This window comes from Kitasatospora sp. NPDC088783 (assembly GCF_044750705.1).
Lineage (GTDB): Bacteria > Actinomycetota > Actinomycetes > Streptomycetales > Streptomycetaceae > Kitasatospora > Kitasatospora fiedleri.
In genome coordinates this window covers 57,672-112,258 of record NZ_JBIVKJ010000013.1, presented here as the reverse complement: position 1 = coordinate 112,258, position 54,587 = coordinate 57,672, and the positions used below count along the sequence as shown (strand labels likewise).

Here is a 54,587-nt window from a genome sequence, read left to right as displayed (position 1 = left end):
TGACCCTCGGCTACCGGGAGGCGGTGGCGCTCGCCGACTCGCCGCTGGCGGCGGCCGGCACCCGGGTGCGCGGCCACGAGTTCCACCGCACCGCCACCGACCCGGCGGCCGGCCCGTCCCCCGCCTGGGGCTGGCGCACCCCCGCCGGCCCGCACACCGAGGGCCACCTGCACGGCTCGGTGCACGCCTCCTACCTGCACCTGCACTGGACCGGCGCGCCCGCGCTGCCCGCCCGGCTGGTCCGGCACGCCGCCGCGTGGGCGGCCGGGCGGGGCTGAACCCGGACGCGGGCGGGTGACCTGGGCCGGACGCGGCCGGGGCCGGGTGACGGGGTGTCACCCGGCCCCGGTGGGTCGGCGCGGGACGCGGCGGGGTCAGACCGCCTGGTTCGAGGGGTGCTTGGCGGGCTCCTGGTCGTGGGTGGCCAGGCCCAGCCCGCGCCGCAGGTCGAGGATCAGGTCGTCGCCCAGGTGCTGGTAGCCGGCCGTCAGCTCGCGCTCGACGTCCTCGGCGCCGGTCAGCTTCCCGGCGGCCCGGAAGTGCCGGGCGGCCTCCCTGGACTCGCCCACCAGCCGGTCGACGGTCTTCCGGTCGGCGGTGGTCCACTGCGCCCCGGCGAGCAGCGCGGCCTGCTTGTCGGCGGCGGCGGCCAGCCCGTCGGCCCAGGTGCGGAACGCCGCCGGGTCGTCCGCGACGTCGAGGTCCTCGTTCGGGGCCTCGGCCCAGGCCCGGTCGAACTGGTTGGTGGCCAGCAGCAGGTGCAGCTGGTCGGAGGTCAGGGTGGTCTGGTCCTTGCGCAGCGGGGCGGTGAGCGGCTCGCTGTCGGTGAAGAAGCAGACCAGCCGCCGGCCGCCGACCGCGTCCCAGCTGTTCCGGTCGGGGTAGACGTAGCGGTAGTCCAGCGAGTCGCCGAGCGTCCAGGTGTCCATCACGTACTGGTCGACGTGGTCGGAGCAGCCCTTCTCCGCCTCGTCCTCCAGCACGCTCGTGGACGGGTAGTCACCCGTCTCGACCGGGATGCCGGTCCAGAAGACCTCGCCCTTGTGCGGCTGCGCGCAGTCGATCCGCTTGGTCACCAGCGTCCCGACCAGGTCGAAGCACTCGCCGACCTCCAGCCGCAGCGCGGAGGCGGCCGGCACCACCGCGGAGCCGTTGCGGGTGGAGGTGGGGCGGCCGTCGCCGTCGTCCTGCCCGGAGGCCGGGTCGAGGGCGTTGGCGACCAGCACCACCGCGAAGAGCACCGCCCAGATCGAGCCGATCACGATGGCCGAGACCGCCAGGCCCCGGCCGCGCTCGCCGGTCCGCTTGATCTGGCGCAGCGCGATCGGGCCCATGATGACGGCGGCGGTGCCGAAGAAGCACAGGAAGCTCACCACCAACGAGGCGATGGCCAGCCCGTTGGTGTACAGCGACCGCTGCTGCGGGAACGCCGGGTAGCCGGCGTTCCCGAACTGACCCGGCACCTGGCCGGGCACCTGACCGAGCACCTGGCCGGGGTACGGGCCCGGGCCGGGGTACGGGCCCTGCGGGGGCGGGAAGGCACCGCTCCCCCACGGCTGCCGGCCGTCCGGGGCGGGGGCCCACGGGTTGGCGGCGGGCCCGGCCGCCCCGGTCTCCGCCGCACCGGCCGCGGGGGCCGTGGCGCCGGGTGCGGGGGCCGCCCACGGGTTGGCGGCGGGCACGGGAGCGGGCGAGGGCACGGGAGCGGGAGCCGCGGCGGCCGCCTCGGGGGCAGCGCCGGGGGCGGGCAGCGCCCACGGGTTGACCGGCTGCGGGGCGACGGGCGCGGCGGCGGCATCCGCGGCGGGCTCGGCGACGGGTACGGCGTCGGCGACGGGCTCGGCGGTGTCGCGCTTCGCGAAGGAGACGGCGGGGACGCTCCGCTGGGCCTCAGCGGTCGGCCCGGCGCCCGCCTCCGCCTCCGCCTTCACCTGTGCTCCCGCCCCCGGCCCCGGCCCCGCCTCAGCGGCCTCGGCGGCCACGGCGGCGGGCTTCTCCAGCGAGAGGGCAGGCGGGGCGGCCGGAGCGCCGTCCCGGGCGTCGGCCCGGGCGTCGGCCGGGCCGTCCTTCCCGGTGCCCTCCTGGTCGAGCGGCATGAATGGTCCCCCCTGCGAGTGAAACGGGTCGAGGCTGCGCGAATATAGCGGACCGGGCCGTCGGCGCCCCACCGAGTTCCCCACCTGCGGCTGTGCCGCAGGCACATGGTCATTGCATGCAATGCATGCAGCGCTCTACGCTGGCCCGGTGCAGACCGAGAGCACCCGCGTGCGACTGCGGGAACTGATCCTGGACGGCCACTACCCGCCGGGCTCCCGGCTGGGCGAGGTGGAGGTCGCCGGGACGCTGGGGGTGAGCCGCACACCGGTGCGGGAGGCGTTCCGGGCGCTGGCCTCGGACGGGCTGCTGGCCCCGGCCGGGCGGGGCGTGCGGGTGGTGCGGCTGGACGGTGCGGAGCTGGTGCACGTCTACCGGGTGCGGGCCGCGCTGGAGGCGCTGACGGCCGAGCTGGCGGCCGAGCGGCAGCGGGCGGGGCGGCTGGCCCCGGCCGAGCTGACCGACCTGGCCGCGCTCGCCGACCGCACCCACCGGGCCACCGTGGACGGGGAGTTGACCGCGGCGGTGCGGCTGAACCGGGCCTTCCACCGGCGGGTCGCCGAGCTGGCGGCCAACCCGGTGGCGCTGCACAGCCTGGACCGGCTGTGGGACCAGATCCAGGTCTCCACCCGGCGCACCCTCGGCCCGCCCGGCCGCACCGCCCTGGTCGACGCCCAGCACCGCGACCTGCTCACCGCGATCACCGCCGGGGACGGGGCCGCCGCCGCCGCGGCGGCCCGCCGGCACGTCCTGGACACCTGCGCGGCCGACCGACCGGCCGCGCCCGACGACACGGAGTGACCCGCATGGCCTTCTCCCACGACCACCACTACGCGGTCCGGGTCGAGTGGACCGGCGACCTCGGCACCGGCACCGACCACTACCGCTCCTACGCCCGGGACCACACGGTCTCGGCCGAGGGCCTGCCGGACGTCCTGGGCAGCGCCGACCCGACCTTCCGCGGCGACCGCTCCCGGTGGAACCCGGAGCAGCTGCTGCTGGCCGCGCTGGCCCAGTGCCACCTGCTCTCCTACCTGCACCACTGCGCGGTCAACGGCGTCGTGGTCCGCTCCTACGCGGACGACTCCACCGGCACCATGCGCACCGAGGGCAACGGCGGCCGGTTCACCGAGGTGGTGCTCCGCCCGCGGATCGAGGTCGCCGAGGAGTCGATGCGCGCCCAGGCGCTGGCCCTGCACGGCCCGGCGTCCCGGGACTGCTTCATCGCCTCCTCGGTGAACTTCCCGGTCCGCCACGAGCCGGTGGTGACCGTCCGGCCGGCCGGCTGACCGGCTGACCGGCTGAACGACCGTCCGCGCCGCCGGCTGACCGGACCGGCTGGGCAACCGGCTGACCGGCCGCACCGGCGCCCGCGCCGCCGGGCAACCGTTCCGCCGGTCGGTACGTCCGGGTATTTTGGCACTCACGCACACGTGCAGGTCAGGAAAACGGGGGCACCATGGCGATCGAACTGCCCGGCGAGGTGGTGGACTTCCTCTCGATCATCGGCATCAACTGGCCGACGGTGAACGAGGACAAGGTCCGCGAGTTCGCGGGCCACGTGCGGGAGTTCGCGGAGAACGTGGACGCCTCGCACCAGCAGTCCACGGCGACGATCCAGCAGCTGGGCCAGGCCTACGAGGGCGCCTCCTACGAGGCGCTGCTCGCCAAGTGGGCGGCCGTCTCCGACCAGCACCTGAACGAACTCGTCCAGGCCTGCCACGTGGTGGCGCAGGCGCTGGACGCGGCGGCGGACGTGATCGTGGCGATGAAGGTGGAGACCATCGCCGAACTGGTCGCGCTGGCCGCCGCGTTCGTCGCCGACCAGGCCGCCGCGATCGCCACCCTCGGCGCGGCCGAAGCCGCGGTGCTCCTGATCGAGGAGGCCGCCAAACGCCTGATCAACTACCTGGAACAGCAGTTGGAGCAGTACGTCATCGGCCAGGTGGTGGAAGCCGCCATCAACCCGCTGGTGGACACCGTCGCCAACGCCGTCCAGGGCATGGTCTTCCAGGCCGCCGAAGGCGCGCTCGGCGTCTCCGCCGGCGGCGCGGGCGGCACCGGCTTCCGCATCGACCCGGACGCCCTGGACGAACACGCCCGCACCATGCACGACCACGCCGAGACCGTCGCCGGCCACGCCCAGGTCTTCCAGTCGAAGATCGCGGGAGTGAGCTTCGAGTGAGCAACCAGATCGTCAGAGCACTCGAACACGGCGCGCAGAAGCTCGGCAGGACACTCGCCGAGGACGCCGGCAAGGCGTTGAAGTCCTTCTACCGCAAGGCCGGCGACAACCTGAGGACCGTCGCCAAGAACACCCGCGAGATCGAGCAGAAGCACGTCAAGGACCTGGAGAAGATCCTCAAGGGCGAGGGCGGGGACGGCGTCCCGCACCCCCGTTCGGGCGGCGGCGGGCGCGGGTCCGCCCCGCACAACGAGGGCCGGGGCCGCGAGCGGGTGGCGGACCCGCACCGGCCGGGCCGGCCGCCCGAGTCGCGCTGCCAGGGCGGCGAGCCGGTCGACGTGGCGACCGGCGTGATGTTCATCGAGCAGCAGGACGTCGCCCTGCCCGGCGCGCTGCCGCTGCTGTTCAAGCGCTCCTACGAGTCCGACCACCGGGCCGGCTGGTGGATGGGCCCGGCGTGGGCCTGCACCTTCGACGAGCGGCTGGAGATCGACGCCGAGGGCGTCGTCCACCTCACCCCCGACCGCACCGCCCAGGCGTATCCGCACCCCGCGCCCGGCGAGCCCAGCCAGGCCGGCGCCGGCGCCCGGCTGGACCTCGCGCTCGCCCCGGACGGCGGCGGCTACACGCTGACCGACCGCGCCGGGGGCCTGGTCAAGGAGTTCACCCGCCGCCCGGCCGGGGACGTCGCCCTGCTGACCGCCGTCCGGGACCGCTCCGGCCACCGGGTGGACCTCGTCCACGACGCCGACGGCGTCCCGCTCTCGCTCACCCACTCCGGCGGCTACCAGGTGCTGGTGACCGTCGACGGCGGCCGGATCACCGCGCTGCGCCTGGCCGGCGCGGGCGAGGAGGGCCGCGACCTGCTGCTGGCCCGGTACGGCTACACCGACGGGCACCTGAGCTCGGTCTACGACTCCTCCGGCAAGCCGCTGCGGTTCGGCAACGACGCCGCCGGCCGGATCACCGCCTGGACCGACCGCAACGGCACCGAGTACCGCTACAGCTACGACGCCCGGGACCGGGTCACCGACGAGGGCGCCGCCGACGGCACCCTGCGCTTCCGCTTCGGGTACGGCGAACCGGACCCGGACACCGGCCTGCGGACCACCACGGAGACCAACGCCCTCGGGCACACCACCACCTACACCGTCAACGAGCGCCACCAGATCACCGCGATCACCGACCCGCTCGGGAACACCACCCGCTTCGAACGCGACGCGCACGACCGGCTGCTGTCGCGCACCGACCCGCTCGGCCGCACCACGCACTTCGCCCACGACGGCGTCGGCGACCTGACCGCCGTCACCCGCCCGGACGGCGAGCGGTCCACCGCGGCGTACTTCGGCGACACCAGCCTGCCCACCGAGATCACCCGGCCGGGCGGCCTGACCTGGCGCCAGACCTACGACGCGGCCGGTCGGCGCACCTCGGTCACCGAGCCGACCGGCGCCACCACCCGCTACCGGTACGACGAGGACGGCCACCTGGCCGCCGTCACCGACCCGCTGGGCCACTCCACCCTGGTGCGCTGCAACCCGGCCGGCCTCCCGGTCGAGATCACCGACCGGGACGGCGCCACCACCCGCTACCGGCGGGACGCCTTCGGCCGGATCACCGCCGTCACCGACCCGCTGGGCGCCGTCACCCGGCTGGAGTGGACCCCCGAGGGCCGGCTGCGCGCCTGCACCGCGCCCGACGGCACCACCGAGACCTGGACGTACGACGACGAGGGCAACCTGCTGGTCCGCACCGACGGGCTGGGCCGGGCCACCAGGTACGAGTACACCCCGTTCGAGACGGTCGCCGCCCGGACCGACCCCGACGGCACCCGGCTGGTCTTCGACTACGACGCCGACATGAACCTGGTGGCCGTCACCGACCCGCTGGGCCGCCGGTGGAGCTACGCGTACGACGCCGCCGGGCGGCTGGTCGGCGAGCGCGACTTCGACGGCCGGACGGTCGGCTACCAGCTGGACGCGGCCGGGCAGGTGGTCGCCCGCACCACCCCGACCGGCAGCCTGGTCCGCTACGCCTACGACCTGCTGGGGCAGGTGGTCGCCAAGGACGTCGACGGGGCCGCCACCACCTACGCCTACGACCCGGCCGGGCACCTGCTGCGGGCCACCGGACCGGACGCCGAGGTGCTGCGCACCGTCGACGCGCTGGGCCGCGTCCTCACCGAGACGGTCGACGGCCGCACCCTCACCCACACCCGCGACCCGCTGGGCCGCAGCGTGCGCCGCACCACCCCGGCCGGCCACGCCAGCGACTGGGCCTACGACCCGGAGGGCCGCCGGACCGCGCTGGCCACCGCCGCCGGCACCCTGGAGTTCCGCTACGACGAGGTCGGCCGGGAACTCGAACGCTCCCTCGGCGAACGGCTGACCCTGGCCAGCAGCTGGGACACCGAGCACCGGCTGACCGGCCAGATCCTGCGCTCCGAGCGGGACGTCCTGCAGCGCCGCGACTACGCCTACCGCGCCGACGGCCTGCTGACCGGCGTCGACGACCGGCTGAACGGCCTGCGCACCTTCGAGCACGACGCCGCCGACCGGGTCACCGCCGTCCGGGCCGAGGGCTGGACCGAGAGCTACGCCTACGACCCGGTCGGCAACCTCACCGAGGCCGACTGGCCCGCCACCGGCGCCACCGAGGCCGCCCGCGGCACCCGCGTCCACACCGGCACCCGGCTCACCGCCGCCGGCCGGGTCCGCTACGAGCACGACGCCGCCGGGCGCACCGTCCTGCGGCAGGTCACCCGGCTGTCGCGGAAGCCCGACACCTGGCACTACAGCTGGGACGGCGAGGACCGCCTCACCGGCGTCACCACCCCCGACGGCACCCGCTGGCGCTACCTGTACGACCCGTTCGGGCGGCGGACCGCCAAGCACCGGCTGGCCGCCGACGGGGTCACCGTCGAGGAGCGCACCGAGTTCACCTGGGACGGCTCCGTCCTGGTCGAGCAGACCACCTCGGCGCCCTACCTGCCCGGCCCGCACACCCTCAGCTGGGACCACAAGGGCCTCCAGCCGCTCGCCCAGACCGAGACCATCACCGACCGGGAGCAGGTCGACCGGCGCTTCTTCGCCATCGTCACCGACCTGGTCGGCACCCCCACCGAACTCGTCGACCCGGCCACCGACACCATCGCCTGGCGGGCCACTCCCACCGTGTGGGGCCACACCACCTGGCCCGGCGACAGCACCACGTACACCCCGCTGCGCTTCCCCGGCCAGTACTTCGACCCGGAGACCCGGCTCCACTACAACCTCAACCGCTACTACGACCCCGAGACGGCCCGCTACACCAGCCCCGACCCGCTCGGCCTCAGCCCCGCGCCCAACCCGCACGCGTACGTCCACAACCCGCACACCTGGGCCGACCCGCTCGGCCTGATGCCGGAGGCGTCCGGCGACCTCAAGAAGGAACTGATGGAGCTGGGCAAGAAACGCGCCCAGCAGGTCGCCGCCGGGCTCGGCGAGGACGAGACGCCGCCGGGCGCCTACACGGTGGGCCGCGACCGCACCACCGGCAGGACCTACTACGGTGAGAGCGGCCCGGAGACCGGGCACCACCAGAAGGTCAACGAGGCGATGCCCGCCGAGTCGCAGCGCACCGACGGCCGGCCGCCGGGGGTGTGCGGCGAGCCGCGGATGTTCACCAACGCGGCCAAGGACGGCGCGGACCCGAAGAACATCGACCTGGTCACCGTCAACACCAAGGGCAAGAAGTTCAAGATGTGCGAGAACTGCGGAAGTTGGGTCCCCCACTTCGGAGGCGAGGTACTGACCGGATGAGCGGCACCGACGGGCGCACGGGCGTCCCGGCCCTGCGGGAGGCGCTGGGCGGCGCGGCGGAGGTCGAGGTCCACCCGTTCGACCCGGAGCGGGCGTGCGCGGACTACGCCGAGGAGGGCTACCAGGTCACCGACCGGCTGCGGGAGTTCCTGGCCGCCTGGGGCGGGCTGACGGTGACCTGGCGGTTCCGCGGCGCCGAGACGGCCCTGACCACCGCGACCGGGCCGACCCTGGAGTCCACCCACGCCTTCCCGCGCAGCGTGGGGATCTGGTCCCGGCGCCTGGGGCAGCAGGTGGCCCTGGTCGGCACCGCCTTCGGCACCGAGGAGGCACTGCTGCTCGCCGAGGACGGCGACGTGCTGCTGGTCGGCGACGCCGGCTTCCAGCGGGTCGGCCACGGCTTCGCGGAGGCGGTCCGGCGCCTGGTCGCCGCCGACTACGACCGGACGTTCTTCTGGCCCGACCCGCCGGCGCCCGCCGCCGGTTAGCTCCGGTCCGGGCACCCGGCCGGTCGGCCCAGGTCACGGCGGTGCAGGCCGGCCGGCCCGGCGGCGGCGGTCAGCGCGGTCAGCGCGGTGATCCACCGCAGCGGGGCCGCCGCGACCGGCCCGCCCGGCCGGTGCGGGAGGCGCAGGACCGGGCCGCGCCAGGAGACCGGCACGAAGACGCCGAACCCGGTCCGGCCGTCAAGCCGTCAATTTGCAAGTCTCTCGGGATGGTTGCGCCGTCAGCCCAGGTAGGCCGGGGCGACCGCGGAGCGGACCAGCAGCGCGGGCGCGCCGGTGCCGTCGGCCGGGACGGTCCACAGGTCGGAGCCGTAGTCGCCGGGCATCGAGTAGAGCAGGGTGTGGTCGTCGGACCAGAGCGCCTGGTCGTCGATGTTGCGCTGCTCGGCGGTCGCGGTCTCGGTCATGGTGGCCAGGTCCAGCACGTACAGCCGCCACGGGGCGGCCGGGTCCGCGTCGGCGACCCGCTTCTTGTAGGCGACCCGGGTGCCGTCCGGCGACAGCGAGGGGCACTCGACGTTCTGGTGCAGGGTGGTGAGCGTGCGGGCCGCCAGGTCGCCCCTGACCAGGTAGGTCCGGCCGCCGGTGGCGACCGTCGCGTAGAAGCCGCTGTCGTCGGCGAAGGTCACGCCCCAGACGTTGACGTCGGCGGCCTGCACCTGGTGCCCGTCCCGGATCACCCGGAAGTTCTCCAGGTTGTCGTAGAACGTCCAGTCGCGGGTGTCGACGATCGCGGTGCGGGTGGAGAAGTCGGTGCCCGCGTACGAGTCGCCGCTGACGAACACCGTCCAGCCGACCAGGTGCCCGGACGGGGAGACCCGGGCCCGGGTCGGGATGCCCGGGGCGGGGAAGCGCCGGACCTCGTGCAGCGCGGAGTCCAGCACCGAGGCGTGGTAGGTGTCGTCCAGCGCGCCGCGCTCGGCCTGCAGGCAGATGCCGGTGCCGCCGGCGGCGTGGAAGCGCAGGCACTTGACCCCGGACGCGGTGCGCGGCCCGTCCGGGTCGTCGGCGGGCACCGCGGCGACCTCGTCGCGGTGCGGGCCCCAGGCCAGGTTGCGGATCAGCAGCCGCCGCCCGCCGGACGCGTCCAGCGCGACGCTCCCCTCGTGCACCGGCGGCCCGCCCGCCTGCTCCTGGTCGCGGCGGTCGGAGCGCTGAGCGGCGTACCGCACCGCGACGGTGCCGACGGTGGCCAGCAGCAGCACGGCGAGCAGCAGCACCAGCAGCTTGCGCCGGACGGACGCGGGGCCGTCGGGGGCGGTCGCGGACGCGTCGGGGCCGGGGGCGGAACCGGGGTCGGGGTCGACGGCGGCGGGAGCGGTCATGCCAGTGCCCTCCGGGCGGGGGTGCGGGGCGTACGGGGCGGGTCGGTGCGGGGGTCGGTACGGGGTCGGGTCGGTACGGGTGACGGCCGGTCAGGCGGTCTCGGCCGGGCCGGTGGTGGGGCGCAGCAGCCGGGTGGCGGCGAGGGCGGTCGCGGCGAGGGCCGCCGCGGTGACGGCGAGGGCGGGGCGGGGGCCCCAGACCGACCAGGCGGCGCCGAAGGCCAGTGAGCAGGTGAAGCGGGCCAGCGCCTGGCCGGTGCCGACCAGGGCCTGGCCGGCGCCCTGCCGGTCGTCGGGGACGGTGGCGGCGGTGGCGGCGGCCAGCACGCCGTCGGTGGCGGCGTAGAAGGTGCCGTGCAGCAGCAGGACCAGTGCCGCGGCGGGCAGCCCGCGCAGCGGGGAGAGGACCACCGCGTAGCCGCCGAGCAGGACGGCGTGGCCGAGCAGGAACAGGGTGCGGCGGCCGATCCGGTCGGCGGCCAGGCCGAGCGGGACGGCGAGCAGCAGGAAGACCGCGGCGGTGCCGAGCGGTAGCAGCGGGAACAGGTGGGCGGGCAGGTCGAGTTGGCGCTGGAGCAGCAGGTAGAGGAAGGAGTCGCTGACGGTGGTGAGGCCGAGCAGCACGGCGGCCAGGGTGAGCCGGCGCAGCGCGGGCCGGGACAGCAGGGCGAGCGCGTCGCGCAGGGTGGGCCGGGGCCCGGTCGGGGCGGCGGCGGCCTGGCCGTCCCGGGTGGGCCGGGCCGGGACGAACAGCACCAGCAGCAGCACGCCGAGCACCGCGACGCAGCCGGAGACCGTGAACACCGCGCCGTAGGAGGACCGTTCGGCCCGGTCGTCGGCGATCCGCAGGACCGCGAAGGCCAGCAGCGGGCCGATCAGCGCGCCGGTGGTGTCCATCGCGCGGTGCACGCCGAACGCCCGGCCGCGGTGCTCGGGCGCGGTGGCCAGCGAGATCATCGCGTCGCGCGGGGCGGTGCGCAGGCCCTTGCCGGTGCGGTCGACCGCCAGCACGGCGCCGATCAGCGGCAGGGTGTGGACCAGCAGCAGCAGCGGTTTGCAGAGCGCGGACAGGCCGTAGCCGAGCCCGGCGACCAGCTTGTGGCCGCGTCCGCCGCGGTCGGCGAAGTGGCCGCCGAGCAGCCGGACCAGCGCGCCGACGCCGTTGTTGATGCCGTCGAGCAGGCCGAAGCCGAGCGGGGACAGGCCCAGCGCGGTGACCACGTACAGCGGCAGGACCGCGCTGACCATCTCCGAGGAGACGTCGGTGACCAGGCTGACCGCGCCGAGCGCGAGCACGGTGCCGGGGACGGCGGCGCGCCGCCCCGGGCGGGTGCCCGGGACGACGGCCGCGGCGCGGTCACTCTTGGTGGAGCGGGCGTCCGCGAGGTACATCGGGCGTCAGTTCCAGATGCCGGTGATGTCGGTGGCGGAGGCGGCGTTGCCGGCGTGGGTGCTCAGGCCCGCCAGGTCCTCCAGGGTGCGCAGCACGTTGTAGTGGTTGTAGGTGGTGGAGGTGCTGGAGCCCGCGATGACGTGCTGGCCGTAGACCAGGGTCGGGATGCGGTTGCCGGAGAGGCTGTTGTCCTCGTCGAAGGTGACGATCAGCAGGCTGTTGTGGGTCTTGGCCCAGCTGGCGTACCCGCCGAGGTTGTTCTTGATCCAGGTGTCGCCGGTGGAGACCGAGCAGTCGTGCATGTCGCTGCACAGGTTCGGCACCACGAAGGAGACCTTCGGCAGCGTCGAGTAGTCGGTGGGGAACTGGGCGAAGGTGTACGCGGTGCTGGTCGGCACGTTGGAGAAGCCGAACCACGGGTTGTGCTTCTGCGCGTACTTGCCGCTGGAGCAGACCGTGGAGCCCTGGCTGGGCAGGGTCTCGTTGTACGAGCCCCAGGTCTTGCCCGCGGCGATCAGCTCGGAGGCCAGGTTGGCCGCGCTCTTCGAGCCGACGCCGACGCAGCTGTCGTCCGTGCGGCCCTGGTTGGAGCCGGAGAACAGCATGTAGTAGTTGGGCTCCGACGGGTGGGTCAGGCCGTAGGACTGGGTCAGGCTGGCGCCGCCGGCCTTGATCGTGTCGTTCAGGTACGGGGCGCTGGAGCTGCCGACGACCTGGCTGTAGGCGTGGTTCTCCATCACCACGACGATCACGTGGTCGGGGCTGGGCAGCGCGGCGGCCTGCGCGGCGGTGCCGGTGGCGGCCCACAGGCCGAACGAGGCGGCGGTGAGGGCGGCGGCACTGCCGATCGCGGTCAGGCGGCGCTTGGCGCGGCGGCTGAGCTGAGCGGACATCTCGGAGGTCCTCCGGGGGCGGGGAAGGTGCCGGACAGGGGTGGTGGAGCGCCCGAAAGGCTAGGGCGGAGTCCGTGGCCACCGGGACTTTTGACACATGAAGAACAAGCGAACGGTTGGCGGGCCGCCGGCACCCCGCCGACGCTTTTCGGCCGACCGGGCGACGCTTCTCACACCTGTCCCGATTGACCCTGCTCGGACCGACATGGTGGGATTCCAGGCGGCCCGGCGGACGACCGGCACGGAGCGGAACGGACGGGAGGCCGGGCGTGGCGGACGGCGCACCCGACCCCCCGGCGCGCGCCCCGCGGCTGGTGCTCGGCCTCGGACTGCGGCGCGGCACCCCCGCCGCCGAGCTGCTGCGCACCGTCGACGCGGCGCTGTCCTCCCTCGGTCTGGACCGCACCGCCCTCGCCTTGGCCGCCACCTTGGACGGCAAGCTCGACGAACCCGGACTACGGGCCGCAGTACGGGAGTTGGGCGTCCCGCTGACCGGTCACCCGGCCGCCGTGCTGGCCGCCGTCCCGGTGCCCGGCGGCTCCGCCCGGGTCGCGGCCGCGGTCGGCACCCCCAGCGTCGCCGAAGCCGCCGCGCTCGCCTCGGCCGGGCCCGGCGCACGCCTGCTCGCCCCGCGCACCGCCACCGCCTCGGCCACCGCCGCGCTCGCCGCACCGCCCCAGGAGGACAACAGGTGAACCAGCAGCCCGATCTGCGCCATCACGGCGACGCCGAAGTGCGCGCCGCCGGGCTGGTCGACCTCGCCGTCAACGTCCGCACCGGCACCCCGCCGGCCTGGCTGCGCGCCCGCCTCGCCGCGACCCTCGGCGACCTGGCCGCCTACCCCGACGGCACCGCCGCCCGCGCCGCCGTCGCCGCCCGGCACGGCCGGCCCGCCGCGGAGGTGCTGCTCACCGCGGGCGCCGCCGAGGGCTTCGTGCTGCTCGCCCGGGTGCTGCGACCGCGCCGCGCGGTGGTCGTGCACCCCCAGTTCACCGAGCCGGAGGCGGCGCTGCGGGACGCCGGGCACCCCGTCCACCGGGTCCTGCTGACGCCCGAGCAGGGCTTCCGCCTGCCGCCCGGCGCGGTGCCCGAGGACGCCGACCTGGTGGTGGTCGGCAACCCCACCAACCCCACCTCCGTCCTGCACCCGGCCGCCGCCCTCGCCGCGCTGGCCCGGCCCGGCCGCACCCTGGTGGTCGACGAGGCCTTCATGGACACCGACCCCGGCGAGCCGCAGAGCCTCGCCGCCGTCCGCGACCTGCCCGGCGACGTGGTCGTGCTGCGCAGCCTCACCAAGACCTGGGGCCTGGCCGGCCTGCGGATCGGCTACCTGCTCGCCCCCGCCCCGCTGGTGGCCGCGCTGGCCGCCGCGCAGCCGCTCTGGCCGGTCTCCACGCCCGCGCTGGCCGCCGCCGAACTCTGCTCCGGCCCGGCCGCCCTGGCCGAGGCGGACCGCGCCGCGCGCACCACCGCCGCCCACCGCGAGCACCTGCTGGCCGGGCTGGCCGCGCTCCCCGGCGTCCGCGTCCACGGCACCCCGGCCGCGTCCTTCGTGCTGGTCCGGCTGGCGGGCGCCGACGCCGTCCGCGCCCGCCTGCGCGAAGCGGGCTACGCCGTGCGGCGCGGCGACACCTTCCCGGGCCTCGGCCCGGACTGGCTGCGCCTGGCCGTCCGCGACCCGGCCACCACCGACGCCTTCCTCACCGCGCTGCGAGCCGCGCTCGCCGCGCGCTAGCCACCCGCCTGCGCACCCCGTAGTAGCGGGCCACCAGGATGCCGATCAGCGGCCCGAGCAGCAGCACCGGGGCCGAGAACGCGGCGGCCAGCGAGTGCCCGGTGGCCAGCGAGACGGCGAACCAGACGGCGTACACCACCAGGAAGACGAAGACGGGCCACAGCAGCGCCCGGCGCGGGGAGATCACCTGGTTGCTCATCCGATCTGTCCTTTCGAAGCGGAACGTCCCGGCCGCCGCACCCGGCGCGCCCGCCCTCCGTTCCGATCGCCCCGTCGGCGGGGGTGCCGGGCGGCTGGTACCGGTTCGGGTGCCCGGGGGCGGACGGTTCATGCCGTCCGCCCGATCGGCCGTCAACTCCCGGGCGCCCACCGCCCCGTCAGTACAGCGTGACCGCGTCCCCCGGTTCCGCCGTCCCCGGGACGACGACCTGGGCGTAGGCGCCCAGGCAGGGCAGCGGCGGCAGTTCGGGCAGCGGCCGGACCCGGTTCTCCCGGGCGGGGCGGCGCAGCGCCTCCGGGTCGGCGGGGAGGGCGCCGTGGGCCAGGGTGGGGATCGCGCAGCGCGGGGTGGCGGCGATGACCCGCAGGCGCAGGCGGGGGCCGACGGCGAGTTCGCGGCCGATCCAGGCGTTCTCGGCGTACGGTTCGCCGTCGTGGTCGATCACCAGGTTGGGGCGGTAGCGGGCGGCGGGGGCACCGGCCAGGCTCGCGGTGGTGACCAGGTGCAGCGGGGCGAAGTCGAAGAAGCTGCCGGGCGCCGCCGCCCCGCCGAACTCCTGCACGGTGTACTCGACTTCGGCGTCGATCCCGGCGGCGAGCACCTGCTCGGGGACGGAGCGGCGCAGTGTCGCCCCGGGCGGGCGCTCCTCGATCAGGCGGACGGGGCGGCCGAGCAGGGCGGAGATCGCCGCGTCGTCGAGTGCGGCGCCGTCGGGGCCGGTGATCCGCACCCCGCCGTCCTCCGTCTCGGCCCGCAGCGTGAGCAGGCGGCGCCAGGTGCGGGGCTCCTTGGCGCTGGCGATCCGGCCGTCGGTGAGGTCGAGCAGGGCGTAGCGGCGGTCGCCGTCCAGGCCGCCCGCGTCGATCCGGGCCCGGGCGACCTCCTCGCCGAGCAGCGACTTGACCGGGTGGCGGTGCAGTGCGGCGAGTCTCAACTCCCGTTCTCCTCAGCCCAGTCGGTGAGCGCGGCGAAGTCGGCGGGGCGCAGCCCGCAGCGGTGGTCGACGATCAGGGTGAGCGCGGGGGCCGGGTGGTGGGCGGCGATCCAGGCGGTGTCCTGCGGTTCGATCTCGTCGTCCACCCAGGCGAAGGGGCGGCCGGCCGCCCAGGCGACCAGGTGACGGGTCTTCCAGTGCAGGCCGTCGGGGTCGCCGTGGTGCATGGACGGCCAGTCGACGTAGGGGAGTTCGGGCAGGCCGAGGAGCGGGGCGAGGTGCTCGTTGGCCTCGTCCTTCCAGGTGGTCGCCCAGACGAGCTCGTAGGGCAGGGCGCGCAGCGCCGGGCCGTGCCCGGGGTGCAGCCAGACCCGCAGCGGCCTGGGGGTGCGGATGCCCGCGGCACGCTGCCGCTCCCGCCAACTGCGCACCGGCAGGCGGTGGGTGAGGTAACCCTCGGGACGGCGGTAGGGGCGACCGACGTACGGGGCGAGCGGGCCGTCGACGTCGAGCAGCAGCAGCGGACGGGTCACCGGGCCTCCTCGCGGGCGAGCCAGGCCCGGGCGGCGGCGATCCGGCGGCCGGTGGCGGGGTGGGTGGCGAGCAGCAGCTCGACCGCCCGGGGCGGGTACGGGTCGGCGATGTTGGCGACCGCGAGGCGGCGCTGCATGGCGATGAACTGCTCCGCGTCGCGGGTGAGTTCGAGGGCGTGCCGGTCGGCGCGGGCCTCGATCCGGCGGCTGGCGGCGCACTGCACGGGGATGCTGAGCGCACCGAGCAGGGCCGCCAGGGCGGCCAGCAGCGGGAGGGAGCGCGGGTCCTGGGCACGGTCGGCCCCGGCCGCGTCCAGCAGCGGACGCCAGGCCAGCAGGGCGGCCAGCACCGGCACCACGACGGCCGCGCCGAGCGCGCCCAGGGCGGTGCCGGTGGCGACGTCCCGGTGCTTGACGTGGCCGAGTTCGTGGGCGGCGACCAGTTCGATCTCGCGCGGTTCGGCGGTGGACAGCAGGGTGTCGTACACCACGATCCGCCGGGTCGGGCCGAACCCGGAGACGTACGCGTTCAGCGCGGTGGTGCGGCGGGAGGCGTCGGCGACCAGCACCTCGCGCACCGCGACGCCGTCGCGGCGGGCCAACTCCAGCAGCGCGGCGCGCAGTTCGCCCTCGGGCAGCGGGGTGAACCGGTTGAACAGCGGCTCCAGCACCAGCGGGTGCAGGAAGGACAGCACGACGGCCAGCAGCGCGGCCCCGACCGCCCCCGGCACCCACCAGCGGCCCGGCCAGCGGCCGATCAGCGCGTACAGCCCCAGGGCCAGCGGCAGGAACAGCGCGAGCGTGACGGCCGTGCCGCGCACCACGTCCACCGCCCAGCCGCCCCACCCCTGCGTGACCAGCCCGTACCGGGCGGACACCGCCCGCACCCGGGCCGAGAACGGCAACGCCACCACCCGGCCGAGCAGCACCAGCGCCGCACTCCCCGCCACCACCTCGGCCGCCCAGCCACCCCCGAACCAGCCACCGACCACACCCACCAGGCCCGCCCCGGCCGCGGTGAAACCGAGCACCACGCTCAGCACCAACCCGGCCACCTGCCCACCCAGCGCCCACGGCAACCGGGCCCGACGCAGCGCCCGGCCCCGGGCCAGCTCCCCCGGGGTGAAGTCGGCATCAGCGGGCGCGGTGTCGGTCATGGGCCCAGCCTAGGGCCCGCGACGCCCCTCGGGAGGGGGTGCGCGGCCCGACCGTGCACCGGCCGAAGACCGGAGCCGGTCCGAACCGGTCCGGACCGGGCAGCCCGGCGGCGCTCGCCCCGACGGGACGGCCGCCTCGGCGGGTCCCTCCCCCCACTCCGGCGCCCACCGCGCCCCGCCCGGCCGGAGTTCCGACGCACGCAGCACACGGACGAGTTCGCACCGGTCCGGGGCCCGGGCGCAGCCCGACGGACATCCGCGCCGCCGCCCGGCGGAAGGCCCGGACCGGTGGAAAACCGCTCGGGGCGAGGCCCGGCCAGGCGGCCGTCCCGGCGTGCCGTCCCTGTCTTCCGCGCCGTCCGCGCCATCCGCTGCCCCCGGCGGGCGACCCCGACCGACGGGACCTGACGGCCTCCACCACCGACCCGGCGCACCAACCGTCACCGACCCGGCGCTATCCGCCCCGTCCGCCGTACCGCCGCCCCCGGCGGGAGGCCCGGGCCGGTGGGAAACCCACTCGGGGCGAGGCCCAAGTAGGGCCTGACGGCCCGCACAGCCGTCCCGGCGTGCCGTCCCTGCCTTCCACGCCGTCCGCGCCATCCGCCGCCCCCGGCGGGCGACCCCGACCGACGGGACCCGACCGCCTCCACCACCGACCCGGCGCGCCAACCGTCACCGACCCGTCGCCATCCGCCCCGTCCACGCCGTCCGCCGTACCGCCGCCCCCGACGGGGGGACCCGGGCCGGTGGGAGACCGCTCAGGGTGGGGGGAGGGGGCGGCCTACGATGGCCGGATGGTCGAGGAGAGCTTGCGGGTCGCGCTGGAGTTCCGTCGCGGGTTCGCCCGGCGGCAGGCTGCTGAGGTGGTGGAACTGCCGGGCGGGTTCGGGGTGTTGAGCGAGGAGTTCGGGTACTCGCACGAGCACAACCAGCTGGTGCTGGACGCTCCGCCGAGCGGGGTGGACGTGGCGGGGCTGGCCGAGGAGGTGCTGGGGCACCTGGGGCACCGGCGGATCTCGGTGTTCGACGACGCGTCCGGGGTGGCGCTCGTGCCCGGGCTGGCGGCGGCCGGGTACCGGCACGAGACCGAGGTGGTGATGGTCCACCGGGGGCCGGTGCCGTCCGGCGGGGGTGCCGGGCCGGTCGGGTTGGAGGAGCTGGCCCCGGCCCTGGAGCGGCAGTGGCGCTGCTGGCTGCCGTGGGCCGCGGACGAGTCGATCGCCCAGTTGGTGAACCGTCGCACCGCCCGCGCCGGGGGCGCCGAGCGGGTGCTGACGCTGGCCGCCCGGGACACCGACGGCGAGTTCGGCTCCTGGGCCGACCTGTACCAGGACGCCGCGGGCACCGCCCAGATCGAGGACCTGGCCACTGCCGAGGACCGCCAGCGCCGCGGCCTGGCCGACGCCGTGCTGGCCACCGCGCTGCGGCTGGCCGCCGACCGCTCCCCCGGCGGCCTGCGCTTCCTGGTCGCCGACGCCGAGGACTGGCCCCAGCGGTGGTACGCCCGGCGCGGGTTCGTCACGGTCGGCCGCACCCACGGTTTCGTCCGGATGTGACGCCCGGCGGGCACGCGGACGCGGCGGCCCCGGACGCGGCGGCGCCCGCCGTCCCCTCGCGGGGGCCGGCGGGCGCTGTCGTGCGGTACGGGGCGGGTCAGACCTGGCCGGCCTTCTCCAGGGCCTCGCAGCAGGTGTTGACCAGCAGGCGGGTGACCACGTACGGGTCGACGTTCGCGTTCGGGCGGCGGTCCTCGATGTAGCCCTTCTGCTCCACCTCGACCTGCCACGGGATGCGGACCGAGGCGCCGCGGTTGGACACGCCGTAGGAGTAGACGTTCCACGGGGCGGTCTCGTGCTTGCCGGTCAGGCGGGACTGGATGTCGTCACCGTACTGGTTGACGTGCTCCAGGACCTTCTCCTGGGAGGCGCCGAGCGACTCGCAGGCGGTGATGATGGCGTCGTAGCCCTCGCGCATCGCCTTGGTGGAGAAGTTGGTGTGCGCGCCCGCGCCGTTCCAGTCGCCCCTGGCCGGCTTGGCGTCGAGGGTGGCGTCGATGCCGAACTCCTCGGAGGTGCGGTAGAGCAGGTAGCGGGCGATCCACAGGTCGTCCGAGACGGTCAGCGCGTCGACCGGGCCGATCTGGAACTCCCACTGGCCGGGCATGACCTCGGCGTTGATGCCGCAGATCGCCAGGCCGGCGTCGATGCAGCGGTCGAGGTGCAGCTCGACGATCTCGCGGCCGAAGACCTCCTCGGCGCCCACGCCGCAGTAGTAGCCGCCCTGCGGGGCCGGGTAGCCGCCCTCGGGGAAGCCGAGCGGGCGGGAGCCCTTGAAGAAGGTGTACTCCTGCTCGATGCCGAAGATCGCCTCCTGCGCGGCGTAGCGCTCGGCGACCTCGCGCAGCGCGGCGCGGGTGTTGGTCTCGTGCGGGGTGCCGTCGATCTCCAGCACCTCGCACAGCACGAGGATGTTGTCACCGCCGCGGATCGGGTCCTTGACGACCTTGACCGGCTCCAGCACGCGGTCGGAGGCGTGGCCCTCGGCCTGGTTGGTCGACGAGCCGTCGAAGCCCCAGGTGGGGATCTTGTCCGCGTTCGGCAGCACCCGGGTCTTGGAGCGGAGCTTGGCGGTCGGCTTGGTGCCGTCGATCCAGATGTACTCGGCCTTGATCGCCACTGCGGTGATCCTCACTGCTTGGGTGGTGGGGTGCCCGCGTAGCGTCGCAAGCCGCCGTTTCCCGGTTGTTCCTCCGATGTAACGCCCATGTGAACCAACGGTCCGCAGCGGCACGCTCACCCACCGGGAGTGCCTGTCTCACGATGTGGTCACATCGGTGAGACAGAAGGGGCGGAACGGACGCCCGCGCGGACGCCCGTCCCGCCTCCGACCAGCGGTGACGCGTCCGGGTCAGCGGTGCCGCGCGTGCGCCGCCCGGCGCCGCCGCGTCATCCACACCGCGGCGGCGCCGGCCACCAGCAGCGTCCCGCCGCCCGCGGCCAGCACCGTGCTGCCCGAGGAGCCGGTGTACGCCAGTTCCTCCTTCGCCGCCTCGGGCACCGCGCGGTTCTGCGCGGACGCCGGGGCCGCGGGCGCCTTCGACGGCGAGGCCGCGGGCGAGGAGACCGCCGCGGGCGAGGAGACCGCCGCGGCCGGGACGACCGCCGCCACCGGCTTCCGGCAGGACACCGAGGCGACCGTCACCGTGCCGTTCACCTTGGCCACGTTCAGGTTCAGCGGGTTCAGCGCGACCTTCACCTCCAGCGCGGCGGCGGCCGCCGTGCTGCCGGTCACGGTCTTCTTGGCGAACTCGACGTCCACCGAGCCGATCGCCGGAACGTCCACGTGCGTCGGCGAGTTGAGACCCACCGTCACCGACTTGCCCAGCACCGTGAGCCTGGCCGGCGCGACGACGTCCGCGGTCGGCTGCCCGTCCACCGGGCAGTTCGCCTCGGCGCTCATCGCCTCCAGCCCGAGCAGCGTGGTCAGCGGCAGGCCCGGCACGTGCAGGTCGGCGTTCACCAGCTTCACGGACGCCGCGGCCAGCCGGTCGTCCGCCCTGGTGACCGACTTGCCCACTTCCGCCTTCACCAGCGTCACCGGCCGCCCGCCGTCCACCCCGTCCACCTTCGCGGTCAGCACCGCGCCGTCCCGCTGGGCCGGCGACTCCACCCGGTTCAGCGCCACGTCCACCGGTACGTTCACCGTGTTCAACAGGGTGACGTCCAGGTCGAGTCGGGCCGTGACCGCGCTGGCCTTCCCGGGCTCGGCGGGGGTGCCCCCGGCATCGGCGGCGAAGGCCGCCGGGGACGGCAGCGCGACCGCGAGCGCGGTCGCCGCGAGGGCCGAGGCGGCGACCGAACGCAGAACAGACATGGCAGGAACCCCCACACGTGGTGAACGGAAGAGCGCGTCCGCGACCTCACCCGGCGCACCGCACGGGGAGGGGACTCGCGCTCTCGACTGCCGTCAGTCTCTTCGAACAGTGCGTCACTCCAGCAACACAGAGCGTCATTTCACTCCTTCGGGTGAGGTTGACGCTCCGAGCTGACCGTTGTCGACGCATCCGGTGCGAGTTCGTTCGCGGAAGTGGCAGCCGGAATCCGGGAATTCCACATCGGCGGACCGGAACGCGCATCAGTGCGCCGGGGCGGAGCAGAAGAGGAGCGAGTCGGGCCGCCACCGAGGAGGCCCGAACCGGCCAACTGGAGGATGACCCATGGCGACCGCCCACAGCAGTGCCCGACCCTGGGCCTCCACCGCTCCCCGGCGGCGGAGCGGCACGACCGGCCGGACGACCGCGCGCCACCAGTCACGGCCCGCGGAGCAGCCGGTGTCGGAGCGGCCTGCGGAGCAGGGGCAGCAGCCCACCGCCGAGGACTGGCGCCACCGCGCCGCGTGCGCGCAGGAGGACCCGGAGCTGTTCTTCCCGGTCGGGACCGGCGGCTCTGCCCTGCGGCAGACCGAGCGGGCCAAGACCGTGTGCCATGGCTGCCCCGTGCTGAAGCAGTGCCTGAGCTGGGCGCTGGAGTCCGGCCAGGAGTACGGCGTCTGGGGCGGCACCGGCGAGGAGGAGCGCCGCGCCATGAAGCGCCGCGCCGCCCGGGAGCGGACCCGCGGCGCGCACTGACCTCCGCGACCCCGGACTCCCCGTACCGCCGGGGGAGTCCGGGGTTCGGCGTTCGGGGTCCGGCGTTCAGGTCAGGGCAGCCGCCAGTCGACGGGCTGCCCGCCCTGGCGGACCAGCAGGTCGTTGGCCCGGCTGAACGGCCGGGAGCCGAAGAAGCCGCTGTTCGCCGAGTAGGGGCTGGGGTGCGGCGATTCGATGCTGGGGACCTGGCCGAGCCAGGGGCGCAGCTCGCGGGCGTCCCGGCCCCACAGGATCGCGACCAGCGGTCCGCCGCGGGCGGCGAGCGCCCTGATGGCCTGTTCGGTGACGGCCTCCCAGCCCTTGCCCCGGTGGCCGTTGGTCTTGCGGGCCTGGGTGGTGAGGGCCCGGTTGAGCAGCAGGACGCCCTGGTCCGCCCACGGGGTGAGGTCGCCGTTGGAGGGCGCCGGGAGGCCGAGGTCCTGGCTGTACTCCTGGTAGATGTTGACCAGGCTGGCCGGTATCGGCCGGACCTCGGGCGCGACGGAGAAGCTGAGGCCGACGGCGTGCCCTGGGGTGGGGTACGGGTCCTGTCCGACGATCAGCACCCGGACGTCCGCGAACGGCTGCTGGAAGGCCCGCAGGACCTGCGGGCCGGGCGGCAGGTAGGAGCGGCCGGCCGCGATCTCGGCGCGCAGGAAGTCCCCCATCGCGGCGACCTGTCCGGCGACCGGCGCGAGGGCCTGGGCCCAGCCGGGTTCAACGACTTCGTGCAAGGGTCGAGCAGCCATGACGGCAGCCTATCGGCCGGACCGACAACCGGAGTTCACGAGGGCCCGCACGCCGACCACCGGGGCCGGGGCCGGGACCACCGGGCCGGAACGGGACGCCGGAGGCGGCGGGCGGCGGTGCGCCGGGCGGTCCGGGGGGCGGTCCGGCGGCGCGGTGCGGCGCGGTCCGGCGGCGCGGTGCGGTGCGGAGCGGAAGGCTTCGCGTGCGGCACCGGGCACGGGCGCGGGGCTCACACCGGCTTCCCGTTGAGCACCACGTGCGCGGGCGCGGCCAGGACCCGCAGGTCGGCGCGCGGGTCGGTCGGGTAGAGGACGAGGTCGGCGGGGGCGCCCTCGGTGAGGCCGGGGCGGCCGAGCCAGGCGCGGGCGGACCAGGTGGTGGCGGCGAGCGCCTCGACGGGGGTGAGGCCGGCGCGGGTGAGTTCCCTCGCCTCCTCGGCGACCAGGCCGTGGGCGAGCGAGCCGCCCGCGTCGGTGCCGACGTAGATCGGGACGCCGGCGTCGTGCGCGGCGCCGACGGTGTCGTAGCGGCGGGCGTGCAGGCGGCGCATGTGGGCGGACCAGGCCGGGAACTTGGCCTCGCCGCCGTCGGCGAGCTTCGGGAAGGTCGCGATGTTGACCAGGGTGGGGACGATGGCGACGCCGCGTTCGGCGAAGGCCGGGATCAGGTCCTCGGTGAGGCCGGTGGCGTGTTCGACGCAGTCGATGCCGGCGGTGAGCAGGTCGGGCAGCGCGTCGGTGGCGAAGCAGTGCGCGGTGACCCGGGCGCCCTCGGCGTGGGCGGCGGCGATCGCCTCGGTGAGGGCGTCGCCGGGCCAGCAGGCGGCGAGGTCGCCGACGCCGCGGTCGATCCAGTCGCCGACGAGTTTGACCCAGCCGTCGCCGCGCCGGGCCTCGGCGGCCGCGTACGCGGCGAGGTCGCCGGGTTCGATCTCGTGGGCGTAGTTGCGGATGTAGCGGCGGGTGCGGGCGATGTGCCGGCCGGCCCGGATGATCTTCGGGAGGTCGTCGCGGTCGTCGATCCAGCGGGTGTCGGCGGCGGAACCCGCGTCGCGGATCAGCAGGGTGCCGGCGTCCCGGTCGGTGCGGGCCTGCTGCTCGCTGGTGTCGCGGTCGACGGCGCCGTGCGCGTCCAGGCCGACGTGGCAGTGCGCGTCGACCAGGCCGGGCAGCGCCCAGCCGGTGAGGGTGGCGGTGGGCTCGGCGGCGGGGCGCTCGAAGGTCACCCGTCCGTCCACGGACCAGAGTTCGGCCCGGACGTCCTCCGGACCGACCAGTACCCGGCCCTTGATGTGCAGCACCGCGCGGTCCGTCATGCCTGGCACTGTACTCGGCGTGCTCGGCGGCACCCGGCGCACCCGGCGTCGGTCGCGGGCCGGCGGCCGATCTGCGGCAGACTGGTCGGCGGCGACCTCACGTCCCCGGCCCGCCCCGGCGGCCCTCCGCTGCACCGAAAGGCTCCCCCGCATGCTGCTCGACCTTCCCCCGCTGACCGCCGCCCGGTTCGCCGCGATCGAGGACGGGGTGGCGGCGCTGCTGCGCACCGGCAACGACGTGATCGTCACCCAGGGCGAGGCGCTGCTGCCGCTGGAGGCGGCGATCAAGGGCGCGGCGCACCCGGGTTCGACCGCGCTGAACGTCGTCACCGGCCCGTACGGGCAGACCTTCGGCGGCTGGCTGCGCGCCGCCGGGGCGAAGGTGGTCGACCTGGTGGTGCCGTTCGACGAGGCGGTGAGCGCCGAGCAGGTCGCGGAGGCGCTGGCCGAGCACCCGGAGATCGACTTCGTGTCGCTGGTGCACGCCGAGGCGGCGACCGGCAACACCAACCCGGTCGCGGAGGTCGCCGAGGTGGTGCGGCGGCACGGCGCGCTGCTGATGCTGGACGCGGTGGCCTCGGTGGCCGCCGAGCCGCTGCTCACCGACGAGTGGGGCGTCGACCTGTGCGTGATCGGCGGGCAGAAGGCGATGGGCGGCCCGGCGGGCGTCTCGGCGGTGTCGGTGAGCGAGCGGGCCTGGCAGCGGATCACCGCGAACCCGGCCGCGCCGCGCCGCTCCTACCTCTCGCTGCTGGACTGGAAGGAGCGCTGGACGGACGCCGGGCGCACCCAACTGCCGCACGCTCCGGCCCAGTTGGAGATGCTGGCGCTGGAGGAGTGCCTGGCCGCGATCGAGGCCGAGACGCTGGACGCGGTGATCGCCCGGCACCGCGCCGCGGCCGCCGCCACCCGCGCGGGCGCCCTCGCCCTGGGCACCGTCGCCCCGTACGTGCGGCGCGCCGAGCACGCCGCCCCGGTCGCCACCACGCTGCGCACCGCCCTGGGCGCGAGCGCGGCCGACCTGGCGGCCGAAGTCCGCCGCCGCGCCCCGCAGTTGCCCGTGCAGGCGGGCGGCGCGCTGGCCGCCACCATGCTGCGCCTCAACCACTACGGCCCGGCGGCCAACCCGGAGACCGTGCTCGCCACCCTGGAGCTGCTCGCCGAGGCCACCGGCGCCCCGGCCGCGGCGGCGGTCGTGGCGGCCACCGAGGCGTGGGAGCAGGCGATCTGACGCACCGTCAGTGGTCGAGCCAGGAGACCGGCAGCTCATCGCACAGCGCGTCGAGCGCCTCCTCGCTGACCGCCCGCATCGCCAGCCAGGAGCCGTCCCGCACCACCAGCAGGCCCTCCGGGCGGGCGAAGAACCGGGTGTCGACGCCGGGTTCGTGCAGGCGCGGCAGTTCGGTCCAGTCGGCGAGGTCGGCGAGGTCGGCCGGGTCGACCTCGCCCGCGTCCACGTACGCGTCCTCGTCGAGCAGCGGCTCGGTGAGGACGACGGACAGGCACTCGGTGGAGAACCGGGCCGTCCAGGGGGTGATCTCCAGCGGCACGGACGGGGCGACGTCCGGCCAGCCGACGGTGGGCGGGTCGTCCTGGCCGAGGGCGGCGAGCGGGATGCCCCAGTAGGCGCAGGACTGGTTCTCCACCCGGTGGACCAGGCAGCCCCGGTCGACGTACAGCTCCGCGGGCGGCAGCAGGGTGTCGTGGTTGCCGGTGAGGTCGGGCCGGTTGCCGATCAGCCGGTGCGCCTCGCGCAGCGCGGCGGGCAGGCGCAGGCCCAACCGGGCCTCGGCGGCGTCGAGTTCGGCGTCGAGTTCGGCGTCGATTCCGATCCCGGCTTCGGCCCCGGTTCCGGCCCCGGTTCCGACTTCGGTTCCGGCCCCGGGGCGCAGCGGGGTGCCCCAGAAGGCGGCGATCTCGGCGATCAGCCGCCAGGCGGCGGCGCGGTCGGCGAAGACGGCGGGCAGGTCGCGGGCGAGGTCGAGCGTCATGCCCGGCAGGGTAGCCCCGGGCGGTGACAGGGTTCGGCCGCCGGTGGTCCGCCGTTCACCGGGCGGGCGGGTGGCGTACGCCCGCGGGGTCTTGGCTGGGCAGCCCGCGAAGTTGGCTGTACAACTTCCGGTACACCTGGAGGCTGCCCGATGTCCGTGCCCCACCCGTACTGGCTGCGCGACAACTGCCCGTGCGCCGACTGCCGAGACCCGCGCGGCGGGCAGAAGCTGTTCCAGATCGGCGACCTGCCGGACGACCTGGCCGCCGCCGAGGCGGTCGAGGACGCCGCCGGTCTGACGGTGCTGTGGTCCGACGGCCACCGCTCGCACTACCCGGCCGGGTGGGACGCGCCCGCCGGCCCCGACGAGCGCACCGAGCACGCCAAGCGGCTGTGGGAGGCCGCCGACTTCGCCCGCGGCCTGCCCGAGGCCGACTGGGCCGGGTACCTGGCCGACCCGGAGGAGCGGATCGCCGTGCTGGCCGCCGTCCGCCGCTGCGGCTTCGCGCTGCTGCGCGGCGTCCCGGTCGAGGAGGGCCGGGTACTGGCCGTGGCACGGAGTTTCGGCTACGTCCGGGAGACCAACTACGGCGAGCTGTTCGACGTCCGGGTCGAGCCCGACCCGGCGAACCTGGCCTTCACCGGCGCCGCCATCGCCCCGCACACCGACAACCCCTACCGGGACCCGGTGCCCACCCTGCAACTGCTGCACTGCCTGCGCAACGACGCCGAGGGCGGCGACTCCGGCCTGGTCGACGGCTTCCGCGCCGCCGCGCTGCTGCGGGACGAGGACCCGGCGGCGTTCGCGCTGCTCACCCGCACGCCGGTGCCGTTCCGCTACCGCGACCGAGGCGCCGAACTCTCCGCCGAACGGCCGCTGATCGGACTCGACCCGCGCGGCGCGATCCGCGAGGTCCGCTTCAACAACCGCTCCACCGGGACGCTGCGCGGCCTGGCCCCCGCCGAACTGGACGCCTTCTACGCCGCCTACCGCCGCTTCGCCGCGATCACCCTGCGCCCGGAGCTGCGCCTGGACTTCCGGCTCGCCCCCGGCGACTGCCTGCTCTTCGACAACACCCGCCTGCTGCACGCCCGCACCGCCTTCGCCGGTGGCGAAGGCGGCGGCACCGGCCACCGCCACCTCCAGGGCTGCTACGCCGACCTCGACGCGCTCTCCTCCACCCTCGCCGTGCTGCGCCGGAACACCACCGCCCTGGACGAGTTGGAGGCCCTGTTCGAGGGCGAGGGCGCCGGCGAGTACCTCGGCGAGGCCGTCACCATGGCCGCGCACATGCTCCAGGCCGCCGCCCTGGCCCGCGCCGCCGGCGCCCCGCCCGCGCTGGTGGCCGCCGCCCTGCTGCACGACATCGGCCACTTCCGGGGCAGCGGGCTGGAGTTGATGGCCGGCACCGACAACCGCCACGGCGCGACCGCCGCCGCCCGGCTCGCCCCGTACTTCCCGCCCGCCGTCACCGAGCCGGTCCGTCTGCACGTCGAGGCCAAGCGCTACCTGTGCGCCACCGAGCCCGGCTACGCCGCCCGCCTCTCCCCCGCCTCCGTCCACACCCTGGCCCTCCAGGGCGGCCCGATGCCCCCGGCCGAGGCCGCCGCCTTCGCCGCCCACCCCCACCACGCCGACGCCGTCGCCGTCCGCCGCTGGGACGAGGCCGCCAAGGACCCGGCCGCCGAGACTCCCTCCTTCGCCGAATTCCGGCCGCTGCTGCTGGAGTTGATGCGCTAACCGCGAACGAGGGCCAGTTCGAACCAGACCTTCCGGCCGGAGAAGCTGTGCTCGGCACCCCACCGGTCGGCGAGCCTGCTCAGCAGCAGCAGGCCCCGGCCGGTCCCCTCTTCGCCGTACGGTTCGACGGCCTCCAGGTCGGGCAGTTCGCGGTGGTCGTCGGTGATCTCGACCAGCAGGCGGTCGGTCGCCAGCAGGTACAGCCCGATCGGGCTCATCGCCACCCCCACCGCGTCGGTGACCAGTTCGCCGATCAGCAGTTCCGCGGTGTCGGCGATGAACCCCAGCTCCCACTCGACGAGTTGGCTCCGCACCAGCCGCCGGATCAGCGGCACGTCGCGCGGCCGGGGCCACACCTCGTAGCGGACCGCCCTCACCCGCCGGACGCCGTCGAACGCGGCGACCAGCACGGCGAGGTCGTCCCGGCGCTCCGCCGCGCCCGGCGCCTCGAAGGCGAAGTCGCACAGCTGCTCAGGCGACCACCCCGACCCGATCAACTTCGCGCAGTGGTCCGCCAGTTCGACCTGACGGCCGGTGCACAGCACCAGCGCGGAGCCGTCCGGCACCTCGATGGTGCGGGCGGTGAACGGGACGCCGCCGACCCCGATCGGGGCGCCGGCGGGCAGGTCGACCTCCGTCGATCCGCCGCCGGGGTGCAGCAGGACGGGCGGCAGGTGGCCGGCCGTGGCGAGTTCGCAGGTGCGGGCGACCGGGTCGTAGACCGCGTACAGGCAGGTGGCGAGGTGGTCGTCGCCCAGGCGCTGGGCCAGGTCGTCCAGGTGCCGCAGCAGCCGGGCGGGGGGCACGTCCAGCAGGGTGAAGGCCTGCACCCCGGCCCGGAGCCGGCTCATCGCCTGGACGGCGGGCAGGCCGTGGCCCAGCACGGCGCCGACCACCAGGGCGATCCGGTTGCCGTGCAGCGGGACGGCGTCGACCCAGTCGCCGCCGGCCCCGTCCCGGTGCCCGCCCGGCCGGAAGCGGTGCGCCAGCCGCACCCAGGGCGCGCCCGGCAGGGTGCTCGGGATCATCGACCGCTGGAGCGCCCGCGCCAGCCGGGCCTCCGCCCGGTGCAGCCGGGCGCTGTCCAGCAGCAGCGCCCCGCGCTCCGCCAGCCCGGCCAGCAGCCCGGTCTCGGCCCGCCCGTACGCCGCCCGGCCCGCGCCGCCGACCAGCCGGAGCACCCCGAACACCTCGCCCCGGACGGCCAACGGCAGTGCCAGCAAAGGCTGTTCGGACAGTTCGGCGTGCGCGGGAGCGCCCTCCCGCAGGAGCCGTTCGACCTGTCCGCGCGGCACGGCGACCTGGCCGCGGGCCGGGCCGTCGGGCGGTTCCCCGGCGGCGGCGAGCCGGTGCAGGAGGACGGCGTCCGGGGTCCAGCCGTCCGGCGACTCCTCGCCGTCGACGAACGCGGTCCGCACCTCGACGGTGGCCGCGGCGGCCCAGCCCGGCACGAAGACCGCGCACAGTTCGGCAGCCGTGGTCTCCGGGTCGGCCCCGGTGCCGACCGTCCGGGCGAACTCCCGGGTGAGCACCGCCGCGGGCGACTCCAGCTCCGCCCGGTAGCCGAACTCCCTTTCCTGGCGGGCCCGCTGGGTGACCAGCGCGGCCTCGGCGGCGAGCAGGCGGGCCTCCAGCCGGACGCACTGCTCCTCGGCGTCGTGGCGGAGCGACTGGGCCCGGGCGAGTTCGGCCCGCAGCAGGTCCAACTCGCGTTTCAACGCCCGCAGTTCCTCCCGGGCGTACTCGGCGCCGGAGCCGTCCGAGCGGCGTTCCAGCCCGCCGGGGCCGGGGTCGTAGCGAGCGGCGGCCCGGTCGGCCTCCAGTTGCCGGTAGCGCTGTTCGGCCTGCGCGGCCTGCGCCTCGGTGGCCTCCAGCGAGCGCAGCAGGTGCCGTTCCCGGACGCCCGCCAGCTGGAGTTCGCGCTCCGCCGCGCCGAGCCGGTCGCGCAGCTCCTCCACCTCGTGCCGGGCCGCGTTGCGCACCCGCAACGCCGCCATCCGCAGCCGGTGGGCGTGCTCCCGGACGTCCGGGGAGACCGACTGCCCGGTGGTCGCGGCGACCTGGCCCAGCAGCTCGTCGACGAAGTCCTTGGGGGCGATCCGCGCCCCGCTCAGGTAGCGCGAGACACTGCCCTTGTCGCGGCTGCACCGGGCGGCGTACCGGGTGAGCGAGACGCCCAGGGCCCGGAACAGCTGGTCGAGGAAGGCGGTGAAGGCCGCCACTTCCGGTTCCCCGCCCGGCAGTTCGAGTGTCATCGCCCGCCCTCCCCCGTTGCCGGACATCGGCAATCCGTTGCGTCTGGCGCAACGCCCGGCCTCCCCCGAAGAGTAGGGGGAACCCGCAACGGCCCGCAGCGAAAGGCACCTTGATGTTCACCGAAGTCGTCCGCGCCCTGGCGGCCTGCCAGCGCCCGGTCATCGTGGCGCTGGCCCTGCTGCCGGTCGTCCTGGTGACGGCGGCCTGCCTGCCCGCCGTCCTGCTGCTGCCCGCCTTCCCGGGCGGCGTCCGCCAACTGGCTTTCCTACTGGCCCAGCTGCGGCGCTGGACGGAGGCCGTGCTGGCCCACAGTTAGCCCGGGAGCGCCGCCGTCAGGTCGATCTCGACCAGTTGGCCGGTGTAGCCGAGCGCGGTGACGCCGAGCAGGGTGGAGGCGGTGGTGAGGGCCGGAGCGAGCGGGGAGGCGGTCAGCCGGTCCCAGGCTCCGGCGAGGACCTCGCTGCGGTCGCTGACCACGTAGACCACCGAACGCACCACCCGCTCGGGCCCGACGCCGATCGCGGCCAGCGCGGTCATCGAGTTGGCCACCACCTGGTCGATCTGGGCGTCCAGGCTCCCCGCGCCGACCAGCTTCTCCTCGCCGTCCAGCGGGCACTGCCCGGCCAGGTGCGCGGTGCGCCCGGCCTCCACCACGGTGATGTGCGCGTAGCCGGAGGTGGGGTGGAGTTCCGCCGGGTCGATGCGCGTGATGTCGGTCATCGGGCGATTGTCACTCCGGGCGGTCCGGCCGGCACCTGGTTTTCGGCCGTCGTGGTCAGTCGTCGTCGCGGGCGTGCCGGGAGAGGGCGGAGGAGGCCAGCGAGTTGTGGATGGAGAAGGCGACGGTGCCGGGCAGGTAGCGGTCCTGGGACCACTCGACGGGGGTGCCGGTGGGGTCGGTGGTGCGGCGCTTCTCGCGCAGCAGCGGGCTGCCGCGGCGGCAGCTGAGCAGGCGGGCGTCGTCGGCGTTGGCGGCGACCACGTCGATGGTGTGGTCGGCGTCGGTGAACAGGATGCCGTGCTCGCGCAGGGGTTCGGTGTGCGAGACCACGTCGGGCGGGAGCTGGGCGACCAGTTCGCCGACCAGGGGCGGGTAGACGGTGCGCTCGACCATGACGGGGACGCCGGAGAGGGTGCGCAGCCGGAGCGTCACGTAGACCTCGGCGCCGGGGTCGAGGCGGAGCTGTTCGCGTTCGGCGGCGTCGGCGGGGCGGCGGATCAGCGATTCGAGCCGGCCGCCGGGCTCCTCGCCCATCGAGCGGGCCCAGTGGGTGAAGGAGAGCAGTTCGGAGAAGGACTGGACCCGGGCGCTGCCGAGGACGACCCGGCGGGTGCCGCGGCGGGAGGTGACGAGTCCGTCGGCGCGCAGCATGGCGAGGGCCTGGCGGACGGTGCCGCGGGAGACGCCGTACTGCTCGGCGAGGGCGCCCTCCGCCGGCAGGCGTCCGGCTTCGCCGAACGAGCCGGAGGTGATCGCTTCGCGCAGGTCGGCGGCCACCTTGCGGTAGAGCGAGCCGGCGGCGCGGTCCTGGTCGAGTGCCACGTGCGTCGAGTTCCCTTGGCTGGTACGGAGGTTGGGCCGTGTCCTGCGCGTGACCGCGCGTACACCACTGACTGTAGCCCGTGCGGCCGGGGCGGCCCGACCCGGGCGCGACCGTTCCCGCAGCCGACCCCCGTCCTGGGCCGTCCGTTCACCTTCCCGTCACCGGCTTCGGGCGTACTTGCTTCCGGCGACGGAAGTTGGCTGGCCAACTTGGCCGGACAACCGGACGCGCCGCGCACCGCACACCCCTCGTGATCTCTGCAGCTCCACTTCCTCCAGGAGACCCTCCCGTGACCGTGCACCGCCACCGCGCCGCCGCCCTCGCGGCCGTGCTGACCGCTGCCGCGCTCTCCCTCTCCGCCTGCGGCTCCGCCGGCTCGTCCGCAAAGTCCGGCGACACCGCCAAGGACGGCGGCGCGGTGAACGCGAAGACCGCGACCTCGCTGGCCGACTTCGGCGGCATGGACGGCCTGGTGGCCGCCGCGAAGAAGGAGGGCAAGCTGCACGTCATCACCCTCCCGCGCGACTGGGCCAACTACGGCAAGCTGATGGACGACTTCAAGGCGAAGTACGGCATCGAGATCGAGGACGAGAACCCGGACGGCTCCAGCCAGGACGAGATCAACGCGATCAAGTCCCGCAAGGGCCAGGACCGCGCCCCGGACACCGTCGACCTCGGCTCGGCCTTCGCGCTGTCCGCCGCCAAGGAGGGCATCCTCGCCCCCTACAAGGTGGCCGGCTTCGACAAGATCCCCGCCACCATGAAGGACCCGAACGGCCTCCAGGTCAACGACTACGGCGGCTACGTCTCGATCGGCTGCGACGCCAAGAAGGTCGCCGTCTGCCCGAAGACCTTCGCCGACCTGCTCAAGCCGGAGTACAAGGGCCAGGTCGCGCTGAACGGCAACCCGACCAAGTCCGGTTCGGCGTTCGGCGGCGTGTACGCGGCCGCGCTGGCCAACGGCGGCTCGCTGGACAACGTCCAGCCCGGCATCGACTTCTTCGCCAAGCTGAAGCAGTCCGGCAACTTCAACCCGGTCGAGTCCACCCCGGCCACCATCGAGAAGGGCGAGACCCCGATCTCGATCGACTGGTCGTACCTGAACGCCGGCTACACCGACGAGTTCAAGAACAAGGGCATCGACTGGCAGGTGGCCGTGCCCAGCGACGGCTCTTACGCCCAGTACTACAGCCAGGCCATCAACAAGGACGCCCCGCACCCGGCGGCGGCCCGCCTGTGGATCGAGTACCTGTACTCGGCCGAGGGCCAGAACGGCTTCCTCGGCGGCTACGCCACCCCGGCGCTGTTCGACGCGATGAAGGCGGACGGCACCCTGGACGCCGCCGCCGCGGCCAAGCTGCCGGTCGTCGAGAAGCCCTTCACCACCTTCCCCACCCCGGAGCAGGTCGACGCGGCCAAGAAGGTCGTGACCGACACCTGGGCCAAGGCCATCGCGGGCTGATCACCGACATGACCACGGCTCCCACCCCGGTGCCGACCCCGGCCGCCGCTGTCCCCAGCGGCGGCCCGGGGGCTCCCGGCGCCGCCCCCTCGTCCCCCACCCCGCCGCCCGTCCGGCGCCGCCCGCTGCGCGGCGGCTCCTGGCTGGCCACCGTGCCGCTGCTGGCCTTCTTCCTGGTCGGCTTCGGCCTGCCCGCCGTCGCCATCGTCACCGGGGCGTTCACCGTCTCCAGCGACGCGGAGAGCGGCGCCGGCTCGTTCACCACCGCCAACCTGACCGACTCGGTGCAGGGCGCGTACTGGACGGCGCTGGTCTCCAGCGTGAAGCTGTCCGCGCTGACCGCGCTGATCGGCACCGTGCTCGGCGTCCCGATCGCCCAGGCCGTGCTGACCTCGCGGTTCCGGCTGCTGCGCGAGGCGGTGCTGACCGCCTCCGGCGTGCTCGCCAACTTCGGCGGCCTGCCGCTGGCGTTCGCCTTCGTCGCCACCCTGGGCAACGCGGGCGAGCTGACCAAGCTGTTCCACCTGACCGACCACGGCTGGTCGCTGTACAGCTTCACCGGCCTGACCGTCACCTACCTGTACTTCCTGGTGCCGCTGATGGTGCTCACCATCACCCCCGCGCTGGAGGGCCTGCGGGTGCAGTGGCGCGAGGCCGCCCAGAACAACCGGGCCACCGCCCTCCAGTACTGGCGGCACGTCGCGCTGCCGATCCTGTTCCCCTCGCTGCTCGGCGGCTTCGTGCTGCTGTTCGGCTCGGCGTTCGCCGCGTACGCCACCGCCGCCGCGATGGTCGGCGCGACCGTCCCGCTGATCAGCCGCCAGATCGCCGACGCGCTCTCCGGCAACGTGCTGGTCGGCCAGGGCAACCTGGCGCTGGCGCTCAGCCTGGACATGATCGTCGTGGCCGTCCTGGTGATGGCCGTCTACCTGCCCCTCCAGCGCCGGAGTGCCCGATGGCTCAGCTGATCTCCCGCCTGCGGGTCTGGCGCGGCGCGGTCCTGCTGCTGGCCGGCCTGTACTTCGCGGTCCCGCTGGCCGCCTCGGTCTGGTTCTCGATCGACGACGTCAACGGGATCTCCTTCGAGGCGTACACCGGCCTGCTCTCCGCCCCCGGCTTCACCGACAGCCTGGTGCTCACCCTGGAGCTGGCCGCCGTCACCGTCGTGGTGCTGCTGCTCCTGCTGGTGCCCGCGATGATCGCGGTCCGGCTCGGCTCGCCCCGGCTGCGCCCGGTGCTCGAGGTGGTCTGCACCCTGCCGCTGGTGGTGCCGCCGGTCGCGCTGACCGCCGGCCTGATCGGCGTGCTGCGCTGGGGCCCGGACCACCTGATGGACACGCCGCTCTTCCAGACCTTCGTGTTCGTCCAGCGGCCGGAGTTCCCGCTCGTCCTGGTCATCGCGTACGTGCTGATGGCGCTGCCGCTCGCCTACCGCGCCCTGGACTCCGGGCTGCGCGCCGTGGACGTGCGCACCCTGGTCGAGGCCGCCCGCAACTGCGGCGCGGGCTGGCCGCGGGCCGTCCTCTCGGTGATCGTGCCGAACCTGCGCGGCGCGCTGCTGAACGCCGCCTTCCTCACCCTGGCCCTGGTCCTGGGCGAGTTCACCACCGCCTCGATCCTCGGCTACCAGCCCTTCGCGGTGTGGATCTACTCGGTCGGCAACAGCCGGGGCCAGATGTCCGTCGCGGTGTCCGTGCTCAGCCTGCTGATCACCTGGGTGCTGCTGCTCCTGCTGGCCGCCGCCGGCCGCGAGCGCCGCCACCAGACCGTCGCCACCTCCTGACCGCTCCCGGAGACCGCCACCCATGAGCACCGCCACCGCCCCCCTCGCCCAGGACGCCGCCACCGGCGGCGCCACCGTCGAATTCCGTTCGCTGCGGCGGACGTTCGGCACCACCACCGCCCTGGACGGCCTCGACCTGACGGTCCGCCCGGGCGAACTGCTCGCCCTGCTCGGCCCGTCCGGCTGCGGCAAGACCACCGCGCTGCGCGTCCTCGCCGGGTTCGAGACCCACGACTCCGGCGAGGTGCTGGTCGACGGCGAGGACATCACCCGCATCCCCGCCCACCGGCGCGACGCCGGCATGGTGTTCCAGTCCTACAGCCTCTTCCCGCACCTGACCGCCGCCGACAACGTCGCCTTCGGGCTGCGGATGCGCGGCGTCGGAAAGGCCGAACGGCTGCGCCGCGCCCAGGAGTTGCTGGAACTCGTCGGCCTCCCGCAGCGCGCCGCGCACTACCCGCACCAGATGTCCGGCGGCCAGCAGCAGCGCATCGCGCTGGCCCGCGCGCTGGCCCTCCGGCCGCGCGTCCTGCTGCTGGACGAGCCGCTCTCCGCGCTCGACGCCAAGGTCCGGCTCACGCTGCGCGAGGAGATCCGCCGCCTCCAGCAGGAGCTGGGCATCACCACCCTGTTCGTCACCCACGACCAGGAGGAGGCCCTCTCGATGGCCGACCGGGTCGCCGTCCTGCGCGCCGGGCGCCTCGAACAGTGCGCCACCCCTTCGGAGTTGTACTCCCGGCCGGCCACCGCGTTCGTCGCCGAGTTCGTCGGCACCATGAGCCGCATCCCGTGCTCGCGCACCGCCGACGGCGGGGTCGAGGTGCTCGGCCGCCGCCACCCCGTGGACGGGGCCCTGCCCGCCGACGGCGAGCTGCACGTCCTGGTCCGCCCGGAGGACGTCGAACTCGCCCCCGCCGAGGACGGCACCGCCCTGGTGGTCGCCGCCTCCTTCCTGGGCGCCGTCACCCGCCTCACCGTGCGCCTGGCCGACGGCACCGAGATCAAGTCCGACCTCCCCACCGGGACCGCCGCCACCCTGCCGCTCGGCACCCGCGCCGCCCCCACCCTCCCCGACCGCCCCGTCCTGGTCGACCGCGCCCCGGCCGCCCGGCCCTGACCCCGGTTCCCCGCGCCCGGCACCGACCGGGGCGCGGGGAACCGCGCGGAGCGGACGGCCACCGGTCGGGGACCGCGCCCCGCGCCCCGCTCCGTCCGCCGCGCCCCGCCTGCCCCGTCCGCCTCGCACGCCCGAAACCACCCCGTAAGGTACCGCCATGCCTGCACCCCGCCCCGCCGCCGTCCTGTTCGACATGGACGGCACCCTGGTCGACACCGAGCACCTGTGGTGGCAGGCCGCGGCCGAACTCGCCGCCGAGCTGGACCTGGCCCTCACCGACGCCGACCTCCCGGACGTCCTCGGCCGGGCCGTCGAGCACACCGCCGCCCACCTGCACCGCAGCAGCCGCACCTCCCGCCCGGAGGCCGACCTGGTGGCGCACCTGAACGACTCCTTCGCCGCCAAGGTCGGGGCCGAGGTCGTCCCCCGCCCCGGCGCCCTCGCGCTGCTCGCCGCGCTGCGCGACGCGGACGTCCCGACCGCCCTGGTCTCGGCGTCCCCGCGCCGGGTGGTCGACCTGGTGCTGCGCGCCATCGGCCCGCACTGGTTCAGCACCACCCTCGCCGCCGAGGACACCCCCCGCACCAAGCCCGCCCCCGACCCCTACCTGGCCGCCGCCGCCCGGCTGGGCCTGGCCCCGGCCGTCTGCGTCGCCGTCGAGGACACCCCGACCGGCGTGGCCTCCGCCCGCGCCGCGGGCTGCCCGGTGCTGGCGGTGCCGTCCGCCGTCCCGATCCCCGCCGCGCAGGGCACCACCGTGCTGGACAGCCTGGCCGACGCCGACCTCCCCTTCCTCGCCGCGCTCTCCCCCGCCCGCTGATGCCGTACCTGCTGCTCGCCCTGGCGATCACCAGCGAGGTCTGCGCCACCAGCCTGCTCAAGCTCACCGACGGCTTCTCCCGGCTGTGGCCCAGCCTCGCCGTCGCGGTCGGCTACGCGCTCTCCTTCGCCCTGCTCGGCCGGGCCCTCAAGCACATACCCGTCTCGGTCGCGTACGCGGTCTGGTCGGGCGCGGGCACCGCCGCCGTCGCGGCGATCGGCGCGTGCTTCTTCGACGAGGCGCTGGGCCGCCTCCAGTGGTGCGGCCTCGCCCTGGTGATCGCCGGCGTGGTGCTGCTCAACCTCCGCTCCACCCACTGACCTGCCCGAATCCGGTTGACCGCAGCCGGGGCGGACCAGCAGGATCCGGGGCCATGAGCGTCGAATCCACCCTGGTCAGGGCCGAGGCCGACCTGCGGGAGGGCCGCGAGCCGCTGGCCCGCCGCCGACTGCACGGCCTGCTGTCGAACGACCCGACCGACCTGGCGGCCCGCCGCCGCCTCGCCGACGCGTACCGGCGGACCGGGCAGCTGGACGAGTGCGGACGCTGGAGCTACCTGGACGAGGAGCTGTCCGGCCTCGAACTGGCCGCCTTCGAACGGCGCTTCCGCGACCCGGCCCGCCGCCTGGCCGTGCTGCGCTGGCCCGACCCGGCGCGCCGCCCGCCGTCGACCCCGACCGCCCGCCGCCGCCTGGCCGCCCTGTACCGGGCGGCCACCGGCACCGCCCCCGACTGGCCGGAGCACCGGGAGGACGCCGCGGCCCCGGCGCCCGCGACCGTCGGCCCGCCGGCCCCCGCGCCGGTCGCGCCGGTCGGCCGCCGACCCGCCCGGCGGCACTGCACCGAGGCCGACCTCCACCCCCAACGGCCCGCGCACGTGGCCGCGTTCCACCTCACCCTGGTGCTCGTCGCCGTGGCGGCGGTGCTGCTGGCGCTGGTGCTCTGACGGCCGTCCGCTACTTGAGCGTGCTGCGCAGTGCGTCGACCCGCTGGGCGGAGGCGGTGAAGTCCTTCCGGTCGAGCTGGCCCGAGGCCAGCGCCGAGGCCAGTGCGGCGGCCGCCGCGTCGCCCTGGGCGACGTCCCGGCCGGAGCAGAGCAGCAGGTCGACGCCCGCGCGGGCGACGGCGAGGGCGCGCTGCTGGGTGCCGCCGACCGGGTCGAGGGCCTTGGCCTCGATCGCGTCGGTGACGGTGACGCCCTGGTAGTGCAGGCGGGTGCGGAGCTCGTCGCGGACGATCGTGCCGGACATCCCGGCGGGGGTGCCGGGGTCGAGGGCCGGGTAGACCGCCCAGGAGAACATCACCAGCTGGACGCCGGCGGCGATCGCGTCCCGGTAGGGGCGTTCGTCGACGGTGCGCAGCTGGTCGAGGGAGGTGTCCAGGGTGACGGGTTGCTCGTCGGTGTTGGCCCCGGCGGGGGCGCTGCCGAGGCCGGGGAAGTGCTTGGCGGTGGCGGCCACCCCGGCGCCCTGCTGGGCCTTGAGGAAGGCGGAGCCGAGCCTGCCGACGGTGGCCGGGTCGGTGCTGTAGGAGCGCTGCGCGGAGTCGGCGAAGTCGCCGGGGGTGCGGTAGACGTCCAGCACCGGCGCGAGGTTGAGGTTGAGGCCGAAGGCGGCGAGCGCGGCGGCGGCCTCGTCGCCGGTGCGGGTGGCGGCGGCCGTCGGGTCGGCGGAGCGGCCGACGTCCTTGGCGGACTGCGCGGGCCCGCCGGGCACCCGCCGGACCACGCCGCCCTCCTGGTCGGTCATCAGCAGCAGCGGGCGCGGGGAGGGGCTCTGCTGCTCGGCCTCCCGCAGCCGGTTGACGGCGGTGCGCAGCGCGTCGCCGCCGTTGCCGACGTTCTCGGCGAAGAAGATCACCCCGGCGACCCGGCCCTCGCGCACCCGCTGGAGCAGCGTGTCGGGGACGGTGGTGCCGGGGTACGAGTAGACGATCCGCTGCCCGGCGAGCTGCGCGTCGCTCGGGCCGGTGGTCGGCGCGGCGCTGGACCGGGTGGGCGTGGGGGTGGGGCTGGGGCTGGGGGTCGGCGTCGGGGAGGGCGTCGGGCTGGGGCTGGCGGGCGGGCTGCTCCCGGTGGGTTGGGCGCCGCCGGTCGCCGTCCCGGCGCTGCCGGACGGGGCGCCGCCGCCGTTGCCCGAGGAGCCGCAGCCGGTGAGCAGCGCCAGTCCGAGGGTGAGCACTCCGAGCGAACGCAGTGACCGCAACATGCCATCAGATAACCACGCAAAAGCCGCGCGGACCAGTACCGCCCGGCCCCGGGGCGTCGTCGGGGCCGGGCGGTGGTGCCGGGGTGAGGCCCCGTCAGCGGGTGGCCGTCAGTGGGTGGCCGTCAGCGGGCGGCCAGCAGGGCGGGCAGTTCGGCGACCGAGGCGAGCACGTGGGTGGCGCCGTCGGCGCGCAGCCGGTCCGCGTCGTGCGCGCCGGTGAGCACGCCGGCCACCACCGAGGCGCCGGCCCGGCTGCCGGTGAGCATGTCGTAGCCGGTGTCGCCGGCCACCGCGACCTGCCGGACCGAGTCGGTGCGGGTGCGCAGCAGCGCGGTGAGGGCCAGGTCCGGGTAGGGGCGGCCGCGGCCGGCGTCGGCGGGGCAGAGCGTCAGGTCGGCGATGTCCTGCCAGCCGAGCGCGGCCAGGATGCGGTCCTGGGTGGTGCGGGCGAAGCCGGTGGTGAGCGCCACCTTCCGCCCCTGTCCGCGCAGTTCGGCGATGGCCTCGGCGGCGCCGGGCAGCGCCTCACAGCGGCCCTGGTCGACCAGGCCCTCGTAGGCGGCCTCGAAGGCCAGGTTGGCGCCCTGCGCCCGGTCCTCGTCGCCGAACAGGTGCCGGAAGACGGAGATCTTGGACTCCCCCATGGTGGCCCGGACGTGCGCCAGCATCGCGGCGTGCTCGGGGCTCCCGGTCTCGACCCCCTGGGTGCGGGCGGCGGCGTCGAACGCCAGCTCCACCAGGCCGTCGTCGGCGACGGTGGTGCCCGCCATGTCGAGCACCACCAGGGTCACATCGTGCGCGTTCATGTCCAACCTTCTTGTCACGCAGGTACGTTGACGTCGGTGCCGGGGCCTTCCGGCCCCGGGTGCGCGGGCCGCGGGCTCAGAGGCCCGCGGCGTCCGCGGTGGTCTCGGCGATCGCCGGGGAGCAGGTCATGCCGCGCCCGCCGGGGCCGGTGACCAGCCAGGCGGTGTCGGCGAGCCGCTGGCGGTGGACCACCAGGACGGGGTCGGTGCACTGGGCGTAGACCCCGGCCCAGCGGCGGCGGGTCCGGGGCAGCGGACGGCCGAGCAGCTCCCCGGCGACCTCGGCGAGGTGGTCGTACGGGTCCTCGACCACGTCGAAGCCGAACGGCTGGTCGTACTCGTGGGTGTCGCCGACGGTGAGTCCGCCGTCCCGGCGCTGCACCATCAGCAGCTGCATCCGGTGCTGTTCGGCGACGGGGGGCTGCGGCTGGCCGGCCCGCAGGGCGTCCAGCTCGGGTCCGGCGAAGGCGGGGTAGTAGCGGAAGGAGTCGCCGTCGGCGACCGAGGTGGTGAGCGGCTCGCCGAGCGGGTCGGTCTGCATCATCTGGAGGCGGACCCGGCGCACCGGCAGGTCGGGGGCGAGTTCGCGGACCAGGCCGCCGAGCCAGGCGCCGGTGCACAGGATCACCAGGTCGCCCTCGTGCAGCTGCCCGTGGTCGTCGCGGACGGCGCGGTCGCCGACCAGGTCGCGGACCTCGCGTCCGGGCAGGAAGGTGTAGCGGCCGGTGGCCTCCAGCGCGGCGCGCAGCGCGGGCTGGGCGACGCGGGGCTCGACGGCGGCGTCCCGGGTGCAGTGCAGGCCGGCCAGGAACTCGCCGCGCAGCGCGGGGTTGAGGGCGCGGACCTGCTCCGGGTCGAGCAGCCGGTAGCCGCGGGCCTCGGCGTCGGGGAGCTTCGACGCGGCTTCGGCGACCGCGAGTTCGGCCTCGGTGCGGGCCAGGGTGAGCGAGCCGTTGGGCCGGAACCACAGGCCGGGGACGCGCTCGCCGATCCGCTCCCACAGCTCGCGGGCGCGCAGCGCGGTCTCCAGCTCCGGCCCGGCGGCCCGGCCGCTGACCCAGACCAGGCCGAAGTTGCGGACGGAGGCGCCGCGGGCCTCGGTCTCGCGTTCCAGGTGGACGACCTCGTGGCCGCGCTCGACGGCCTGCCAGGCGTGCATGGTGCCCAGCACGCCCGCTCCTACGACGATGACTCTCATGCGGACAGGCTCGGGCGTCGAGGTGGCCGCCGGGCGTCGGGCTCCCTTCAGGAAGGTGAACCGCCCGCAAGAGTTGTCCATACAACCTGGCCACCCCGACGCGCCGGGCACCCCGCCCGCCCCGGCTCGGTCCAGCCCGGCACGGCTCGGCTCAGCGCAGCTCGGCTCAGCGCAGCACGGTTCGGCCCAGCGCAGCGCAGCGCAGCACGGTTCGGCCCAGCGCAGCGCAGCTCGGCACGGTTCGGCCCAGCGCAGCGCAGCTCGGCACGGTTCGGCTCAGCGCAGCTCAGCGCAGCTCGGCTCAGCGCAGCACGGTTCGGCCCAGCGCAGCGCAGCTCGGCACGGTTCGGCCCAGCGCAGCGCAGCTCGGCACGGTTCGGCTCAGCGCAGTACCCGCGCGTGCAGGTACTCGCGCCGCCCGAACCGCGGCTCGTCCACCGCCGTCAGCTCCTCCACCTGGAAGCGGTACAGCGCGGCGGGCCCCCGCCCCGCCAGGAACTGGGCGGCCACCTCCGGGTCGGCGGCGAACGCCGGGTAGCGGCCGCGGTAGGCCGTCAGCGCCGCCTCGGCCTGCCGCCCCCAGGCCTCGCTCGCGCTGCCGGTGAGCTGGATGCCGCGCAGCTGCTCGCCGTACGCGGGCGGCTGCAGGTGGACGGTGGCGGCGGCCCTGGCCTCCTCGGCCAGGTGCAGGCTGTGCCGGGTGGAGCGCTCGCTGACGAAGTACAGCACCAGGTCGGAGTCGAAGGCGTAGAAGGCCAGGTTGGCGTGCGGGCCGCGCTCGTGTCCGGCGGTGGCGAGGCTGAGCACCGTGCTGTCGGCGAGCAGGCCCTCCACCCCCTTCCCGAGCTCGTCCGCGGGCCAGTTCCCCTGGATGACGTCGAGTCGGTACGGCATGGCACGTCCCTCCGCAGAGCTGCAGGAAAAAGCGAGCCGGGCGGGGGAGTCACCCCTGCCCGGCTCACATGCTCTCCCCGGGCGGCGCGGCGGCACAAGAGGCCGACCGGCCCGGATCGGCCGGGTCACCGGCACCCCGCTCCAGGGGCTCCGACCGGCCCGTTCCCGGCCTCCGACCGCCCTCCGACCGGCCCGGATCGACCCGGGCCTCCGGGCGGCCCGCCCGGACCGCCCGGACCGCTCAGACCGCCCCGGCGCCCAGGACCGGCCCCAGCGGACCGGTCCGCAGCCGGTCGACCAGCGGGGCGGCGCGCCCGGCCAGCAGTGCCAGCGGGACGGCGACCAGGACGCCGAGCAGCGCGGCGGCCAGCACGTCGTGCGGGTAGTGCGCGCCGACCCAGACCCGGGAGGCGCCCATCAGCACGGCGGCCAGCAGGGCGATCCAGCCGATCCGGCGGTCGGCGTACCAGAGCGCGGCGGCGGCGGAGAACGCGGCCACCGTGTGGTTGCTGGGGAAGGACCAGTCGCCGGCCGGCGCGCAGGACTCGACCACGAAGCTGCCGGGGAGCTGCCGGCACGGCCGGACCTCCTCGACCAGCGACTTGAGCACCGAGTTGACCAGGTAGGCGACCACCACGATCAGCGGCGAGGCCAGCACCCGGGCCATCACCGCCGAGTCGGCGGCCCGGGCCCGCCACCAGGCCCAGAGCATCAGCAGCGCGAACACCGCCATGCCGTACGCGGACCAGGCCCTGGTCAGCTGGTCGAACCAGTGCGGCGCGGACTCGGCCCACCCGGTGACCCGGGTGTAGAGGCCGCCGTCGATGCCGCTGCCGTCGTAGGCGAGCAGGTCGGCGGGGGGAGGAACATTCGGGATCACAGGGACAACATGTACCAGAACGGACGCGGCGGGCGGTTCACCCACCGCTCCGGGGAGCGGGATCAGGGGCAAGGCTGGCGGACCTCCCGTTACGTTGGGGGGCGTCCGCACGGGGAGGCACCCCAGCGTCTACAGTTTTGTAGACGTCTACAGGACTGTAGACGAATCCCGGAGGTTCGCGCGACATGACGGACACGCCCGCCCGTCGGCCCGCGGGGGAACTGGAGGCCCAGGTCCTGGCCGCCCTCTGGGCCGCCGACGGCCCGCTCACCCCGCAGCAGGTCCAGCACGCCCTCACCGCCGACCTGGCCCGCACCACGGTCGCCACCATCCTGGCCAGGCTGCACGAGAAGGGCACCGTCACCCGCACCAAGGCGGGCCGGGCCTTCGCCTACACCCCGACCGTCCAGGACGCCGACGGCCTCGCCGCCCGCCGGATGCGCACCGAACTCGACCGCGGCCGGGACCGCTCCACCGTCCTGGCCCGCTTCGTCTCCGACCTCTCCGGCGAGGACGAGCGCCTGCTGCGCGAACTGCTCGGCGAGCAGCCGTGACGATCGCCGTCTGGGCCCCGCTGCTGCTGCCGCTGCTCGCCGCCCCGCTCGCCCGCCGTCTCGCCGACCAGCTCGACCCGCGCGCCGCCGCCCTCACCCTGGCCGCCACCGCCGTCGCCCTCGGCACCGCCGCACTGGCCTCGCTCGGCCTGCTCGCCGTCACCGGCCTGCTGCGCCTGCCCCCCGCCGCCGCGCTCGCCCACATCTCCCCCGCGCACTGGCACCCCGGCGAGCTGACCGCCCCGGAGCGGGGCCCCACCGCGGCCGCCGCCGCACTCGCCCTGCTCACCACCACCGTCCTGGCCGCCCGCACCGCCCACCACCAGCACGCCGACCTGCGCCGCGCCCGCGCCGCCACCGGCGACCCCCCGCCCGGACCGCGCGCCCTGCTGCGCCGCCCCGACCCGGCCGCGCCCGCCGCCCTCACCGTCCTCACCGACGACCGGGCCGACGCGTACGCCCTGCCCGGCCGCCCGCCCCGGATCGTCGCCACCACCGGCATGCTCGCCGCCCTCACCCCGCCCGAACGCGCCGCGCTGCTCGCCCACGAGCGCGCCCACCTGACCGGCCGCCACCACCTGCTGCTGGCCGCCGCCGAGTACGCGTCCGCCTGCCACCCGGCGCTGCGGCCGCTGCGCCCGGCCCTCGGCTACCACCTGGAACGCTGGGCCGACGAGTGCGCCGCCGCCGAGGTCGGCGACCGCGCCCTCACCGCCCGGGCGATCGGCCGCGCCGCCCTGGCCGCCGCCCGCACCCCCGCCGCCCCGCACCCCGCCCTGGCCTCCGCCGCCACCGGCCCGGTCCCCCGCCGCGTCCGCGCCCTGCTCGCCGACCGCACCCCCACCCGCTCCCGCCGCGCCCCGCGCGCCCTCGCCGTCCTCGCCCTGGCCGGCTGCCTCACCGCCACCACCGCCGCCACCGCCGAAGCCGGCCACGACTTCCACCGGGCCGTCGAAACCGCCCAGGCCCGACCCGCCGCCGACCACGACTGAACCGGCCCCGTCCTCGCCTTGGCCGCCCCCGCCGCCGCGTCCCGCTCGCACCACCCCGCGCGCCCGGGGCGCGGCGGCGGGGAACAGGCCAGTCTGCCGCAGCCGCCGGAGCCCGCACGACTCTTTCCGCCGCCCCGGCGTGTCCGCTCCGGCCCCCCGTAGGCTGGCAGCGGGACGGGGAGACGGGGGACGGCATGCAGCGGATCGGAGGCGGCGGCACGCCGCCCGCCCGGGCACCCCGCCGACCGGTCCGGCTGCGGGCGCACGAGCACCCGCAGCGGCCGGAGATCCGGCCGGAGATAGGGGACTCCTGGGCCCGGCTGCGCGGGCTCGGGCTGGACCCGGAGCGCGGGCGGGAGGTCCGGCGGCTGCGTCCCGGCGAGCTGGAGGAGACCCGGCACGCCACCGGCCTGGAGCAGGTGCTGCCGGTGCTGCGCTCCGCCCTGTTCACGCCGGGCGAGCAGGCGCCGGTGGTGCTCGCGGTCGCCGACCCGAAGGCCCGGGTCCTGTGGCTGGAGACCGGGCGGCGGCTGCGGCGGGACGCGGACGCGATCGGGTTCGAGCCGGGCGCGCTCTGGTCCGAGGACGAGGTCGGCACCAACGGCCTCGGGCTGGCCGCCCGGACCGCCCGCCCCAGCACCGTGCACTCCGCCGAGCACTACCTGTACAGCCACCGCAGTTGGAGCTGCGTGGGCGTCCCGATCCGCGACCCGCGCACCGGCCGGTCGGCCGGGGTGGTCGGCCTGAGCGGCCCCGCCACCGGCGACCACCCCTACCTGCGGCAGCTCGCGCTGACCGCCGCCCGGCTCGCCGAGACCGAGCTGCGGGCGGGCCACCTGGAGGCGCTGCACCGGCTGCGGACGGTCGCGGTGCCGCTGCTGGCCCGGTTCGGCGGCCCGGCCCTGGTGGTGGACGGCGCGGGCTGGACGGCCGCCGCGACCGGCCTGCCGGGGCCGCCCCGGCTGGCGCTGCCGCCCGGCAGCTGGGGCGTCGGCGGGGTGCACTGGGTGCCGACGCTGGGCGAGTGCGCGGTGGAGCCGCTGGCCGACGGCTGGCTGGTCCGCCCGGCCGCCCCGCGCCCGGCCGAGCTCGCCGCGCAGGCCGGGTCCGCCGTCCTGGAGCTGGACCTGCGCCGCCCCGGGAGCCCCGAGCTGCGGGTGCGCGGCAGCGCGGGCGCCTGGTCGCACTCGCCGAGCCCCCGGCACGCCGAACTGCTCCTGCTGCTGGCCCTGCACCGGGACGGCCTGAGCGCCGCCCGGCTCGCCGAGGCCCTGTTCGCCGACCCGGCCCGCACCGTCACCGTCCGCGCCGAACTCTCCCGGCTGCGAAGGCACCTGGGCGCCCTGCTGGCGGCCCGGCCGTACCGGCTGACGGCCGGCGCCGAGACCGCCGTGCTCGGCCCGGACGACCCGCACGACCTGCTGCCCGGCTCGGTCGCCCCGGCCGTCCGGGAGCTGCGCGCGGACTTGGCGCGCGGCGCGCTGCGGCTGCCGGGCCGACCCGGCGGGGCTCAGCCGCCGGCCAGCAGCTCGGCCAACTCCTCGTCGCTGGGCAGCAGTTCGGGCGCAGCGCCGTCCGGCACCACGGCGTAGGTGCGTTCCAGCCAGGATTCCACCTGCGGCCGGGACGCCTCCAGCAGGGCGCTGCCGTGCGGGGACTCCAGCGCCAGGTGCAGGGTCGCGCCGTGGCAGGGGCAGGACGCCGGCCACAGCTTGACGTCGCCCTGTCCGCTGAGCGATTCCAGGCCGTCGCGCAGCAGGTCCCGGGAGAAGACCCAGTCCGCCTCGTCGGGACGCCCCAGGTGGAAGGTCAGCCGCACCTCGTACGGCGCGGCGGCCGCGTACCGGAACCGGGTGCGCACCTCGCCGACCAGGTCCTGGTCCAGGGCGATCCGCAGGACCAGCACCTCCTCGACCACCGCGGGGGGCGCGGCGGCCCCGTCCCGGTCGCCGCCCGTGGGGGTGGCGGCGACCGGCTGGTCGGAAGGGGCGGGCAGGGGGTCGCACGGCATGACGATCTCTCCGAAGCGGCTGGGTACCGCACCAGCGTGCTCCGGCGCACCGCCGCTCGCAACGGTTGCAGGGGGTTGCACGGGGTGTTTCGGATGGCCTGTTCAGGCCACACCGGTGGCACCGGCGTACGCCAACTCGCCGGTCCGCCACGGGACTCGATCCGGCCCACAGGTTTGGCCCGGGATCTGGCGGCCCGTCAGACCGCTGGTAGTCTCGTCCCTCCCGCCCCGTTCGTCCGGGCCCGTCCGGGCCGCGCACGGGCCGCGGCGTCGTGTGCGGACCTGTCAAGGAAGGGGAGCCCGGTGGCGCTCCGCGAACACCCCGGGCCCGTCCGCGCGGGCCGCTCCGGACGGCACGGCCGGCCCGGGCCCTTCGGCGGGCGGCTGCGGCTGCCCACCATCCGGTTCTCCGGCGCGGCGGTGGCGATGTCCACGGTGGTCGGGATCAGCCTGGCCACCACCTGGCTGCTGAACGAGCAGCAGCAGGTCGGCCGCCGCATCGGCGTCACCGTCGGCGGGCCGCCCGTCCCCAGCCCGGACGCCCCGCCCACCGGGAGCACCGCCCCAGCGCCGGGCAGCACCCTGCAGGCCGCCCCCGCCACCACCGGCGGCGCGAACGGCGGTGCCACCCCCGTCACCAGCCCGCACCCGGCCGCGGCCACCGCCTCCGCCCCGCCCGTCCGCCCCGCCGACGCACCCGCCCCCGGGCCCTCCCCCGCCGGCACCCCCGCGCCCGGCCCGTCGCCCTCGCCCGCGCCCTCCCTCTCCGCGCCGCCCGCGCCGTCCGGGTCGTCCGCCCCGGCCGACCCGGGTCCCCGGCCGCCCTCGCTGGGCCCGAGCCCGTCGGCCGCCCCGTCCCGCACCCCCGCGCCGTCCGCCTCCGCCCCGCTGCCCCTCACCCTGCACGGCACCGGCCAGGCCGACGCGCTGGGCCCGGTCGGCACCCGGCACACCCTGCGGCTCGACCTCGACGAGGCGATGACGGCGCTCCAGGTCGAGTTCCGGCTCAACCGCCCGGCCGCCCTCCCCGGCACCACCCCCGCCACCGACCTCCCCGGTGCGGTCGTCACCATCGCCCTCGAACGCGACACCCTGGTCTACCGCTTCACCACCCCCGCGGACCTCCCGCTGCGCCCCGGCAGCTACACCTTCACCATCACCGGCGCCGCGGCCGATCCCACCCCCGGCGCCCCCGCCACCCCCGCCACCTCCGAGACCTGGACCGCCTCCGCCTTCGCCCTCCCCACCGCCCGGGCCCTCACCGCCCGCGGCACCTTCTGACCCCACCGGCGGGCCGCACCGCCGGAGCCGGCCGGGGGCGGGGCCGCAGGCGACGACGCGCCCGCGACCCCTCCCGGCCCCCGCGGGAACCCCTACGCCGTCCGGAACGCCGCCCGCACCGCGCGGGTGCGGCGCAGGTCGTCCGTCGCGTCGGAGAGGTTGCGCCGCAGCGCGGGCGTCAGCGCGGGGTCGGCGAGCACCGCCTCGGCGGCGGCGACCACGTCGGGGGCGGCCTCGGCGACCGGGAAGAGCGCCTGGCCGAGCAGCCGGGCGACGGTGTCGGTGCGGTCGGCGGCCTCGGTGATCCGCTCGAAGAAGCGCAGCGCGTACGCGTGCTGCCGGTCCGGGTCGCCGGAGGCCCAGAAGCCGCGGGCGGTGGCCTCCAGGATCCGGTTGGAGGCCGCGTCGGGGGTGAAGAGCAGGTCCCAGGCGCGGGCCTTGGCGGCCTCCTCCGGGCGGGCGGCCCGGGCCCGGGCGGCGCCGAACTCGGCCTCGCTGCCCGGTTCGCGGGCCGTCTCGGCGGCGATCGCGTCCTCGTCGAGCGCGCCGAGCGCGGCCAGCCGAGCCAGCCCGGACCAGCGCAGCTCCGGCCCGACGGACAGCCCGTCCGGCACCCCGTCGCCGGCCAACCAGCCGCGCAGTTGGGCGAGTTGGTCGTCGCCGCCGCTGCTCTCGACGGCGGCGCGCAGCGCGGCCAGCCGGATGCCCTGGCTGCCGTCGCCGGCCAGCAGGGCGCGGGCGGCGCGGCTGACGGCGGCCAGGCCCTCGGCGCGGCGGGCCGGCGGCAGGTAGCGGCCGGCCACGTGGGTGCGGGCGAAGGCGAGGACCGTCTCGACGATGCTGTCGGAGGTCTCGGCGGGCAGGTGCCGTTCCATCAGGTCGAGGTACTCGGCGGGGTCGAGTTCGGCGTCCCGGACCAGGTCGCGGGCGTGCTCCCACAGGACGGCGCGGGTGACGTCGTCCTCGATCGCCGACAGCGACTCCCGGACGGCCCGCCAGGAGTCCGCGTCCAGGCGGATCTTGGCCCAGGTCAGGTCGCCGTCGTTGGGGACGACCAGGGTCGCGCCGGCCTCGACCAGGGCGGGCACGGCGACCCGGCGGCCGGGGCCGAGCTCGACCGGGACGCGGCCGACCGGGACGACCCGGCCGTCCTCGACCCGGTAGCCGCCGACCTCGATCAGGTGCGGCCGGCTGCCCTCGTTGACGACGGTCAGCGCGGTGAGGGTGCCGTCGGCGGCGCGCTCGGTCTCGGCGCGCAGCGTGTCGACGCCGCTGGTGCGCAGCCAGGCGTCCGCCCAGCCGTGCACGTCGCGGCCGCTGCTGGCGCTCAACGCGGCCAGGAAGTCCGGGAGTTCGGCGTTGCCGTAGAGGTGGTCGGCGAAGTACGCGTTGAGTCCGGCGAAGAAGGCGTCGTCGCCGAGCCAGGCGACGAGCTGGCGCAGCGCGGAGGCGCCCTTGGCGTAGGAGATGCCGTCGAAGTTGACCATCGCCTCGGCGACCGAGCGGGTGCCGTTGCCGGCGACGGGGTGGGTGGAGGCGCGCTGGTCGGCGTCGTAGCCCCAGCCCTTGCGCTGCACCGAGAAGCCGGTCCAGGTGCCGGTGAAGCGGGTGGCCTCGGCGGCGATCCGGTAGCCGAGCATCTCGGCGAACGACTCGTTCAGCCACAGGTCGTCCCACCAGCGCATGGTGACCAGGTCGCCGAACCACATGTGGGCCATCTCGTGGCAGACCACCATGGCGCGGCGCTCGCGCTCGGACGCGGTGGCCGGGGAGCGGAACAGCATCTCGTCGCGGAACACCACGCAGCCGGGGTTCTCCATCGCGCCCCAGTTGAACTCGGGGACGAACGCCTGGTGGTACTCGCCGAACGGGTAGCGCTCGTCGAAGAGTTCGTGCAGCCGGTCCAGCGAGGCGGCCGTCACCTCGAACAACTCGGCCGCCTCGCGGTCGAGTTCGGCGGCCAGCGAGCGGCGGGCGTGCAGGCCGAGCGGGATGCCGTCGTGCTCGCCGTGCACCGAGTGCAGCGGGCCGCCGACCACGGTGAACAGGTAGGTGGAGATCGGCTTGGTCGGGGCGAACTCCCAACGCCCCTCCTCCGCCCTGGTCCTGGCGCCGTTGCCGACCAGGGTCCACTCGGCGGGGGCGGTGGCGCTCAGCGTGATCGGCGCCTTCAGGTCGGGCTGGTCGAAGCAGGCGAACACCTTGGCCGCCAGGTCGGGACCGCAGGTGGCGTACACGTACACCGCGCCGTCGGCGGGATCGGTGTAACGGTGCAGGCCCTCGCCGGTGCGCGAGTAGCGCATCTCGGCCTCGACCAGCAGTTCGTTCTCGGCCCGCAGGCCGGGCAGCGCGAGGCGGTTGCCGTCCAGGGCCGCCACGTCCAGCGGCTGCCCGTTCAGGACGGCGCGCCGCAGGACGGCCGGGTCGACGTCGACGAAGCTGTCGACGCCCGGCTCGGCGCACCCGAACCGGATCACGGTGGTGCTGCCGAACCGCTCCGGCCCGCCGGTCAGGTCGAGGTCGACGGCGTATCCGCGGACCTCCAGCAGACGGGCACGGACAGTTGCTTCGGATCGTTGCAGTGCTGGCATGCCCGCATGCTCGCCGAGCCCGCCGGGGGCGGGCAAGCCGGTTCGGCCCGGATTCGCTCGCGGCGTATCCCGGCGGGCCGGGCGGGTTGGCTAGGGTGGGGACGGCGGCGATTCGAGGAGGAGCACGTGACGACTGTTCTGGCGCAGGGCGGCAACGCACCCCTGGGGTCGGCCCGGGTCGTGGTCGAAGTCGCCGCGCCCAAGCGGCTGGACGTCTCGGGGCTGCTGCTCACCGCGGCCGGCAAGGTCCGTTCGGACGCCGACTTCGTCTTCTTCAACGCCCCGCAGGGCCCGGGCGTCACGCACCGCCCGGCGGCCGGCGGCACCCCCGACGCGATCGCCGTCGACACCGCGGCGGTGCCCGAGGAGATCACCCGGATCGTGGTCACCGCCTCGCTCGACGACCGGCGGGCCACCTTCGCGGGCACCGAGCCCACCGCGACCGTCCGGGACGCCGACACCGGCCGCGAACTGTTCGCCTTCACCCCGCCGCGGCTCTCCCGCGAGACCGCCCTGGTCGTGGTCGAGGTCTACCGGCGCGGCGCCGAGTGGAAGGTCCGCGCGGTCGGCCAGGGCTACGCCAACGGGCTGGCCGGCATCGCCACCGACTTCGGCGTCGCGGTCGAGGACGCGGCCCCGGCCGACGCCACCGCCGACGCCGCCACCGGTTCCTCCCCCGCCGCCCCGGCCGCCCCGCCCGTCCCCACCACGCCGCCCGCTCCCACCGCGCCGCCCACCGCCCCGCCGAGGCCGAGCGCCGCGCCCCAGGGCTCCGCCACCCCGCCCCCCATGCCCTCCGGCTCCCCCGCCGTCGGCAAGATCACCCTCGACAAGGGCCGGGTCAACCTGGTCAAGGGCGGCTCGGTCTCCCTGGAGAAGGCCGGCAAGCCCTTCCTCGCCTCGGTCCGGATGGGCCTCGGCTGGGAGCCCGCCGGGCGCGGCCGCAACATCGACCTCGACGCCTCCGTGATCGCCTTCGACGCCCAGCGCGCCAAGATCGACACCGCCTGGTTCATGAAGCTCTCCGTCTTCAACGGCGCGATCGCCCACTCCGGCGACAACCTCACCGGCAAGGGCGGCGGCGACGACGAGGCCATCACCGTCCACCTCAGCGGCCTGCCCCCCGAGGTCTGCGGCCTGGTCTTCGTGGTCAACTCCTTCTCCGGCCAGAAGTTCACCGACATCAAGAACGCCTACTGCCGCCTGGTCGACGCCGCCACCGAGGAGGAACTCGTCCGCTTCGACCTCGCCCAGTCCGAACCCCACACCGGCGTCGCCATGTGCAAGCTGGTCCGCCAGTTCTCCGGCGAGTGGGTGATGACCGCCCTCGGCGAGTACGTCGACGCCAAGACCGCCCGCAGCATGGTCAAGCCCGCCGCCGCGATGCTCTGACCCGCCGACCCTGCCCACCCCGCGGCCGGCTCCTCATCGGCCACGCCGACACCCGAGAGCCCCGCCGGACGCGTCGCGCCCGCCTTCACTCCTCCGCTCGACTCCCCTGCCTTGAGCTCCACTTGACGCCGGCGTTCCCCCGGGCCCGCCGCCTTCCACTTCCCCGTCCGCCCCGGCCGGGGTATGACGACCGTTACCGCCTGCGCACGCTCCAAACCTGATCCCGAACTGCTCAGCCAGGGTCGGCCGCCGTCCCCGTCGCCCGATTGCGTTCGGCGGCGATCTGCTCGGCCGTGCGGCGACTGACGCACCACTCCGGCCGCCCCATCGCGGTGATCCACCCGCCGTCAGGTCGGCGCACGCCCCACAGCGGCACGCCGTCCGGACCCCGCCGCAGCTCCTCGACCTGGTAGGCGGCCGCCTGCCGAGCGCTCACGCGGACCCCTGCAACGCTGCCTGCTGCGGGCAGGTCCCGACGTGGAACTCCGCCCAGAGGTCCCGGCGGCCGGACGACGAACTCCGACCGCCGAACCGGGCGGCGGTGCGCGAGAGCTGCTGCACGATCTCCCCTTCGAGGACCCGATCGGCACCGGTGAGGTCGATCCGGAGGCGGAAGCACGCACACGCCACCTGCCCGATCGACACCTCCCTCCCCAACACGGCGGCAAGCCGGGCGGCGTGGCCGAAGACGGCGACCGCCTGCTCGTCGGCGCTCACGCCGGACGGCGGCCGGCCAGGCCCCGCGCCGCGGCTTCGAGGTAGTCGTCCCAGCAATCGCTCGCGCCCGGATCGCGGTCGCGGCCGGTGCCGGACACGCAGCGGGAGCACTTCCCGCACGCCCGGTACGTGCCGTCCTTCCCGGTCGGCGACTCGACGCGGCGGGTGCTACCGGTCACGGCCGACCTCCAGGTGGCTGGTGCACACCACGGTGTCGAAGTCGTGCACCGCACCCGACATCTCACCGGGGACGGTGATGCCGCCGCCGGGGTGGAGCGGGGACTCGGTCGAGCCGCAGACGCGGCATGCCTCTCCCTGGAGGCGCGCAGGGCTGATGCCCCGGTCAGGCGGTGTCGCTGTCACGTCCGCTACGATCCCCGCCCGCAGCCCGAGGAAGTGACACCACCTGTGTCACTCGTCAGACGGCCTTCGCCCACCGGGCCATCGCCAGCAGTTCCTCGTCGCGGCCCCGGGTGAGCCGGACCAGGGTGGCCAGCTCCGCCCGGACCTGGCCGTGCTCGCGCACGTGCTGGGGCGCGATGCGGCGGGCGACCAGCAGGGACTCGCGGGCGTGCTGGGGGTGACCCAGCGCTACCTGCGCCCGGCCGAGGTCGATGTAGTAGTGGCTCCTGCGTTCGGCGGGCAGGTCTCGGGGCGGCACCCACCGACCGGCCTCCGCCACCGCCCGGCCCAGGCCGACCGGGTCGGCGAGCTCGACGGCCACCGCGAGCTGGTGGATGCGCACCGAGTCCGGGCCGACCGCGGTCCCGTCGTACAGCCGCTCCGGGACGTCGCGGGCGAGCCGCTCGGCCTCGGCCAGGTGCAGGCGGGCACCGTCGCCGGCGCGTGCCCGGCCGGCCACGACGGCGGCCCGCATGTGCAGGGCTGCGGCTGCGGCGGCCAGCGGCACCGTGGTGGGCGGCGGCATCCGGTCCGCAGCCTGCTGCAGTGCCCGCAGGCCCGCGCCGAGCTGGCCGGTGGCGAAGTAGATCTCGGTGCGGACGTAGGCCGTGGTGGCGGTGAGCGCCGGGTCCTCGGCGGTGGCGGCGGCCCAGCGCATCAGCTCGATCAGGCGACTGGACAGGTCGCGGTAGCCGTACTTGTAGGCCGCGGCGTCGGCGGAACGGACGGCCAGTGCGAGCAGGTGGGCGGCCCGCCGACGGCCGGTCCCGGCGGTCTGGTCGACGGCGCGGAACAGTTCCTCCAGCAACGGCGCGATGTTCCCGGCAATCAGGCTGTAACGGGAGTTGACCCGAGCCTCGGTCATCTCCTCCACCGCGGCGGCGAGTTCGCGCAGCGGCCGCACCGGGCCGTCGTCCGGCAGGTCGTAGACGGCGATCGCGGCCTGCAGTGCGGGGATCGCCTGGTGCACCCGCGAATCCGTGCGGCCCGGGCCACCGGCCAGATCCTCCGGGGTGGTGCGCAGGGCCCTGGCGATAGCAGCCAGGACGGCGTCACCCGGGCTGCGGGTACCTGCCTCGACGGCGCGGATCATGCTGACCGAGACGCCAGACGACTCGTACACCTCGCGGCGGGACAGGCCGGCGGCGGCGCGGGCAGCAGCTACGCGATACCCGAGATGGGCGGCGGCGGTACCAGGCATGCTCGGCACGGTACCCGCGCCGTCACGATCTCGGGTGCGGAACCGCCCCGGCGAGACCGGGGCGGTTCACCTTGGTTGACGGGCGATCAGGTCTGCGAGGTCCGTCAGCGAGTCGACCGTCCAGTCGGCGTCCGGCGCGGGTGTGGTCAGGCCGATCGGCCCGCGGCGCAGGTGCGCGGCCCGCAGCCCGACCGCCCGGGCTGGGGTGATGTCGTTGGCCGGGTGGTCGCCGACGTAGAGGATCTGCTGCGGGGCACCGGGCGCCCACTCGGCGATCCGGCCGAAGAACCCGGGCGACGGCTTGGAGACGCCCCAGTCGCCGCTGGTGGCGATCGCGTCGGCGGGCAGGTCGAGCCCGCGCAGCAGCTCGGCCACCTCGCGGTTCTGGTTGCCGGCGATGCCCACCCACACCCCGGCGTCGCGCAGTTGCTGTAGCGCGGGCCGGACGTCCGGGTACAGGTCGGACTCCTCGATGTGGTCGCCCTGCCCGGCGGCGCGGCGGGCGCGCCACTCGGCGGCGATGTCGATACCGGGCCGGATGAGGCGGACCGCTTCGGCGTTGTCGAGGCCACGGGCGAGGACGTGCCCGACGAGCGCTGACACGGTGTGCTGCGGGACGTCCAGCCAGCGGGCCCAGTCCGCCCAGTAGCGGGTGTCGCTGGTGAGCGTCTCGCCGATGTCGAACACCACTGCCCGGATCGTCATGCGGGCAGCGTAGCCGGGCGTCCGCGGCTGGTCAGGGTGGGCGAGCGGCCTGCACTGCCCAGGTCGACATGCCTGACAGCCTGATTGGCCTGCTGCGGATCTGGATCGCGGCGTGGACGTCCTCCCGCCGTCGACGCACGGCCCGGGATGAGCACGAGTCGGAATGGATCTCCATCCGGACTCCACGGAAGCCCGGAGCACTCGGTGAGGCCCCGAAGGGCTCGACCTTTCACGGCGTTGAGCGGCGGAGCCGGATCCGGCCCCGCCGCCGGTCACCCGGCGTGCCGTCAGCCGCGGGTGGCCATCGCGCGCAGGAAGAAGGTCAGGTTCGCGGGGCGCTCGGCCAGGCGGCGCATGAAGTAGCCGTACCACTCCTGGCCGTAGGGCAGGTAGACCCGCATGGTGTTGCCGGCCTCGGCGAGGCGGAGCTGCTCCTCGGGGCGGATGCCGAAGAGCATCTGGTACTCGAAGGAGGTGGCGTCGCGCTTGTTCCACTCGGCGAGCTGGCCGGCGATCTTGATCATGTTGGGGTCGTGCGAGGCCACCATGGGGTAGCCCTCGCCCGCCATCAGGACC

Annotated in this window: 56 protein-coding genes (2 of these 56 cut by a window edge); 25 read left to right on the top strand and 31 right to left on the bottom strand. The window is 75.6% G+C overall.

Features of this window, described 5'->3' with window-relative positions; all coding sequences use genetic code 11:
* Positions 1-278, top strand: partial view of a cobyrinate a,c-diamide synthase gene (locus ACIP60_RS29775; protein WP_400690242.1) — the 3' end only. The gene continues 1,093 nt to the left of window position 1, outside the view; the window shows 278 of its 1,371 coding nt (coding positions 1,094-1,371); its start codon lies off the left edge, out of view; the stop codon is at positions 276-278.
* A 96-nt stretch (positions 279-374) separates the two neighbouring features.
* Here the strand turns inward: ACIP60_RS29775 and ACIP60_RS29770 are convergent, their stop codons facing one another.
* Positions 375-2,096, bottom strand: a complete 1,722-nt coding sequence (locus ACIP60_RS29770) for a DUF4190 domain-containing protein (RefSeq protein ID WP_400690050.1) — start codon at positions 2,094-2,096, stop codon at positions 375-377.
* 148 nt (positions 2,097-2,244) lie between these two features.
* Between ACIP60_RS29770 and ACIP60_RS29765 the strand changes: the two genes are divergently transcribed.
* The 5 genes from ACIP60_RS29765 (at position 2,245) to ACIP60_RS29745 (ending at position 8,567) form a co-directional block, all read left to right on the top strand.
* Positions 2,245-2,895 carry a GntR family transcriptional regulator gene (locus ACIP60_RS29765; RefSeq protein WP_400690047.1) on the top strand — a complete coding sequence of 217 codons (651 nt, stop codon included), beginning with the start codon at positions 2,245-2,247 and terminating at the stop codon, positions 2,893-2,895.
* Between the two features lie 5 nt (positions 2,896-2,900).
* Entirely contained in the window at positions 2,901-3,383 is a 483-nt protein-coding gene (locus ACIP60_RS29760; protein ID WP_100840195.1) for an OsmC family protein, read from the top strand.
* A gap of 170 nt (positions 3,384-3,553) precedes the next feature.
* Entirely contained in the window at positions 3,554-4,279 is a 726-nt protein-coding gene (locus ACIP60_RS29755; protein WP_400690045.1) for a WXG100 family type VII secretion target, read from the top strand.
* Complete coding sequence (locus ACIP60_RS29750) at positions 4,276-8,079, top strand: RHS repeat-associated core domain-containing protein (protein ID WP_400690042.1); 3,804 nt, start codon at positions 4,276-4,278, stop codon at positions 8,077-8,079. Before ACIP60_RS29755 ends, ACIP60_RS29750 begins: the two co-directional genes overlap by 4 nt.
* Positions 8,076-8,567, top strand: coding sequence for an SUKH-3 domain-containing protein (locus ACIP60_RS29745; protein ID WP_400690039.1), 492 nt, complete (start codon positions 8,076-8,078; stop codon positions 8,565-8,567). Before ACIP60_RS29750 ends, ACIP60_RS29745 begins: the two co-directional genes overlap by 4 nt.
* On the opposite strand, the gene ACIP60_RS29740 is transcribed toward ACIP60_RS29745, so the two are convergent.
* From ACIP60_RS29740 to ACIP60_RS29725, 4 genes are all read right to left on the bottom strand, one after another.
* Positions 8,564-8,740 (bottom strand): hypothetical protein, encoded by a 177-nt coding sequence (locus ACIP60_RS29740; RefSeq protein ID WP_400690037.1) that lies wholly within the window; start codon positions 8,738-8,740, stop codon positions 8,564-8,566. The two genes, ACIP60_RS29745 and ACIP60_RS29740, sit on opposite strands and share 4 nt — an antisense overlap.
* A gap of 66 nt (positions 8,741-8,806) precedes the next feature.
* The gene (locus ACIP60_RS29735) at positions 8,807-9,910 is read right to left on the bottom strand and encodes a TolB family protein (RefSeq protein ID WP_400690034.1); all 1,104 of its coding nucleotides are present in this window, start codon (positions 9,908-9,910) and stop codon (positions 8,807-8,809) included.
* 90 nt (positions 9,911-10,000) lie between these two features.
* Entirely contained in the window at positions 10,001-11,302 is a 1,302-nt protein-coding gene (locus ACIP60_RS29730) for an MFS transporter (RefSeq protein WP_400690031.1), read from the bottom strand.
* A gap of 6 nt (positions 11,303-11,308) precedes the next feature.
* Positions 11,309-12,196 (bottom strand): alkaline phosphatase family protein, encoded by an 888-nt coding sequence (locus ACIP60_RS29725; protein ID WP_400690028.1) that lies wholly within the window; start codon positions 12,194-12,196, stop codon positions 11,309-11,311.
* A 269-nt stretch (positions 12,197-12,465) separates the two neighbouring features.
* On the opposite strand from ACIP60_RS29725, the gene ACIP60_RS29720 reads away from it, so the two are divergent.
* Positions 12,466-12,891, top strand: coding sequence for a cobalamin biosynthesis protein (locus ACIP60_RS29720; RefSeq protein ID WP_400690025.1), 426 nt, complete (start codon positions 12,466-12,468; stop codon positions 12,889-12,891).
* Positions 12,888-13,931, top strand: a complete 1,044-nt coding sequence (gene cobC / locus ACIP60_RS29715) for an Rv2231c family pyridoxal phosphate-dependent protein CobC (RefSeq protein ID WP_400690022.1) — start codon at positions 12,888-12,890, stop codon at positions 13,929-13,931. The genes ACIP60_RS29720 and cobC overlap by 4 nt, the downstream gene beginning before the upstream one ends.
* Here the strand turns inward: cobC and ACIP60_RS29710 are convergent.
* The 4 genes from ACIP60_RS29710 to ACIP60_RS29695 all read right to left on the bottom strand — a co-directional run bounded on the left by ACIP60_RS29710 (position 13,897) and on the right by ACIP60_RS29695 (position 16,775).
* On the bottom strand, positions 13,897-14,130 hold the full coding sequence (locus ACIP60_RS29710) for a hypothetical protein (protein WP_100840202.1): 234 nt from the start codon (positions 14,128-14,130) through the stop codon (positions 13,897-13,899). The two genes, cobC and ACIP60_RS29710, sit on opposite strands and share 35 nt — an antisense overlap.
* A gap of 178 nt (positions 14,131-14,308) precedes the next feature.
* Positions 14,309-15,085: an MOSC domain-containing protein gene (locus ACIP60_RS29705; RefSeq protein WP_400690018.1), complete on the bottom strand. Its 777-nt coding sequence runs from the start codon at positions 15,083-15,085 to the stop codon at positions 14,309-14,311.
* A complete protein-coding gene (locus ACIP60_RS29700) occupies positions 15,082-15,618 on the bottom strand; it encodes a hypothetical protein (protein WP_400690015.1) in 537 nt (178 codons plus the stop codon). Before ACIP60_RS29700 ends, ACIP60_RS29705 begins: the two co-directional genes overlap by 4 nt.
* Complete coding sequence (locus ACIP60_RS29695) at positions 15,615-16,775, bottom strand: M48 family metallopeptidase (RefSeq protein ID WP_400690012.1); 1,161 nt, start codon at positions 16,773-16,775, stop codon at positions 15,615-15,617. Before ACIP60_RS29695 ends, ACIP60_RS29700 begins: the two co-directional genes overlap by 4 nt.
* A 794-nt stretch (positions 16,776-17,569) precedes the next feature.
* Here ACIP60_RS29695 and ACIP60_RS29690 point away from each other — a divergent pair.
* On the top strand, positions 17,570-18,331 hold the full coding sequence (locus ACIP60_RS29690; RefSeq protein WP_400690009.1) for a GNAT family N-acetyltransferase: 762 nt from the start codon (positions 17,570-17,572) through the stop codon (positions 18,329-18,331).
* Positions 18,332-18,428: 97 nt separating this feature from the next.
* On the opposite strand, the gene glnII is transcribed toward ACIP60_RS29690, so the two are convergent.
* Positions 18,429-19,451, bottom strand: a complete 1,023-nt coding sequence (gene glnII / locus ACIP60_RS29685; protein WP_111552892.1) for a glutamine synthetase — start codon at positions 19,449-19,451, stop codon at positions 18,429-18,431.
* Positions 19,452-19,682: 231 nt separating this feature from the next.
* Complete coding sequence (locus ACIP60_RS29680; RefSeq protein ID WP_400690006.1) at positions 19,683-20,648, bottom strand: SCO1860 family LAETG-anchored protein; 966 nt, start codon at positions 20,646-20,648, stop codon at positions 19,683-19,685.
* A gap of 457 nt (positions 20,649-21,105) precedes the next feature.
* Here ACIP60_RS29680 and ACIP60_RS29675 point away from each other — a divergent pair, with 457 nt between their 5' ends.
* Positions 21,106-21,402 carry a WhiB family transcriptional regulator gene (locus tag ACIP60_RS29675; RefSeq protein WP_400690003.1) on the top strand — a complete coding sequence of 99 codons (297 nt, stop codon included), beginning with the start codon at positions 21,106-21,108 and terminating at the stop codon, positions 21,400-21,402.
* A gap of 71 nt (positions 21,403-21,473) precedes the next feature.
* Here ACIP60_RS29675 and ACIP60_RS29670 read toward each other — a convergent pair whose 3' ends face one another.
* Entirely contained in the window at positions 21,474-22,151 is a 678-nt protein-coding gene (locus tag ACIP60_RS29670) for a uracil-DNA glycosylase (protein WP_282202841.1), read from the bottom strand.
* A gap of 230 nt (positions 22,152-22,381) precedes the next feature.
* Positions 22,382-23,467, bottom strand: a complete 1,086-nt coding sequence (locus tag ACIP60_RS29665) for an amidohydrolase family protein (RefSeq protein WP_400689999.1) — start codon at positions 23,465-23,467, stop codon at positions 22,382-22,384.
* Positions 23,468-23,618: 151 nt separating this feature from the next.
* Here ACIP60_RS29665 and ACIP60_RS29660 point away from each other — a divergent pair, with 151 nt between their 5' ends.
* Positions 23,619-24,698 (top strand): pyridoxal-phosphate-dependent aminotransferase family protein, encoded by a 1,080-nt coding sequence (locus tag ACIP60_RS29660; RefSeq protein ID WP_400689997.1) that lies wholly within the window; start codon positions 23,619-23,621, stop codon positions 24,696-24,698.
* A 7-nt stretch (positions 24,699-24,705) separates the two neighbouring features.
* Here the strand turns inward: ACIP60_RS29660 and ACIP60_RS29655 are convergent, their stop codons facing one another.
* The gene (locus tag ACIP60_RS29655) at positions 24,706-25,458 is read right to left on the bottom strand and encodes an SMI1/KNR4 family protein (RefSeq protein WP_400689994.1); all 753 of its coding nucleotides are present in this window, start codon (positions 25,456-25,458) and stop codon (positions 24,706-24,708) included.
* Positions 25,459-25,608: 150 nt separating this feature from the next.
* Between ACIP60_RS29655 and ACIP60_RS29650 the strand changes: the two genes are divergently transcribed.
* A complete protein-coding gene (locus tag ACIP60_RS29650; protein WP_400689990.1) occupies positions 25,609-27,198 on the top strand; it encodes a TauD/TfdA family dioxygenase in 1,590 nt (529 codons plus the stop codon).
* On the opposite strand, the gene ACIP60_RS29645 is transcribed toward ACIP60_RS29650, so the two are convergent.
* Positions 27,195-29,453: a SpoIIE family protein phosphatase gene (locus ACIP60_RS29645; RefSeq protein ID WP_400689987.1), complete on the bottom strand. Its 2,259-nt coding sequence runs from the start codon at positions 29,451-29,453 to the stop codon at positions 27,195-27,197. The two genes, ACIP60_RS29650 and ACIP60_RS29645, sit on opposite strands and share 4 nt — an antisense overlap.
* A 113-nt stretch (positions 29,454-29,566) precedes the next feature.
* Between ACIP60_RS29645 and ACIP60_RS29640 the strand changes: the two genes are divergently transcribed.
* On the top strand, positions 29,567-29,770 hold the full coding sequence (locus tag ACIP60_RS29640; RefSeq protein ID WP_400689984.1) for a hypothetical protein: 204 nt from the start codon (positions 29,567-29,569) through the stop codon (positions 29,768-29,770).
* Here the strand turns inward: ACIP60_RS29640 and ACIP60_RS29635 are convergent.
* Together ACIP60_RS29635 and ACIP60_RS29630 are read right to left on the bottom strand one after the other, a co-directional pair.
* Positions 29,767-30,174: a RidA family protein gene (locus ACIP60_RS29635; protein WP_400689981.1), complete on the bottom strand. Its 408-nt coding sequence runs from the start codon at positions 30,172-30,174 to the stop codon at positions 29,767-29,769. The genes ACIP60_RS29640 and ACIP60_RS29635 overlap by 4 nt on opposite strands.
* Positions 30,175-30,229: 55 nt before the next feature.
* Entirely contained in the window at positions 30,230-30,997 is a 768-nt protein-coding gene (locus ACIP60_RS29630; RefSeq protein ID WP_400689978.1) for a GntR family transcriptional regulator, read from the bottom strand.
* 290 nt (positions 30,998-31,287) lie between these two features.
* Here ACIP60_RS29630 and ACIP60_RS29625 point away from each other — a divergent pair, with 290 nt between their 5' ends.
* From ACIP60_RS29625 to ACIP60_RS29595, 7 genes are all read left to right on the top strand, one after another.
* Entirely contained in the window at positions 31,288-32,460 is a 1,173-nt protein-coding gene (locus ACIP60_RS29625; RefSeq protein ID WP_400689975.1) for an ABC transporter substrate-binding protein, read from the top strand.
* Positions 32,461-32,468: 8 nt separating this feature from the next.
* Positions 32,469-33,428 carry an ABC transporter permease gene (locus tag ACIP60_RS29620; protein ID WP_400689972.1) on the top strand — a complete coding sequence of 320 codons (960 nt, stop codon included), beginning with the start codon at positions 32,469-32,471 and terminating at the stop codon, positions 33,426-33,428.
* Positions 33,416-34,243 (top strand): ABC transporter permease, encoded by an 828-nt coding sequence (locus tag ACIP60_RS29615; protein ID WP_400689969.1) that lies wholly within the window; start codon positions 33,416-33,418, stop codon positions 34,241-34,243. The genes ACIP60_RS29620 and ACIP60_RS29615 overlap by 13 nt, the downstream gene beginning before the upstream one ends.
* A 22-nt stretch (positions 34,244-34,265) precedes the next feature.
* Positions 34,266-35,360 carry an ABC transporter ATP-binding protein gene (locus ACIP60_RS29610; protein ID WP_400689967.1) on the top strand — a complete coding sequence of 365 codons (1,095 nt, stop codon included), beginning with the start codon at positions 34,266-34,268 and terminating at the stop codon, positions 35,358-35,360.
* Positions 35,361-35,517: 157 nt separating this feature from the next.
* Entirely contained in the window at positions 35,518-36,180 is a 663-nt protein-coding gene (locus ACIP60_RS29605) for an HAD family phosphatase (RefSeq protein ID WP_100840221.1), read from the top strand.
* On the top strand, positions 36,180-36,500 hold the full coding sequence (locus tag ACIP60_RS29600; protein ID WP_400689962.1) for a DMT family transporter: 321 nt from the start codon (positions 36,180-36,182) through the stop codon (positions 36,498-36,500). The genes ACIP60_RS29605 and ACIP60_RS29600 overlap by 1 nt, the downstream gene beginning before the upstream one ends.
* A gap of 53 nt (positions 36,501-36,553) precedes the next feature.
* On the top strand, positions 36,554-37,126 hold the full coding sequence (locus ACIP60_RS29595; protein WP_400689959.1) for a DUF6584 family protein: 573 nt from the start codon (positions 36,554-36,556) through the stop codon (positions 37,124-37,126).
* Positions 37,127-37,136: 10 nt separating this feature from the next.
* Here the strand turns inward: ACIP60_RS29595 and ACIP60_RS29590 are convergent, their stop codons facing one another.
* The 5 genes from ACIP60_RS29590 to ACIP60_RS29570 form a co-directional block, all read right to left on the bottom strand.
* On the bottom strand, positions 37,137-38,387 hold the full coding sequence (locus ACIP60_RS29590) for a glycoside hydrolase family 3 N-terminal domain-containing protein (protein ID WP_400689956.1): 1,251 nt from the start codon (positions 38,385-38,387) through the stop codon (positions 37,137-37,139).
* A 122-nt stretch (positions 38,388-38,509) separates the two neighbouring features.
* Positions 38,510-39,193 carry a phosphonatase-like hydrolase gene (locus ACIP60_RS29585; RefSeq protein WP_400689953.1) on the bottom strand — a complete coding sequence of 228 codons (684 nt, stop codon included), beginning with the start codon at positions 39,191-39,193 and terminating at the stop codon, positions 38,510-38,512.
* A gap of 76 nt (positions 39,194-39,269) precedes the next feature.
* On the bottom strand, positions 39,270-40,391 hold the full coding sequence (locus tag ACIP60_RS29580; RefSeq protein ID WP_400689950.1) for a TIGR03364 family FAD-dependent oxidoreductase: 1,122 nt from the start codon (positions 40,389-40,391) through the stop codon (positions 39,270-39,272).
* A gap of 381 nt (positions 40,392-40,772) precedes the next feature.
* On the bottom strand, positions 40,773-41,285 hold the full coding sequence (locus ACIP60_RS29575; RefSeq protein WP_100840227.1) for a pyridoxamine 5'-phosphate oxidase family protein: 513 nt from the start codon (positions 41,283-41,285) through the stop codon (positions 40,773-40,775).
* A gap of 241 nt (positions 41,286-41,526) precedes the next feature.
* A complete protein-coding gene (locus ACIP60_RS29570) occupies positions 41,527-42,165 on the bottom strand; it encodes a phosphatase PAP2 family protein (RefSeq protein WP_400689947.1) in 639 nt (212 codons plus the stop codon).
* Between the two features lie 185 nt (positions 42,166-42,350).
* On the opposite strand from ACIP60_RS29570, the gene ACIP60_RS29565 reads away from it, so the two are divergent.
* The 3 genes from ACIP60_RS29565 (at position 42,351) to ACIP60_RS29555 (ending at position 45,303) form a co-directional block, all read left to right on the top strand.
* Positions 42,351-42,719 (top strand): BlaI/MecI/CopY family transcriptional regulator, encoded by a 369-nt coding sequence (locus tag ACIP60_RS29565; RefSeq protein ID WP_400689945.1) that lies wholly within the window; start codon positions 42,351-42,353, stop codon positions 42,717-42,719.
* On the top strand, positions 42,716-43,711 hold the full coding sequence (locus ACIP60_RS29560; protein WP_400689943.1) for a M56 family metallopeptidase: 996 nt from the start codon (positions 42,716-42,718) through the stop codon (positions 43,709-43,711). The genes ACIP60_RS29565 and ACIP60_RS29560 overlap by 4 nt, the downstream gene beginning before the upstream one ends.
* Positions 43,712-43,905: 194 nt before the next feature.
* Positions 43,906-45,303, top strand: a complete 1,398-nt coding sequence (locus ACIP60_RS29555; RefSeq protein WP_400689940.1) for a transcriptional regulator — start codon at positions 43,906-43,908, stop codon at positions 45,301-45,303.
* Here the strand turns inward: ACIP60_RS29555 and ACIP60_RS29550 are convergent.
* A complete protein-coding gene (locus ACIP60_RS29550; RefSeq protein WP_400689937.1) occupies positions 45,222-45,722 on the bottom strand; it encodes an SsgA family sporulation/cell division regulator in 501 nt (166 codons plus the stop codon). The genes ACIP60_RS29555 and ACIP60_RS29550 overlap by 82 nt on opposite strands.
* Before the next feature lie 303 nt (positions 45,723-46,025).
* Here ACIP60_RS29550 and ACIP60_RS29545 point away from each other — a divergent pair, with 303 nt between their 5' ends.
* Positions 46,026-47,003, top strand: coding sequence for a hypothetical protein (locus tag ACIP60_RS29545; RefSeq protein ID WP_400689934.1), 978 nt, complete (start codon positions 46,026-46,028; stop codon positions 47,001-47,003).
* 92 nt (positions 47,004-47,095) lie between these two features.
* Here the strand turns inward: ACIP60_RS29545 and pepN are convergent, their stop codons facing one another.
* Positions 47,096-49,594, bottom strand: a complete 2,499-nt coding sequence (gene pepN / locus ACIP60_RS29540; protein ID WP_400689931.1) for an aminopeptidase N — start codon at positions 49,592-49,594, stop codon at positions 47,096-47,098.
* Between the two features lie 138 nt (positions 49,595-49,732).
* On the opposite strand from pepN, the gene ACIP60_RS29535 reads away from it, so the two are divergent.
* Positions 49,733-50,986, top strand: coding sequence for a TerD family protein (locus tag ACIP60_RS29535; protein WP_400690238.1), 1,254 nt, complete (start codon positions 49,733-49,735; stop codon positions 50,984-50,986).
* Positions 50,987-51,218: 232 nt separating this feature from the next.
* Here the strand turns inward: ACIP60_RS29535 and ACIP60_RS29530 are convergent, their stop codons facing one another.
* From ACIP60_RS29530 to ACIP60_RS29500, 7 genes are all read right to left on the bottom strand, one after another.
* Positions 51,219-51,422, bottom strand: a complete 204-nt coding sequence (locus tag ACIP60_RS29530) for a hypothetical protein (protein WP_400689928.1) — start codon at positions 51,420-51,422, stop codon at positions 51,219-51,221.
* The gene (locus tag ACIP60_RS29525) at positions 51,419-51,703 is read right to left on the bottom strand and encodes a hypothetical protein (protein ID WP_400689925.1); all 285 of its coding nucleotides are present in this window, start codon (positions 51,701-51,703) and stop codon (positions 51,419-51,421) included. The genes ACIP60_RS29530 and ACIP60_RS29525 overlap by 4 nt, the downstream gene beginning before the upstream one ends.
* Complete coding sequence (locus ACIP60_RS29520) at positions 51,700-51,882, bottom strand: hypothetical protein (protein WP_400689923.1); 183 nt, start codon at positions 51,880-51,882, stop codon at positions 51,700-51,702. Before ACIP60_RS29520 ends, ACIP60_RS29525 begins: the two co-directional genes overlap by 4 nt.
* Positions 51,872-52,066 (bottom strand): hypothetical protein, encoded by a 195-nt coding sequence (locus ACIP60_RS29515; RefSeq protein WP_400689920.1) that lies wholly within the window; start codon positions 52,064-52,066, stop codon positions 51,872-51,874. The genes ACIP60_RS29520 and ACIP60_RS29515 overlap by 11 nt, the downstream gene beginning before the upstream one ends.
* Positions 52,067-52,121: 55 nt before the next feature.
* Positions 52,122-53,306, bottom strand: a complete 1,185-nt coding sequence (locus ACIP60_RS29510) for a helix-turn-helix domain-containing protein (protein ID WP_400689917.1) — start codon at positions 53,304-53,306, stop codon at positions 52,122-52,124.
* Positions 53,307-53,372: 66 nt separating this feature from the next.
* A complete protein-coding gene (locus ACIP60_RS29505) occupies positions 53,373-54,011 on the bottom strand; it encodes an HAD family hydrolase (protein WP_400689914.1) in 639 nt (212 codons plus the stop codon).
* A 287-nt stretch (positions 54,012-54,298) separates the two neighbouring features.
* Positions 54,299-54,587: the final stretch of a proline dehydrogenase family protein gene (locus tag ACIP60_RS29500; protein WP_400689911.1), read on the bottom strand. 641 nt of this gene lie beyond the right edge of the window; 289 of the gene's 930 nt are visible here — the last part of the coding sequence; its start codon lies beyond the right edge, outside the window; it ends in the stop codon at positions 54,299-54,301.

Excerpts from the sequence above, each read along its gene's own strand:
- ACIP60_RS29770 (WP_400690050.1), bottom strand. The coding sequence starts at position 2,096 with ATGCCGCTCGACCAGGAGGGCACCGGGAAGGACGGCCCGGCCGACGCC.
- ACIP60_RS29760 (WP_100840195.1), top strand. The coding sequence starts at position 2,901 with ATGGCCTTCTCCCACGACCACCACTACGCGGTCCGGGTCGAGTGGACC.
- ACIP60_RS29755 (WP_400690045.1), top strand. The coding sequence starts at position 3,554 with ATGGCGATCGAACTGCCCGGCGAGGTGGTGGACTTCCTCTCGATCATC.
- ACIP60_RS29745 (WP_400690039.1), top strand. The coding sequence starts at position 8,076 with ATGAGCGGCACCGACGGGCGCACGGGCGTCCCGGCCCTGCGGGAGGCG.
- ACIP60_RS29735 (WP_400690034.1), bottom strand. The coding sequence starts at position 9,910 with ATGACCGCTCCCGCCGCCGTCGACCCCGACCCCGGTTCCGCCCCCGGC.
- ACIP60_RS29730 (WP_400690031.1), bottom strand. The coding sequence starts at position 11,302 with ATGTACCTCGCGGACGCCCGCTCCACCAAGAGTGACCGCGCCGCGGCC.
- ACIP60_RS29725 (WP_400690028.1), bottom strand. The coding sequence starts at position 12,196 with ATGTCCGCTCAGCTCAGCCGCCGCGCCAAGCGCCGCCTGACCGCGATC.
- ACIP60_RS29710 (WP_100840202.1), bottom strand. The coding sequence starts at position 14,130 with ATGAGCAACCAGGTGATCTCCCCGCGCCGGGCGCTGCTGTGGCCCGTC.
- ACIP60_RS29695 (WP_400690012.1), bottom strand. The coding sequence starts at position 16,775 with ATGACCGACACCGCGCCCGCTGATGCCGACTTCACCCCGGGGGAGCTG.
- ACIP60_RS29690 (WP_400690009.1), top strand. The coding sequence starts at position 17,570 with ATGGTCGAGGAGAGCTTGCGGGTCGCGCTGGAGTTCCGTCGCGGGTTC.
- ACIP60_RS29680 (WP_400690006.1), bottom strand. The coding sequence starts at position 20,648 with ATGTCTGTTCTGCGTTCGGTCGCCGCCTCGGCCCTCGCGGCGACCGCG.
- ACIP60_RS29670 (WP_282202841.1), bottom strand. The coding sequence starts at position 22,151 with ATGGCTGCTCGACCCTTGCACGAAGTCGTTGAACCCGGCTGGGCCCAG.
- ACIP60_RS29665 (WP_400689999.1), bottom strand. The coding sequence starts at position 23,467 with ATGACGGACCGCGCGGTGCTGCACATCAAGGGCCGGGTACTGGTCGGT.
- ACIP60_RS29660 (WP_400689997.1), top strand. The coding sequence starts at position 23,619 with ATGCTGCTCGACCTTCCCCCGCTGACCGCCGCCCGGTTCGCCGCGATC.
- ACIP60_RS29655 (WP_400689994.1), bottom strand. The coding sequence starts at position 25,458 with ATGACGCTCGACCTCGCCCGCGACCTGCCCGCCGTCTTCGCCGACCGC.
- ACIP60_RS29650 (WP_400689990.1), top strand. The coding sequence starts at position 25,609 with ATGTCCGTGCCCCACCCGTACTGGCTGCGCGACAACTGCCCGTGCGCC.
- ACIP60_RS29645 (WP_400689987.1), bottom strand. The coding sequence starts at position 29,453 with ATGACACTCGAACTGCCGGGCGGGGAACCGGAAGTGGCGGCCTTCACC.
- ACIP60_RS29640 (WP_400689984.1), top strand. The coding sequence starts at position 29,567 with ATGTTCACCGAAGTCGTCCGCGCCCTGGCGGCCTGCCAGCGCCCGGTC.
- ACIP60_RS29635 (WP_400689981.1), bottom strand. The coding sequence starts at position 30,174 with ATGACCGACATCACGCGCATCGACCCGGCGGAACTCCACCCCACCTCC.
- ACIP60_RS29620 (WP_400689972.1), top strand. The coding sequence starts at position 32,469 with ATGACCACGGCTCCCACCCCGGTGCCGACCCCGGCCGCCGCTGTCCCC.
- ACIP60_RS29615 (WP_400689969.1), top strand. The coding sequence starts at position 33,416 with ATGGCTCAGCTGATCTCCCGCCTGCGGGTCTGGCGCGGCGCGGTCCTG.
- ACIP60_RS29610 (WP_400689967.1), top strand. The coding sequence starts at position 34,266 with ATGAGCACCGCCACCGCCCCCCTCGCCCAGGACGCCGCCACCGGCGGC.
- ACIP60_RS29605 (WP_100840221.1), top strand. The coding sequence starts at position 35,518 with ATGCCTGCACCCCGCCCCGCCGCCGTCCTGTTCGACATGGACGGCACC.
- ACIP60_RS29600 (WP_400689962.1), top strand. The coding sequence starts at position 36,180 with ATGCCGTACCTGCTGCTCGCCCTGGCGATCACCAGCGAGGTCTGCGCC.
- ACIP60_RS29595 (WP_400689959.1), top strand. The coding sequence starts at position 36,554 with ATGAGCGTCGAATCCACCCTGGTCAGGGCCGAGGCCGACCTGCGGGAG.
- ACIP60_RS29590 (WP_400689956.1), bottom strand. The coding sequence starts at position 38,387 with ATGTTGCGGTCACTGCGTTCGCTCGGAGTGCTCACCCTCGGACTGGCG.
- ACIP60_RS29585 (WP_400689953.1), bottom strand. The coding sequence starts at position 39,193 with ATGAACGCGCACGATGTGACCCTGGTGGTGCTCGACATGGCGGGCACC.
- ACIP60_RS29580 (WP_400689950.1), bottom strand. The coding sequence starts at position 40,391 with ATGAGAGTCATCGTCGTAGGAGCGGGCGTGCTGGGCACCATGCACGCC.
- ACIP60_RS29575 (WP_100840227.1), bottom strand. The coding sequence starts at position 41,285 with ATGCCGTACCGACTCGACGTCATCCAGGGGAACTGGCCCGCGGACGAG.
- ACIP60_RS29565 (WP_400689945.1), top strand. The coding sequence starts at position 42,351 with ATGACGGACACGCCCGCCCGTCGGCCCGCGGGGGAACTGGAGGCCCAG.
- ACIP60_RS29555 (WP_400689940.1), top strand. The coding sequence starts at position 43,906 with ATGCAGCGGATCGGAGGCGGCGGCACGCCGCCCGCCCGGGCACCCCGC.
- ACIP60_RS29550 (WP_400689937.1), bottom strand. The coding sequence starts at position 45,722 with ATGCCGTGCGACCCCCTGCCCGCCCCTTCCGACCAGCCGGTCGCCGCC.
- pepN (WP_400689931.1), bottom strand. The coding sequence starts at position 49,594 with ATGCCAGCACTGCAACGATCCGAAGCAACTGTCCGTGCCCGTCTGCTG.
- ACIP60_RS29510 (WP_400689917.1), bottom strand. The coding sequence starts at position 53,306 with ATGCCTGGTACCGCCGCCGCCCATCTCGGGTATCGCGTAGCTGCTGCC.
- ACIP60_RS29505 (WP_400689914.1), bottom strand. The coding sequence starts at position 54,011 with ATGACGATCCGGGCAGTGGTGTTCGACATCGGCGAGACGCTCACCAGC.